We start from the raw sequence: 57,671 nt of genomic DNA, 5'->3' as shown, positions 1-57,671 counted from the left end.
GGCCAGCCACTGGCGCTGCCACTGGCCGTAGTCGGCGTAGCCCAGCGTCAGTTCGGGCAGTTGCACAGCCTGGCCCTGGGCCGCGTACAGACGGGCGAACTCATCCAGCAGGATGTTCAGCGACCAGCCGTCGGCGACGATGTGGTGCAGGGTCACCCACAGCTGGTGCTCTTCGTCGTCCAGGCGGGCCAGGGTCACCCGCAGGAGCGGACCCTGGCGCAGATCGAACGGCTGCTGCGCCTCATCCTCGCGGCGCGCGGCCACCTCGGCGGGAGACTGCCCTTCGAGCTCCAGATGACGCAGGGTGAACGCCTGGCTCGGCAGGATGCGTTGCACGGCCTGGCCGTCGACTTCGTCGAACAGCGTGCGCAAGGATTCATGGCGTGCCACCAGAGCCTGGAAGCTGGCCTGCAGCGCCGCGACATCCAGCTCGCCGCGCAGGTGCAGGCCAGCGGGGATGTTGTAGGCGGCGGACTGCGGCTCCAGTTGCCACAACAGCCACAGGCGGTTCTGTGCCAGCGACTGCGGCAGGGCCTGGTCGCGAGCCTGGGTTTCGATGGTGCCGGCGGCGCTGCCACCTTCGGCGAGCACGGCCGCCACGGCGGCGCTGTACTCGGCCAGGGTCGGTGCCTCGAACAGGGTACGCAGGCTGAGCTGGATGCCCAGTTCGTCACCCAGGCGCGCGGTTACCTGGGTGGCCGCGATGGAGTTGCCACCCAGCAGCAGGAAGTGGTCGTCCGCCGCCACCGCCTCGACCTTGAGCAGTTCACGCCAGATACCCGCGATCCGTGCCTGCAGGTCGTCACCGGCCACGCCATTGCCCTGCTCCGTTTGCGCCGTCGGGAACCGCGCATAGATATCCAGGCTGCTGTCGTTCATGCGCAGGCGGCAGGCCGAGCGCTGCAGCTTGCCGCTGGAGGTCTTGGGCAAGGCACCCGGGTTGAGCAGCAACACCACGGCCGGCGCCTGGCGGCAGGCATCGGCAATGACCCGGCGCAGGGTATTGATCAGCGCCTCGGGCGTGTGCGCCTTCTGCACATTGCGGCTGATCTCCACCGCCACGCCGATGCCCTCCTCGCCCTGGTCGTCGACGGCGAACACCGCCACCCGGCCCTTGCGCAGCACCTCGACCTCACGCTCCAGGGTCTTTTCCAAGTCTTGTGGGTAGAGGTTCTGGCCACGGACGATGAGCATGTCCTTCAGGCGCCCGGTGACAAACACCTCGCCGTCGCGCATGAAGCCCAGGTCGCCGGTGCGCAGCCAGGTCTGGCCGTCCATCTCGACGAAGGTGCGGGCGCTGGCCTCGGGGTTGCGCCAGTACCCCAGGGCGATGCTCGGGCCGCCGGCCCAGATCTCGCCCACCTGATTGTCAGCCAGCACCTGCAGTTGCTGCGGCTCGACGATACGCACCGCATGGCCCGGCTGCGGATAGCCGCAGCTCATCAGCACGCTGCCCCGGCCCGGTTCGGCACGGTTGGCGGCGAAGGCCCTGGCATCCAGTTCCAGGGCGCCGATGCCTTGGCCACGGCGGCTGCCGCTGACGAACAGAGTGGCCTCGGCCAGGCCGTAGCTGGCGAAGAAGCTGCTGGCGTCGAAGCCACAGGCGGCAAATTTTTCGGCGAAGGTGTCGAGGCTGTCCTGGCGGATCGGCTCGGAACCGGAATAGGCCACGCGCCAGCGGCTCAGGTCCAGGCCGGCGAGTGCCGCCTCGCTGACGCGCTCGCTGCACAGTCGGTAGGCGAAGTCCGGGCCACCGCTGATGGTGCCGCCGTAGTCGCTGATTGCCTGCAGCCAGCGCAGCGGTCGGGCGAGGAAGTAACCCGGCGACATCAATACGCAAGGCACGCCGCTGAAGATCGGCTGCAGCAGGCCACCGATCAGGCCCATGTCGTGGTACAGCGGCAGCCAGCTGACGATCACGTCGTCCGGGTTCAGGTCGATGCCGAATCCCTGGCGGATCAGCTGTTCGTTGGCCACCAGGTTGCCGTGGCTGACCTGCACACCCTTGGGCAACGCGGTGGAGCCGGAGGTGTATTGCAGGAAGGCGATGTCTCTGCCTTCCAGCCTCGGTTCGCGCCACTGCGCGGCCAGTTGCGAATCCAGGCGGTCCACGGCCAGCAGGCTCGGAGCGTTGGCCCCGGCCAGGGCCTCGAGGCCCTGCAAACTGTCACACAGCGCCTCTACCGTCAGCAGCAGGCGCGGCTCGGCGTCGTCGATGATCGACAGCAAGCGTTCCTGATGGTGCTGGCGCGAAGACTCCGGCGGGTAGGCCGGCACGGCGATCACCCCGGCGTACAAGCAGCCGAAGAACGCCGCGACATAGTCCGGCCCACTAGGGAACAGCAGTACCGCACGCTCGCCGAACCCGGCTCGCGCCTGCAACGCCGCGGCGATGGTCCGCGCACGCTGGTCGAGGTCCCGATAACTGAGCACCGCCTGCTCGCCGGGCGCGTCAGCGAGGAAGCGCAAGGCGATGCGCTCCGGGGTCTGGGCGGCGCGTTGCGCCAGGGCCTGGACCAGCGAGTGCGGGAGTTCGAAGGCGTCCGTCATGGAATGTTCCTGCCAGTGTCTGGGTGAGTCGCGCCTGACTGGCCCGCGCACGACAGGCGGGCAGTGTTCGGCAGCCGAGATGTACACAGGGGAACGGATGGGCGGGGGAAGAAATTAGGACCGTCGGGAAGGCTGGAAAGGCCGGACGTAGAGGCAAATGTTGAAGCGTTTCACAGGTTGAAGCTTAGAACCAAAATGGATAGAAACTCATTAACTTTCGTATTTGACAATCATTATCATTACGAATAGTTTGTCGCACGTCGTAGGAAGCCTCCTCCAGAGGTGCGCTCCCTCTCCTCTCTGAGACAAGGTGATTTCCATGGCGGAACAACTATCCACAAGTAAGTGCGATTCACCATTACTCCAGGCATTCGTCGACAACCGCAGCATCCTGGTCAAGATCGCAGCCCGCATCACCGGCTGCCGCTCCCGCGCCGAGGATGTGGTGCAGGATGCCTTCTTCAGGCTCAGCGCCGCCCCGCAGATCACCTCATCGTTCAAGGCCCAGCTCAGCTACCTGTTCCAGATCGTGCGCAACCTGGCCATCGATCACTACCGCAAGCAGGCCATGGAACTCAGGTACTCCGGCAGCGAGGAGGAAGGGATGAACGTGGTCATCCAGAACGCCTCGCCCGAGGCCACCCATATCAACCTCGCTACCTTGGAACACATTGCCGACGCCCTCGACGAACTGCCCAAACGCACCCGCTACGCCTTCGAGATGTACCGCCTGCATGGCGTACCGCAGAAGGATATCGCCAAGGAGCTGGGGGTCTCGCCGACGCTGGTCAACTTCATGATCCGCGATGCGCTGATCCATTGCCGCAAGAGCAGCCGCCTGGGCTGAGGCCGTCATCGCGGGGCAAGCCCGCTCCAACAGGGGCGTGTTTGCCGTGGGCACTGCAACAGCCTGCCCGCTCCCTACTGAATACGCGACAGCCTTGCCGAAATTTAGGCTCCTAGTCGTGCGGCGCTTCGACGGTGATCTGGTAAGGCTGGAAGATCCGCAGCAGCTCGCCGTTTTCCCGCAGCTGGCGCAACAGGCTGGCGAACGCCTCGGGGCTGATGGACGCCCCTGGGCGCAGCAGCGCGTAGTGATGGTAGACCTGGTCGACCCGTTGCGAGGCCAGCAACTGGCCGGCACTGTCCGGGTTGCGCCTGAGAAAATCGCTGAGGTACGAACGGGTGACCAGGGCGATGTCCGCACGCCCACGCTCGACCATGTTCAGGTTGCTGTCGTGGGAATAGGTCAGGGTCGCCCTGTAGCGTTTCTTCAACCAGGCCGGGTCCGGGTTGAAATCGGCGAAAGCGTAGTGGTAGCCATTGAACAGCGCCAGGCGCTTGCCTTCGAGATCGTCGAAGTAGTGCTGGTCACGCCCGGCCTGCTGACGGCTGACGAACACCTCGGCATCTTCCAGCCCCATGTCCACGGTCTTGTGGGCAATCTCCTGCCAGCCCCACTGCGGGTTCTCGAAGATCGCCATGTCGGTGCGGCCTTGCTGGAAGTCGCCAAAGCGCCGGGGAATCGAGGTGGGCACCAGGACGAAACGGTGCCGGGACTGCAAACGGTTCAACGCCTCGACCAATTGCGGCAGCAAACCGGTATCGGCACCCTGTTCGGGGCGCACGGTATACGGGGGAAAGTGCGCCGCCCCGATCTTCACTTCCAGCACCTCGTCTGCCCGCGCCGCACCACCCAGCGCTACCGCAACGAACAACAGCAGGGAAGAGGAAATCTTGACGCTGGGCAGTGGGATCAAGTCGAGACACTCATCACGGGTAGGGGCCTGAATGCGCCTAAACTAGGCGTTTTCCCACATGGGCACAACCGCCGAATATGCCAAAGTGCCAGGGGATGCCGTGGCTCTCGACTTTGGCTACGCTCTACCGGCCGGCCCGCTCAGATCAGCGCGCCGGCCTTTGTGCATTGAAGGGGAGCCTGGCATGGGCCACTGGTTGGTGATCGACCTGGAAGCCACCACCGACGACGGCGGCTGGCCGGTCACGGAGATGGAAATCATTGAAATCGGCGCAAGCCTGGTTACCCGCGAAGGGCGCGAGGTCGATCACTTCCAGCGTTTCGTGCGCCCCAGGCGGCGGCCGCAGTTGACGCCATTCTGCTGCGAACTGACCCACATCACCCAGGCCGACGTCGATGGCGCGGAGAAATTCGACCGGGTCTGGCGCCAGTTCGAACAGTGGCTGCAGCCGCACCAGGCACAGTTGCAGGCGTGGGTCAGCTGGGGCGACTACGACCGCAAGCAGCTGCTGCAGGAATGGCAACTGCACCATGTGCGCAGCCTGCTGGAACAACTGCCGCACATCAACCTCAAGCAACGCTTCGCCAAGGCCCGCCACCTGCAGCGCCCGGCGGGCCTGAACAGCGCCTTGCAACTGGCCGGCCTGCAGTTTTCCGGGCAGCAGCACCGAGCCCTGGAAGACGCCCGCAACACCGCCCGCCTGCTGCCCTTGAGCCTGCCGCCGGACACGGCCTGAAACAGATGACGCTGGGGCGGGCCTTGGGCATACTGGCCAGCCTTTTTTCATTGCTTTTTCAGGAGTCGCCCGATGTTCAAGGTCAATGAGTACTTCGATGGCACCGTCAAGTCGATCGCCTTCGAAGGCAAGGAAGGTCCAGCCACCGTGGGCGTGATGGCCCCGGGCGAGTACGAGTTCGGCACCGCCAAGCGCGAAATCATGCACGTGGTCTCCGGCGCCCTGAGCGTGAAGCTGCCAGGTAGCGACAACTGGGAAACCTTCAATGCTGGCGACAAGTTCAACGTGGCCGCCGACAGCAAGTTTCAGCTGAAGGTGGCCGTGGACACTGCCTACCTGTGCGAGTACCGCGACTAAGCACCAACCTGTAACGGCCTCATCGCCGGCAAGCCGGCTCCCACAGGGACGGCGCTTGGCTTGAGGGCAGCGTGGTCGGAGTGGGAGCCGGCTTGTCGTGGCGACGAACCGCGGCGATGGGCTGCAAAGCAGCCCCAAGCGGCCTAGACCTTGAGAAACGCCGCCACCCGCTCCGCCGCCGCCTGCATATGCTGCTCATGGCTGAACCCCGACGCCTTCAGCGGCTTCAGATCATGGTCCGCCGCCGCCAGCCAGCTCACCTCGATCGCCGGCGATAGCGCATACCCCTCGACCGCCTCGCGATTGCCCAGGGCATCCCGCTCGCCCTGCACGATCAGCGTGCGTGTGCGCAGGCCTGCAAGATGCTCCACGCGAGGTTTCTCCGGCTTGCCAACGGCATAGAACGGATACCCCAGGCACACCAGCGCATCGGCGCCCAGTTCATCAGCCAACAGGCTGGCCATGCGCCCTCCCATGGACTTTCCACCTATGGCCAACGGGCCTGCGGCTAAACGCCGCACCTGTTCGTATACAGTCCGCCAGGACTCCAGCAACACCTTCTGCGGATTGGGCGGCCGCTTGCCGCCGTTCAACCGTCGTTCGGCCATGTAGGGAAACTCGAAGCGCACCACCCCTACCCCTTGCCCCGCCAGCCTTTGCGCCATGTCCTCCATGAACCCGCTGTCCATCGGCGCACCGGCGCCGTGGGCCAGGATCAGGCAGCCGCAAACGCCGCGATCCGCCGGAATTTGCGGAGGATCGCAGCGCAAGCCTGGGACATTTCCGATCTTCGCCCATTGATCCCCGTCAATACCGGCACTTTGCCCATTAATCATGCTTGCCTCGCTGTCTAGCCTGCCTATAACCGTGGATGGGAACCCATACATGAACACAACCAGCAGTACCGCCTACAACTATCAGGTGGTCCGCCAATTCGCCATCATGACGGTGGTGTGGGGCATCGTCGGGATGGGGCTCGGCGTCTTCATTGCCGCCCAGCTCGCCTGGCCCGCCTTCAACCTTGACCTGCCGTGGACCAGCTTCGGCCGCCTGCGACCCTTGCATACCAACGCGGTGATCTTCGCCTTCGGTGGCTGTGCCCTGTTCGCCACCTCGTATTATTCGGTGCAACGCACCTGCCAGACCACCCTGTTCGCACCGCGCTTGGCCGCGTTCACCTTCTGGGGCTGGCAACTGGTGATCCTGCTGGCGGCCATCAGCCTGCCGCTGGGCTACACCAGCACCAAGGAGTACGCCGAACTGGAGTGGCCGATCGACATCCTGATCACCATCGTCTGGGTCGCCTATGCCGTGGTGTTCTTCGGTACGCTGATGAAGCGCAACACCAAGCATATCTATGTCGGCAACTGGTTCTTCGGCGCCTTCATCCTGACCGTGGCGATCCTGCATATCGTCAACAACCTGGAAGTACCGGTCAGCCTGACCAAGTCCTACTCGCTGTACGCCGGCGCCACCGATGCCATGGTGCAGTGGTGGTACGGCCATAACGCCGTGGGCTTCTTCCTCACCGCCGGCTTCCTGGGGATGATGTACTACTACGTGCCCAAGCAGGCCGAACGTCCGGTGTATTCGTATCGCCTGTCGATCGTGCACTTCTGGGCGCTGATCACCCTGTACATCTGGGCAGGCCCGCACCACCTGCACTACACCGCGCTGCCGGACTGGGCGCAGTCGCTGGGCATGATCATGTCGCTGATCCTCCTGGCACCGAGCTGGGGCGGCATGATCAACGGCATGATGACCCTCTCGGGCGCCTGGCATAAGCTGCGCAGCGACCCGATCCTGCGCTTCCTGGTCGTCTCGCTGGCGTTCTACGGCATGTCCACCTTCGAAGGCCCGATGATGGCCATCAAGACGGTCAACGCCCTGTCCCACTACACCGACTGGACCATCGGCCACGTCCACGCCGGCGCGCTCGGCTGGGTGGCGATGATCTCCATCGGCGCGCTGTACCACACCATCCCGAAAGTGTTCGGCAAGGAGCGCATGTACAGCCTCGGGCTGATCAACGCGCACTTCTGGCTGGCCACTATTGGCACCGTGCTCTACATCGCCTCGATGTGGGTCAACGGCATCGCCCAGGGCCTGATGTGGCGCGCGGTCAACAGCGACGGCACGCTGACCTACTCGTTCGTCGAAACCCTGGTGGCCAGCCACCCAGGCTTCGTCGTGCGCTTCGTCGGCGGCGTGATCTTCCTCAGCGGCATGTTCCTGATGGCCTGGAACACCTGGCGCACCGTGCGTGCCCCGGCTGCCGAGCAAGCCACCGCCAACGCCCAGCTGGCTTGAGGAGTAGAGCCTGATGAAACACGAAGTCGTTGAGAAAAACATAGGCCTGATGGCCCTGCTGATGGTGTTCGCCGTCAGCATCGGCGGCCTGACCCAGATCGTCCCGCTGTTCTTTCAGGACGTGACCAACAAGCCGGTCGAAGGCATGAAGCCCTACACCGCCCTGCAGCTCGAAGGCCGCGACATCTACATCCGCGAAGGCTGCGTCGGCTGCCACTCGCAGATGGTCCGGCCGTTCCGCGCCGAAACCGAGCGCTACGGCCACTACTCGGTGGCCGGCGAAAGCGTCTGGGACCACCCGTTCCTGTGGGGCTCCAAGCGCACCGGCCCGGACCTGGCTCGAGTCGGCGGGCGCTACTCGGACGACTGGCACCGTGCGCACCTGTACAACCCACGCAACGTGGTGCCTGAGTCGAAGATGCCGTCCTACCCGTGGCTGGTGTCCTCGCAGGTCGACAACAGCCACACCGACGTCAAGATGCGCGTCCTGCGCAACCTGGGCGTGCCGTACACCGACGACGACATCGCCGGTGCCAAGGACGCGGTCAAGGGCAAGACCGAGATGGACGCGCTGGTCGCCTACCTGCAGGTGCTCGGCACCGCGATCAAGAACAAGAGGTGAGTGCGATGGAAATGGACATCGGCATGATCCGCGGCCTGGGCACTTTGGTGGTGATGATCGCCTTCATCGGCTTGTCGCTCTGGGTGTTCAACCGCCGCCGCGACCGTGATTTCGCCGAAGCGCGCCTGCTGCCCTTCGTCGACGACCGCCTGCCCCCCGCCGGGCAGGAACCTGCTGCAATGAGGAGTACCCGGCAATGACCACCTTCTGGAGTACGTACATCAGCGTACTGACCATCGGCAGCCTGATCGGCCTGACTTGGCTGCTGCTCGGCACCCGCAAGGGCCAGAGCAGCGACACCACCGACCAGACCATGGGCCACAGCTTCGATGGCATCGAGGAGTACGACAACCCGCTGCCGAAATGGTGGTTCTGGCTGTTCGTCGGCACCCTGGTATTCTCGGTCGGTTACCTGATCCTCTACCCGGGCCTGGGCAACTGGAAAGGCATCCTGCCCGGCTACGAGAACGGCTGGACCCAGGTGGACGAGTGGCAGAAAGAGATGGACAAGGCTGACGCCAAGTTCGGCCCGATCTTCGCCAAGTATGCCGCCATGCCGGTGGAGGAAGTGGCCAAGGACCCGCAGGCGCTGAAGATGGGCAGCCGGCTGTTCGCCTCCAACTGCTCGGTGTGCCACGGCTCCGACGCCAAGGGCTCGTACGGTTTCCCCAACCTGACCGACAAGGACTGGCGCTGGGGCGGCGAGCCGGAGACCATCAAGGCCTCGATCATGAACGGCCGCCACGGCGTGATGCCGGGCTGGGCCACGGTGATCGGCGAGCAGGGCGTGGCGGATGTCGCCGCGTTCGTGCTGACCAACCTCGATGGCCGCAGCCTGCCGGAAGGCGTCAAGGCCGACCCGGCCAAGGGCCAGGAGATCTTCGCCAGCAATTGCGTGGCCTGCCACGGCCCCGCAGGCAAGGGCACCCCAGCCATGGGCGCACCCGACCTGACCCACCCGCAGGCGTTCATCTACGGCTCGAGCTTCGCCCAGCTGCAGCAGACCATCCGCTACGGCCGCCAGGGCCAGATGCCGGCGCAGCAGGATATCCAGGGCAATGACAAGGTCCACCTGCTGGCGGCCTATGTCTACAGCCTGTCGCAGGATGAAGTGCCGGAAACCGTAACCGCCAAGTAAGCAAGCGCAACCCCCCTGTGGGAGCAAGACCGCTCCCACAGGCCCGCTCTACCCTCCCCGCCTTGCACCCCCTCCGAACACAACTAAGCTTGTTGCCACAGTGGCTCCGCTCGCAGCGACCGGAACAGACGTGGTGCACAGCCTGACATCACGCATCCAACCTGGACGCTCGAGCCTGCGGCTTTGGGATGTGCCTTGCGTGCCCGCCCCAAGAACAAAAGCTTGACCGAACGATCAGAAAAACATGGAAAACGGTACACATTACAAATATTTATTTGTGTACAATCGTTCAGCCCCCAACGCCACGGGACGGTGGCGAAAAGGGCCTGGACACGGGTCGGCGTACACAACTTGCGTTGCCATAACCCTGGTGGTTATCAATACTGGCGCCGATTTACCAACCAACAAGAACACCCAAACCGTGGAACCTTAGAATGAGCACTGCAATCAGTCCGACTGCTTATAACTATAAGGTCGTCCGCCAGTTCGCCATCATGACGGTGGTCTGGGGGATCCTTGGCATGGGGCTCGGCGTCTTCATCGCCTCGCAACTGGTATGGCCCCAGCTCAACCTGGACCTGCCATGGACGAGCTTCGGCCGCCTGCGCCCGCTGCACACCAACCTGGTGATTTTCGCCTTCGGTGGCTGTGCCCTGTTCGGCACCAGCTACTACGTGGTGCAGCGCACCTGCCAGACCCGCCTGATCTCCGACAGCATGGCCGCCTTCACCTTCTGGGGTTGGCAGGCGGTGATCGTCGGCGCGCTGATCACCCTGCCGATGGGCTTCACCACCACCAAGGAATACGCCGAGCTCGAGTGGCCGCTGGCGATCCTGCTGGCCATCGTCTGGGTCACCTACGCCCTGGTGTTCTTCGGCACCATCGTCAAGCGCAAGACCAAGCACATCTATGTCGGCAACTGGTTCTACGGCGCCTTCATCGTGGTCACCGCGATGCTGCACATCGTCAACCACATCTCGCTGCCGGTGAGCCTGTTCAAGTCCTACTCGGCCTACGCCGGGGCCACCGACGCGATGATCCAGTGGTGGTACGGCCACAACGCCGTGGGCTTCTTCCTCACCACCGGTTTCCTGGGGATGATGTACTACTTCGTGCCCAAGCAGGCCGAACGGCCGATTTACTCCTATCGCCTGTCGATCGTGCACTTCTGGGCGCTGATCACCCTGTACATCTGGGCCGGCCCCCACCACCTGCACTACACCGCGCTGCCGGACTGGGCGCAGTCGCTGGGCATGGTGATGTCGATCATCCTCCTGGCGCCGAGCTGGGGCGGCATGATCAACGGCATGATGACCCTGTCGGGCGCCTGGCATAAGCTGCGCACCGACCCGATCCTGCGCTTCCTCGTGGTGTCGCTGGCGTTCTACGGCATGTCCACCTTCGAAGGCCCGATGATGGCCATCAAGACGGTCAACTCGCTGTCGCACTACACCGACTGGACCATCGGCCACGTCCACGCCGGCGCCCTCGGCTGGGTGGCGATGATCTCGATCGGCGCGGTCTACCACATGATCCCGAAACTCTACGGCCGCCAGCAGATGCACAGTGTCGGGCTGATCAACGCGCACTTCTGGCTGGCGACCATCGGCACCGTGCTGTACATCGCCTCGATGTGGGTCAACGGCATCACCCAGGGCCTGATGTGGCGCGCCATCAACGACGACGGCACCCTCACCTACTCCTTCGTTGAAGCCCTGCAGGCCAGCCACCCGGGCTTCATCGTTCGCGCCCTGGGCGGTGCGTTCTTCGCCTCCGGCATGCTGCTGATGGCCTACAACGTGTACCGCACCGTGCGCGCCGCCAACCCGGTGGAGGCTGAGGAAGCCACCAAGATCGTCGTCGTGGGAGCCCACTGATGAAGCATGAAGCAGTCGAGAAGAACATTGGCCTGATGGCCTTCTTCATGGTCATCGCCGTCAGCGTCGGCGGCCTGACCCAGATCGTCCCGCTGTTCTTCCAGGACGTCACCAACAAGCCGGTCGAGGGCATGAAGCCACGCACCGCGCTGGAGCTCGAAGGCCGCGACATCTACATCCGCGAAGGCTGCGTCGGCTGCCACTCGCAGATGATCCGCCCGTTCCGCGCCGAAACCGAGCGCTACGGCCACTACTCGGTAGCCGGTGAAAGCGTGTGGGACCACCCGTTCCTGTGGGGCTCCAAGCGCACCGGCCCGGACCTGGCCCGGGTCGGCGGGCGCTACTCGGACGACTGGCACCGTGCGCACCTGTACAACCCGCGCAACGTGGTGCCGGAGTCGAAGATGCCGTCGTACCCGTGGCTGGTCGAGCACAAGCTCGACGGCAAGGACACCGCCAAGAAGATGGAAGTGCTGCGCACCCTGGGCACCCCCTACACCGATGAAGACATCGCCGGCGCCGCCGACGCGGTCAAGGGCAAGACCGAGATGGACGCCCTGGTCGCGTACCTGCAAGGCCTTGGCACCCTCATCAAGAGCAAACGGTGACCGTGATGGATATCGGGATGATTCGCGGCCTGGGCACCGTCGTGGTGCTGGTGGCCTTCGTGGGCCTGGCGCTGTGGGTGTTCAGCCCGCGGCGCAAGAAGGAGTTCGACGAGGCAACGCAATTGCCGTTCGCGGACGATCCCGAAGCCACCCGTCACGTCGAGCAAGCACAAGCTTCTAGGAGCAAACAACAATGACAACCTTCTGGAGTCTGTACGTCACCGTCCTGACCCTGGGCACCATCTTCGCCTTGACCTGGCTGCTGCTGTCGACCCGCCGGGGCCAGCGCGAGGAAATCACCGACGAAGTCGTCGGGCACGCCTTCGACGGCATCGAGGAGTACGACAACCCCCTGCCGAAATGGTGGTTCTGGCTGTTCGTCGGCACCGTCGTCTTCGCCCTCGGCTACCTGGTGCTCTACCCAGGCCTGGGCAACTGGAAAGGCATCCTGCCGGGATACGCCTACGTCGACAACGAAAAGAAGACCGAGTTTTCCAACGGCCAGGCCGGCTGGACCGGCGTGCACGAGTGGGAAAAGGAAATGGCCAAGGCCGACGCCCGCTTCGGGCCGATCTTCGCCAGGTTCGCCGCCATGCCGGTGGAGGAAGTGGCCAAGGATCCGCAGGCACTGAAGATGGGCGCGCGCCTGTTCGCCTCCAACTGCTCGGTATGCCACGGTTCCGATGCCCGCGGCGCCTACGGCTTCCCCAACCTGACCGACAACGACTGGCGCTGGGGGGGTGAGCCGGAGACCATCAAGACCACCATCATGAACGGTCGTCATGGCGTGATGCCGGGCTGGGCCACGGTCATCGGCGAACAGGGCGTGGCGGATGTGGCGGCCTTCGTGCTGACCAACCTCGACGGTCGCAAGCTGCCCGAGGACGCCAAGGCCGACCCGGCCAAGGGCAAGGAAATCTTCGCCACCAACTGCGTGGCCTGCCACGGCCCCGAAGGCAAGGGCACCCCGGCGATGGGCGCGCCCAACCTGACCCACCCGCAAGCGTTCATCTACGGTTCGAGCTTCGCCCAGTTGCAACAGACCATCCGCTATGGTCGCCAGGGCCAGATGCCGGCCCAGGCGCAGATGCAGGGCAACGACAAGGTGCATCTGCTGGCGGCGTACGTGTATAGCCTGTCGCATCAGGCGGAACCGGCCGCAACCGAGTAAGACAGGCCCGGCCCCTCGCGGATGAATCCGCTCCTACGCGCCCCTGTAGGAGCGGATTCATCCGCGATGAGGCCCGCAAACTCAGCACAAGCTGACCTGAATCAATTGACACCCGCCATAACACGATTCACACCACGAACCCAACGCGACTAAGTGTCGCAGTGCGCCCCGCATGCGCTATCACAGGCGTATCATGGGCCGCAGAGCGCTAGCAGAACGCGCGAGACTGCGGCCGGCACGCACTGGCCGCGGCATTTCTCCACTGCCGTGGGACTTGATGATGAGCAAGCAAATTCCGGTACATGACGTCACCCCGCCTGCCAGCAAAGGGAAGGATTCCGTCGATCTCTACGCCTCGCGCGAAAAAATCTATACCCGCGCCTTCACCGGCATTTTCCGCAGGTTGCGGATGGTCGGTGGCGCGGTATTGTTCCTGCTGTATTTCGGCACCGTCTGGCTGAACTGGGGCGGCCACCAGGCCGTGTGGTGGAACCTGCCCGAGCGCAAGTTCTACATCTTCGGCGCCACCATCTGGCCCCAGGACTTCATCCTGCTTTCGGGCATCCTCATCGTCGCCGCCTTCGGCCTGTTCTTCATCACCGTGTACGCCGGCCGGGTCTGGTGCGGCTACACCTGCCCGCAGAGCGTGTGGACATGGGTGTTCATGTGGTGCGAGAAAGTCACCGAAGGCGACCGCAACCAGCGCATGAAGCTGGACAAGGCGCCCATGAGCGCCAACAAGTTCCTGCGCAAGCTGGCCAAGCACAGCCTGTGGCTGTTGATCGGCTTCGTCACCGGCATGACCTTCGTCGGCTACTTCTCGCCGATCCGCGAACTGGCGATCGAGTTCTTCACCGGCCAAGCCGATGGCTGGGCCTACTTCTGGGTCGGCTTCTTCACCCTGGCCACCTACGGCAACGCCGGCTGGCTGCGCGAGCAGGTGTGCATCTACATGTGCCCGTACGCGCGCTTCCAGAGCGTGATGTTCGACAAGGACACCCTGATCGTTTCCTACGACCCGCGCCGCGGCGAAACCCGCGGCCCGCGCAAGAAGGACATCGACTACAAGGCCAAGGGTTTGGGCGACTGCATCGACTGCACCATGTGCGTGCAAGTCTGCCCCACCGGCATCGACATCCGCGACGGCCTTCAGATCGAGTGCATCGGCTGCGCCGCCTGCATCGACGCCTGCGACAGCATCATGGACAAGATGAACTACCCCAAGGGCCTGATCAGCTACACCACCGAGCACAACCTGTCCGGGCAGAAGACCCACATGCTGCGCCCGCGCCTGATCGGCTATGCCCTGGTGCTGCTGGTGATGATCGGCGCTCTGGTCACCGCCTTCGCCACCCGTTCGCTGGTGGGCTTCGACGTGGCCAAGGACCGCGTGCTGTACCGCGAGAACGCACAAGGCCGGATCGAGAACGTCTACAGCCTCAAGGTGATGAACAAGGACCAGCGCGACCACGTCTACGTGCTCGACGCCGCCGGCCTGCCCGACCTCAAGCTCGAAGGCCAACGCGAGATCCGCGTGGCCGCCGGCGATATCGTCAACCTGCCGGTGCAGTTGTCGGTCGCACCGGAGCAGCTGCCCTCGACCACCAACGAAATCACCTTCATCCTCAAGGACGCTGACGACAGCGCCAGCCAGGTTGAAGCCAAGAGCCGCTTCATCGGCCCACAGATCCGCTGAAAGAGAACCTAGACAATGCCTGCCGCCACCGCCGCCAGCCCCTGGTACAAGCACCTCTGGCCCTGGATCATCATCGGCATCCTGGCCACCTCGGTGTGCCTGAGCCTGACCATGGTCAGCATCGCCGTGCGCAACCCGGACAACCTGGTCAACGACAACTACTACGAGGCCGGCAAGGGTATCAACCGTTCGCTGGACCGCGAGCTGCTGGCCCAGACCCTCAACCTCAAGGCCAGCGTGCACCTGGACGAGCTGACCGGCGAGGTCGAAGTGCGCCTGACCGGCAACAGCGACCCGCAGGCGCTGGAGCTGAACCTGATCTCGCCGACCCAGCCGGCCAAGGACCGCAAGGTGCAGCTGGCACGCACCGAGCCAGGCCGCTATGTCGGCCAGCTGGACGACAAGGTCGACGGCCGGCGCTTCGTCGAGCTGCTCGGCAGCCAGGACGACCATGTGTGGCGGTTGTTCGAGGAGGAGAAGGTCGAGCATGGGGTGACCTTGCAGCTGGGCGATGAAGCCATTCAAGGGGCCGAGCACCAGTAACAGCGACACACCACACCTCGTGGGGGGCGGGCCTGAAAACCAGCATTCCAGGCCCATCGCGGGGCAAGCCCGCTGCCACGAACCCGCTGCAGCAAGAAGAGATGTCGATGAGCCAACCCACCCCCTGCTACCACTGCGCCCTGCCCGTCCCCGCCGGCAGCCGCTTCACCGCCGTGGTGCTTGGCGAGCCCCGGGCATTCTGCTGCCCCGGCTGCCAGGCAGTGGCAGAGTCCATCGTCGCCGGGGGCCTGGAGCACTACTACCAGCACCGCAGCGACACCAGCGCCAACCCCGAGGCCCTGCCCCGCCAACTCCAGGACGAGCTGGCCCTATACGACCGCAGCGACGTGCAGCAGACCTTCGTGCGCCACACAGGCGAACTGGCCGAGGCCACCTTGCTGGTCGAGGGCATCAGCTGCGCCGCCTGTGGTTGGCTGATCGAGAAGCACCTGCGCACCCTGCCCGGCGTCGTCGACGCCCGGCTGAACCTGTCCAACCATCGCCTGCTGGTCAACTGGGACGACCAGCAACTGCCACTGTCGCAGCTGCTGGCCGGGCTACGCCACATCGGCTACGCCGCCCATCCCTACCAGCCCGACCAGGCCGCCGAACAGCTGGCCCGGGAGAACCGCAGCGCCCTGCGCCGCCTGGGCGTGGCCGGGCTGCTGTGGTTCCAGGCGATGATGGCGACCATGGCCACCTGGCCGGAATTCAACATCGACCTGTCGCCCGAGCTGCACACCATCCTGCGCTGGGTCGCGCTGTTCCTCACCACGCCCATCGTGTTCTACAGCTGCGCACCGTTCTTCAAGGGCGCGGCCCGCGACCTGCGTACCCGCCACCTGACCATGGACCTGTCGGTGTCGCTGGCCATCGCCCTGGCCTACTGCGCCGGGATCTGGACCGCGATTACCGGCCACGGCGAACTGTATTTCGACACCGTGGGCATGTTCGCCCTGTTCCTGCTCACCGGCCGCTACCTGGAGCGCCGCGCCCGCGAACGTACCGCGGCGGCCACCGCGCAGCTGGTCAACCTGCTGCCGGCCTCGTGCCTGCGACTGGACGCCAACGGCCAGGGCGAGCGCATCCTGCTCGGCGAACTGCAGTGCGGCGACCACGTGCAGGTATTGCCCGGCGCGGTGATCCCGGCCGACGGGCTGATCGTCGACGGCCGCTCCAGCGTCGACGAATCGCTGCTGACCGGCGAATACCTGCCTCTGGCACGCCACGTCGGCGACCGGGTGACCGGCGGCACCCTCAACGTCGAAAGCACACTCACGGTCGAGGTCCAGGCCCTGGGCCAGGACTCGCGCCTGTCGGCCATCGTCCGCCTGCTGGAGCGCGCCCAGTCGGAAAAACCGCGCCTGGCGGAAATCGCCGACCGCGCCTCACAATGGTTCCTGCTGTTCACGCTGGTTGCCGCCGCCGTGATCGGTGTCCTCTGGTGGCAGCTCGATGCGCCCCGGGCGTTCTGGATCGTCCTGGCCATGCTGGTCGCCACCTGCCCTTGCGCCCTGTCGCTGGCCACCCCCACCGCCCTTACCGCCGCCACCGGCAGCCTGCACAAGCTCGGCCTGCTGGTGACCCGCGGGCATGTGCTCGAGGGCCTCAACCAGATCGACACGGTGATCTTCGACAAGACCGGCACCCTCACCGAAGGCCGCCTGGCCCTGCGCAGCATCCGCCCGCTGGGCCGACTGGACACAGACCAGTGCCTGGCGCTGGCGGCGGCGCTGGAAAATCGCTCCGAACACCCCATCGCCCGCGCCTTCGGCCGCGCCGCGCAGGCGGCCGAAACCGTCACCGCCGTGCCGGGGCTAGGCCTGGAGGGCATACTGGCAAGCCAGCGCCTGCGCATCGGCCAGGCCACCTTCGTCTGCGCCCTCAGTGGCGCCGAGGTACCCAACGTGCCGGAACCACAGGGGCAATGGCTGCTGCTCGGGGACCGGCAGGGCCCACTGGCCTGGTTCGGCCTGGATGACCGCCTGCGCGACGACGCTCACGACCTGGTGACCGCCTGCAAGGCACGCGGCTGGAACACGCTGCTGCTGTCCGGCGACAGTTCGCCGATGGTTGCGCAGGTCGCCGCGCAACTGGGCATCGACCAGGCCGTCGGCGGCCTGCGTCCGGACGACAAGCTCGCCCGCCTGAAAACGCTGCAGGGTGAAGGCCGCAAGGTGCTGATGCTTGGCGACGGCGTCAACGATGTACCGGTGCTGGCCGCCGCCGACATCAGCATCGCCATGGGCAGCGCCACGGACCTGGCCAAGACCTGCGCCGACGCGGTGCTGCTGTCCAACCGCCTGCAGGCGCTGGTGCAGGCCTTCGACCTGGCCCGCCGGACCCGCCGCAACATTATCGAGAACCTGCTTTGGGCGACGCTGTACAATGGCCTCATGCTGCCGTTCGCCGCGCTCGGCTGGATCACCCCGGTGTGGGCGGCGATCGGCATGTCGGTCAGCTCGCTGATCGTGGTGCTCAACGCCCTGCGCCTGACCCGGCTGCCCAGCGGCGTGACGCCGCCCGGGCGCGAGCCCGCGTCGCTCGAAAGGAAACCGCTATGCCCGCCCTCTACGTGATGATTCCCGCCGCCCTGCTGCTGGTCGGTGTCGCCGTGTACATCTTCTTCTGGGCGGTGGACAGCGGCCAGTACGACGATCTGGAAGGCCCGGCCCACAGCATCCTGTTCGATGACCAGGACCCCTGCCACCAGGCCGCCGTGAAGCCCAAGGGCGAGAAACCCGAAGACCAGGACCCTGCCCCGCGTGCCTGAACTGATCCCCCTGCTGGGCTCGGCGCTGGTCCTGGGCCTGCTCGGGGGCGGCCATTGCCTTGGCATGTGCGGCGGCCTGATGGGCGCCCTGACCCTGGCCATCCCCCCCGAGCAGCGCAGCCGGCGCCTGCGCCTGCTGCTGGCCTACAACCTCGGGCGCATCCTCAGCTATGCCGCCGCCGGCTTGCTGCTCGGCCTGGCTGGCGTGGCCCTGGCCAGCAGCCCGCTGGCGACCGGTTTGCGGGTCGCGGCCGCGTTGCTGCTGATCGCCATGGGCCTGTACCTGGCCGGCTGGTGGAGCGGCCTGACCCGTATCGAGGCACTGGGGCGCGGGCTTTGGCGCCATGTGCAGCCGCTGGCCACGCGCTTGCTGCCGGTGTCCAGCCTGCCCCGGGCCTTGCTGCTGGGCGCCCTGTGGGGCTGGCTGCCATGCGGCCTGGTGTACAGCACACTGTTGTGGGCGGCGAGCCAGGGCGATGCACTGTACAGCGCGGCGCTGATGCTGGCGTTCGGCCTGGGCACCTGGCCGGTGCTGCTGGCCACGGGGCTCGCCGCGGAGCGCGTCGGTGCCCTGTTGCGCAATCGCGGGGTACGCATGGCCGGTGGCGTGCTGGTGATCCTCTTTGGCCTGTGGACCCTGCCCGGGCCTCACCAGCACTGGCTCATGGGGCATTGAGAGGCTACTGCGACCACCAGATCTCCTGATACAAATCAACACGATTTCTTACATCCGCCCCTAGACTCCGGACACTGCAGCTTTATCCGGGGACTACCCACATGCTCGACGACCTACGCTGGGACGCCGACCTGATTCGTCGCTACGATCTGGCCGGACCACGCTACACCTCCTATCCGACCGCTGTGCAACTGCATGGCGAAGTGGGCTCGTTCGACCTGCTCCACGCCCTGCGCGAGAGCCGCCGCGCCGCCCGCCCACTGTCGCTGTACGTGCACGTGCCGTTTTGCGCCAACATCTGCTACTACTGCGCCTGCAACAAGGTCATCACCAAGGACCGCGGCCGCGCCGCGCCCTACCTGCAACGCCTGGAGCAGGAAATCCAGCTGATCGCCTGCCACCTCGACCCCAAGCAAGTCGTCGAGCAGCTGCATTTCGGCGGCGGCACGCCGACCTTTCTCAGCCATGTGGAACTGCGCCAGCTGATGGCCACCCTGCGCCAGCACTTCCACCTGCTGGACGACGACTCCGGCGACTACGGCATCGAGATCGACCCGCGCGAGGCCGACTGGTCGACCATGGGCCTGTTGCGCGAGCTGGGCTTCAACCGTGTCAGCCTCGGCGTGCAGGATCTGGACCCCGCCGTGCAGCGCGCGGTCAACCGCCTGCAGAGCCTGGAGCAGACCCGCACCCTGATCGAAGCGGCGCGCACCCTGCAGTTCCGCTCGATCAACCTGGACTTGATCTACGGCCTGCCCAAGCAGACCCCGGAAGGCTTCGCCCGCACCGTAGAAGAAGTGATCCGCCTACAGCCCGACCGTCTGTCGGTATTCAACTACGCGCATCTACCCGAACGCTTCATGCCCCAGCGGCGCATCGACAGTAGTGACCTGCCGGCCCCGGCGGCCAAGCTGGAGATGCTGCACGCCACCATCGACCAACTGACCGCCGCCGGCTACCGCTACATCGGCATGGACCACTTCGCCCTGCCCGACGACGAGCTGGCCATCGCCCAGGAAGAAGGCACCCTGCAACGCAACTTCCAGGGCTACACCACCCACGGCCACTGCGACCTGATCGGCCTGGGCGTGTCGGCGATCAGCCAGATCGGCGACCTCTACTGCCAGAACAGCAGCGACCTCAACACCTACCAGGACTCCCTCTCCACCGCCCAGCTGGCGACCCAGCGCGGCCTGATGTGCAACCAGGACGATCGCTTGCGCCGCGCAGTGATCCAGCAACTGATCTGCCACTTCGAACTGGATTTCGAAGCGATCGAACACGCCTTCACCATCGATTTTCGCGGCTACTTCAAGGAGCAGTGGCCACAACTGCAAGCCATGCAACGCGACGGCCTGATCAGCCTGGACGCCAAGGGCATCCGCATCCTGCCGGCCGGCCGCCTGCTGGCGCGCTCGGTGTGCATGGTGTTCGACGCCTACCTCGCGCAGCAGAACCGCCAGCGTTTCTCGCGGGTGATCTGAGGCGCTTGAGGCGTTTCACCGCATGGACAGCCCGCCTTTCGAGGCACACTATGGACAGTTGAACGGTGACGGGACACACCTTCCGCACCGCTGCTAGCGTGCACCAAAAATGCGCACACTGGCCTACAGCCCATGCCGCAGGTTATCCTTACGGCTTATGTGTGCTTTCCCACAAGGATCGAAAGAAATGTCCGAGCCAGTAAAACTGCGCCCACACAACCAGGCCCACTGCAAGGATTGCAGCCTGGCCCCCCTGTGCCTGCCCCTGTCCCTGAACCTGGAAGACATGGACGCACTGGATGAAATCGTCAAACGCGGCCGCCCGCTGAAGAAAGGCGAGTTCCTGTTCCGCCAGGGTGACAATTTCGGCTCGGTCTACGCAGTACGTTCCGGCGCCCTCAAGACCTTCAGCCTCAGCGACAGCGGTGAAGAGCAGATCACCGGTTTCCACCTGCCCAGCGAGTTGGTCGGCCTGTCCGGCATGGACACCGAGGCCTACCCGGTGTCGGCCCAGGCCCAGGAAACCACCTCGGTGTGCGAGATCCCCTTCGAGCGCCTCGACGAACTCTCGGTACAGCTGCCACAGCTGCGCCGTCAGCTGATGCGGGTGATGAGCCGCGAGATCCGTGACGACCAGCAGATGATGCTGCTGCTGTCGAAAAAGACCGCCGACGAGCGCATCGCCACCTTCCTCGTCAACCTGTCGGCGCGCTTCCGCGCCCGTGGTTACTCGGCCAACCAGTTCCGCCTGAGCATGTCGCGCAACGAGATCGGCAACTACCTGGGCCTGGCGGTGGAAACCGTGTCGCGCGTGTTCACCCGCTTCCAGCAGAACGGCCTGCTCAAGGCCGAGGGCAAGGAAGTGCACATTCTCGACCCGATCCAGTTGTGCGCGCTAGCCGGTGGTGCACTCGAGGTCTGATCGCCGCGCTAAAAGGGTATACTGACGCCGAGTTTTTCCAGGATACCCGCCCCATGCACAGCGACACCTTCGACCTCAAAGCCTTGATCCGCCCGGTATTGGACTTCCCCAAGCCGGGCGTGATCTTCCGCGACATCACCCCGCTGTTCCAGTCGCCGCGCGGGCTGCGCTATGTCGCCGACCAGTTCATCGAGCGCTATGTCGAGGCCGAGTTCAGCCATATCGGCGCCATGGACGCGCGAGGCTTCCTGATTGGCTCGATCATTGCTCACCAGCTGAACAAGCCGCTGATCCTGTTCCGCAAGCAGGGCAAGCTGCCGGCTGACGTGCTGTCCGAGGGCTATCAGACCGAATACGGCGAGGCCTTCCTGGAAGTGCATGCCGACAGTCTCTGCGATGGGGATTCGGTCTTGATCTTCGATGACCTGATTGCCACCGGCGGCACCCTGCTGGCGGCCGCCAACCTGGTGCGCCGCACCGGTGCGCAAGTGTTCGAGGCGGCGGCGATCATCGACCTGCCGGAACTGGAAGGCTCGCGTCGCCTGCAGGCGGCCGGGGTGCCGACCTTCTGCCTGACCGAGTTTTCCCTGAGCGAATACTGAGTTCGCCTTCAAAACGATCGCGGGGCCAGTCGCATCGGCGCACCGCCGCTTCCACGCATGTTGATCTGCGCGGGAGCGGCGGTGCGCCGATGCGACTGGCCCCGCGATACTTTGCAACGACTTACAGCGAAATCGGCCGGCGCCCGGCAAAGGCGTGAGCCAGCGTCCCGCCATCCACCAATTCCAGCTCGCCACCCAACGGCACGCCATGGGCGATGCGCGTGGCAGTCAGGCCCTTCTCGGCCAGCAGCTGGGCGATGTAGTGCGCCGTCGCCTCCCCTTCCACCGTGGGGTTGGTGGCCAGGATCACCTCACTGAAGGTGCCCTGCTCCTCGATCCGCGCCATCAGCTGTGGAATGCCGATGGCATCCGGCCCCAGCCCGTCCAGCGGCGAGAGATGCCCCTTGAGCACGAAGTAGCGACCTCGATAGCCGGTCTGCTCCACTGCGTACACATCCACCGGCCCCTCGACCACGCACAGTTGCGTGTCGTCACGGCGCGGGTCGGCGCACTGCGGGCAGAGTTCCTGCTCGGTCAGCGTGCGGCATTGGCGGCAGTGACCGACACCCTCCATAGCCTGGCTCAGGGCCTGGGCCAGGCGCGTGCCGCCACTGCGGTCACGCTCCAGCAGCTGCAGGGCCATGCGCTGGGCGGTTTTCTGGCCGACGCCGGGCAAGATGCGCAAGGCGTCGATCAGTTGGCGGATCAGGGGGCTGAAGCTCATGGGAATGGCCTGACAGATCAATAAGACGCGGTTTATACCGAGCAAGGTGGGCAGCGTCAAATCAAAGGCGAACGATGACCAACCGTTGCGGTTGACCCGTGAACAGGCCCTGCGTTCACAAGGCGCATGATGATGAGCTGAGGGGATGCATCAAGACGTCCCGACCGCTTCCACACCTTGGGGGTGTACAAGCGGTCGGCCTGCACAGGTACGTGCCCTTCAGGCCACGTACCTGTCTGCCCTTACTGCCAGTTGCTGGCAATGACGGAGTCGAGTGCCTCCTTGTAGTTCTGCGGCAATGTCATCTGCCCTGCCGCGGGCGGCGCGAACGCTGCCATCGCCGAAACCAGCTGGTCGACCTGGCCATCGAGCAAGACCTTGCCATCACTGGTGCGGAACTGTTCGACATGCTGCGCCTTCTCCCAGTTGCCCGCGCCCCAGAACGACCATTTGGAGACCGTCACCTGGTCGTCTGTGCCAATCACACTGACCTCGAGATCCCAGCCATTCTTGCGGAACCACAGCTGTTCGGCCGAAATTCCCGGGCCAAACTGCAGCACATCTATGTTGGTGTCGCTGTCGAAGTCGTTGATGACGTCCCGGCCTCCTCCACGTTCGAACTTGTAGAGGTCGTCACCGGTTCCCCCTTCGAGGCGATCGTTGCCGGCCCCACCATCAAGTGTGTCGGCGCCACTGTCACCATACAGCTCGTCGGCGCCCTTGCCGCCCAGCAACGTGTCGTTGCCGGCGAACCCGTAGAGCTTGTCGTCACCGTCAAGCCCACTGAGCACATCAGCCTGGGTCTCGTCACCGAACAGCTGGTCGTTACCCTGGGTTGCGGAGCCCCTGGCCATTGTCTTGATCGTGTCGACGTCCCAGCGTGTGCCATCGGCGAAGCGGATCTGCTCGACCTGGTTCGAGGCGCTGGAGAACCAGCTGTTCACCTTCAGCGTGTCGGTGCTGCCCTTGATACCGATGTACAGGTTGGACAGATCCCGGCTCAGGCTGAGGTCGGACGGCGCGATACCCGCTGCGACTTCGATCACATCGAGGTTACCGGCCTGATAGTCGTAGTCGCTGATCTCGTCCTGCCCGGCACCCCGGTAGAACAGGTACGTGTCATTGCCAGCATCCCCCTGAAGCTTGTCATTGCCAGCACCGCCGTCGAGGATGTCCGCCCCAGGCCCACCATAGAGCATGTCGTTGCCGGCACCACCGTTGAGGGTGTCGTTGCCCGAGAGCCCGTAGAGCTTGTCGTTCCCCCCCAGGCCGTTGAGGGTGTCGTCGACCGCCTCCGCGCCTTGCAGCACATCATCGCCCTGGGTGGCCATGCCCTTGACCAGGGCCTGCACGGTAGCCACATCCCATGACGTGCCATCGGCGAACTGAACCTGTTCGACCTGGTTATCCTTGGCGAAGAACCAGTTGCTGACGGTCACCTTGTCGGTCGAGCCGCTGATTGCCAGTTCCAGATTGTCGCCTTGGCGCGATGCCTTGACGTCGGCCGCGACAATGCCTGGGCCGAACTTGATCACATCGACATTGCCTGTGGTCCAGTCGCGGTCGGAGATCGTGTCCTGCCCACCACCGCGCTGGAACAGATAGGTATCGTTACCTGCCCCACCCGACAGCGTGTCATTGCCGATGCCTCCGTCGAGAGTATCGTTGCCGTTGCCACCATCGAGCTGGTCGTTGCCAGCCCCACCGATGAGCACGTCGTCACCGGACAAGCCATAGAGCTTGTCGTCGCCCGCCAGGCCATCGATCCGCTCGTTGCTGTCGTCGCCATAGACGGTGTCGGCGGCTTCGCTCGGCGCCACCCGCGACAGACGCCGCAGGTCGTCGACTGTCCAGACGCTACCGTCGGCGAAGGCCACACGCTCCACCTGGTAATTGGCGTCGGTGTAGCTGCGGATGGTCATCCGGTCCGTGGTGCCTTTGATGCCCAGCTGCAAGTCCCAGAGATCGCGGGTCAGGGTGATATCCGCCGCGCTGATCCCCGCGGCAACCCTGATCGTGTCGTTGTTGCCGACGCTCATGTCGAACTCGCTGATGCTGTCCTGCCCCATCCCTCGGTAGAACAGGTAGACATCATCGCCCTGACCACCACTGAGGCTGTCATCACCGGCCCCGCCATCCAGGATGTCATTGCCAGCATCTCCGTTGAGCGAGTCGTTGCCGTCGCCACCCTCGAGGGTGTCATTGCCCGCCTCACCGTACAGGTTGTCGTTACCGGCCCCACCGATGAGCCGGTCATCGCCGGCACCGCCATAGATCCGATCGTTACCCGCCAGCCCGTCGAGCACATCGGCGCCGCTATCCCCGTACAGCATATCGGCCCCTTGGCTGGGCGTGCCGCGCGTCATGTTCTTCAGCGCCTCCAGGTCCCAGGTCGTGCCGTCGGCGAACAGCACACGCTCGAAGCTGTAGTTGACATCGTTGAAGAAGGTGATCGTCACTTTGTCGGACGTGCCCTTGATCGCCAGGGTGAGATAACCGCCATCTCGGCTCACCAGTACATCGGCCGGCGTGATGTCGGCGGCAACCTGAAGGGTGTCGACATTGCCCACGGTCGGATCGAAGTCGACGATCGTGTCCTGCCCCATGCCACGGTAGAAGCGGTAGGTGTCGTTGCCCGTGTCCCCCGACAGCCGATCATTGCCTGCCCCGCCATCGAGGATGTCGTTGCCGATTTCCCCGTAAAGCGAGTCATTGCCATCACCGCCGTTGAGCACATCGTCCCCGGCGCGACCGTAGAGGTAATCGTCGCCGGCCAACCCATTGAGCGTGCTGGCCTGGGCATCCCCACGCAGGTTGTCGGCACCCGCCGTGCCATTGATCACGGTCGTGGCAGGGCTCACGACGATGTCGAATACATCACTGGCCTCGGCCGCCGACTGGTCCACCGCCGTGACCTTGATCGATAGCGTGCCGCCCTCGACCGGCGTGCCACTGAAGGTACGGCTGGCTGCATCGAACACCAGCCAGCCCGGCAGGGCCGCCCCGCTGGCGAGAGTTGCCCGATAGCTCAGCCGGTCACCTGCGTCGACGTCGCTGAAGGTGTTGGCCGGCAGCGCGTATTGCAGTGCCTGGCCACTCTTGAGGTTCAGGTCGACGATGGCATTGGCCAACTGCGGCGCGTCATTGACGTTGGCGATGTTCAGGCTGAAAGCATCGGACACCGCGGCACCCGCCTTGTCGGTCGCCGTGACCAGGATGTCCAGGCGGCCGACCTGGGCATTGCCCGGCGTCCCGCTGAAGGTACGGGTTGGCGCATCGAAGCTGAGCCAGCCCGGCAACGGCTTGCCATCGGTCAAGGTAGCGCGCAGCGTCAGGGTATCTCCGGCATCGGCGTCGTTGAACGTGTTCATGCCCAGGGTCAGGACAAATCGACTGTCCTCGGCCACGTTCTGGTCGGTGATCGCGGAAGCTACCGTGGGCACGCGGTTGGCCAGCGTGGCCAGGGTCGCGGTGTTCCAGACCTTGCCGTTGGCGAATTCGATGCGCTCGATAGCATGACCGCCAGCGGCGGTCCAACCCGAGACGATCTGCTGACCGTCGTTCAGGCGCAGGACCATGCCCTGGGCCGAGTGTTCGACCGCCACGTCGCGCTCCTCGATACCCGCCTCGAAGACGATGCTGTCGGTACCGCCTGCGACACCAAGCGCCTCGCTGATGACGTCCTGGCCGTGCCCCGCACCAAATACATAGCGGTCGTTGCCGCTGCCACCTTGCAGGAAGTCGTTGCCCGCGCCACCGTACAAGCGGTTGTCCAGCGTATTGCCGATCAGTTCGTTGTCCGCGCTGTTGCCCGTTGCATTCAAGGCCGGCCCGACCAGTTCCAGGCGCTCGACGTTTGCCCCGAGAGAGAAGTCCACACTGGCGAAGACTCGGTCGAAGCCACTGTCGGGCGCCTCGATCGCCTGGTCACCCAGATGATCGACGAAGTAACTGTCGTTGCCCCCGCCGCCATGCATCTGGTCAGCGCCCTGGGCGCCATCCAGCCGGTTGTCCCCACGGTTGCCACGCAGGATGTTGTCGACCGCGTTGCCGGTACCGTTGATGTCAGCATCGCCGGTCAGCTCGAGGTTCTCGAGATGAGTGGCCAGGGTGAAGGAGACCGAGCTGCGGACGGTGTCCGTGCCCTCGTCGGCCGACTCGACGATGCGGTCGGCGCCGTCATCGACCACATAGATGTCGTCGCCCAGGCCGCCCACCATCACATCCGCGCCCCCGGCGCCATCGAGCATATTGTTGCCCGCGTTGCCAACCAGCCGGTTGGCCAAGCCGTTGCCCGTTCCGTTGATGGCCGCCGAACCTTGCAACTGCAGGACTTCCACTTCATCGGCGAGGACATGGCTAACGCTGGACTTGACCACATCGTAGCCACCACCGACCACTTCCTTAACGACATCGCCAGGGTGGTCGACGATATAGGTGTCATCACCCAGCCGCCCCTCCATCACATCGGCACCGACGCCACCGTCCAGGGTATTGCCCCCGGCATCCCCCACCAGCAGGTCGTTACCCGCCGTTCCAGTCAACAGCACCTTGGGTTGCGCGCCGCCCTGACCAAAGGTGAAGTGGCTGGCGGACAGTTGGCCCGCAGTCACACCCTTGAGCGTCAGGTATTGGGTACCACTGGCCATGGTCCCGAGCCAAACCCGCAGGTACTGCTGGCCATCGACGGTGACGGTGCTGAAATTGAGGTCGGCAAAGCCGCGTACCGCATGAATCTGCGACAGGTCGATCGTTTCCTTGGGGTTGCCCACCTCGAAGTCGTCGATCAGGTTGGCCATGACACCTTGCGAGGCGCTGGCGCGCAGGTCTTCGACCAGCACGAAGCGATCGTTGCCGGCACCGCCGGCCACCGAGGCGCCGGTGTGGGTCGCCGCACCACTGAGGTTGATGTTCGCAGACAGCAACGTGGTGGTGGCATGGTCGCTGATCGCCTGGTCACCCTCCAGGTACAAGGTATCGTCGCCGGCATCGCCCCCCAGGTAATCCAGCCCCGCGCCACCGTACAGCACATCGTCGCCTGCCCCCCCACGCACGACATCGTTGCCTTCGCCGCCGTTGATCAGGTCATTGCCACCGACGGCTGAGTCGGTGGAGGTCTCACCGACCAGCACATCGTTCCCCAGGCCACCCTGGATCGTATCGCTCCCCGTGCCACCAAACACCCGCTCGCCCGCATCGTTGGTCCAGTACCGGAAACCACCACTGGTGTTCGGCAGGTTGCGCTCGGTGGCCGTGCCATCCAGGCCGAAACCGTAGCCCGACGCTTGCGTTAGCTGATTCACACGCAGGGCCTGCGGCGTGTGAATGAAACTGCTCAATGTCAGGTCTGCGGCCTGTACATTCCGGAGCACCAGCACCTGCCCATCGCCGAGGTCCAGACGCGCATCGGCACCTTGCTGGGAAATGGCCATCGTCGCATAGGTGTCGGCGGTAAAGCCGGAGAGCACGATCCGGTCGGTACCGATCACGAAATCGGTCAGGGTGTCGGTGTCCCCGGCAGCCTTGTCGATGATGAAGTAATCGGTATCGGCACCACCGCTCAGGGTATCGTTGCCCTGCCCACCGATCAGCGTGTCGATGCCGGCCCCGCCGGCCAGCACATCATTGCCGCGTCCACCCACGAGGGTGTTGTTGGCCGCGTTGCCGGTCAGCGTATCAGCGAACTCCCCACCGATCAGGTGCTCGATCTGGCCTGGGTTGGCAATGGTCAGGCGCGCACCGGCCAAAGTAGCTTCGCCCTTGGCCAGGTCGATGCTGCTGGCACTGGTAATGGCCGCCACATTGATCGTGTCCTGGCCGCCATCGGTGTCGTTGAGCACATTGCGTGCGCCCGTCCCGGCGAGTTGCGCGAACTCGTTGGTGTACACGTACTGGTCGTCGGCACTGGCGCCCCTGCCAAAGACATTCAGGCTCCAGTTGTTCAGCGTGCCGATATCGCCCGTCACGCTGTCGATCACGTGCAGCGTCCAGTTGCCCTGCACCGCTTCGCCCCGCAGCAACGCGGTGCTAAAGACATAGTCCAGGCTCTGCGCGCCGTCGAAGCTGGCATTGCCACGATCACTGGCATCACTGCCAGGCGCCTTGCCAGGGCGATTCATCAGGATCGACTCAGTGCCCGAGGGCGAGATCAGCTTGAGGATCAAGTCACCGGGCCGGGCATGGGTCAGGCTCACCTTGACCTCGACATGCTCGGCCAGCAAGTCGACATTGCCCATGCTGAGCGAATGGCTGATCCCAGCACCTTGCCCGTCGCTGATTGGCCGATTGAGCACGCCCGAATCCAACGGTGTGGCCAGGCTGAGTTCGTTGGTCAGGATTTGCTGGCTGTTCCAGGTTTCTGCCAGGCGCACCGCCGCGCGGGCGTCGACTTCACCGTAGCCGTAGTCATGGCTAACGTGCATACCGCCGCCGTTCCAGTTCTGGCCACCATTGGTCTGCCAGGTGGTGGCGCTGTCATTCACCTTGCGGGCGGAGATCGCAAGGATCTGCTGAACGTCGCGATAGCCCAGCGTGGGGTTGGCTTCCAACATCAACGCGACGATGCCCGAGACGATCGGTGCCGCGAAGCTGGTGCCCTGGGAGACGCTGGTGTCACTACCAAAAGTCGAGCCGTTGTCGTTCTGAACCAGGCGCGAGGTCGACGTCACATTTGAACCCGGTGCACTGACCAGGATACTGGCCCCTGGGCTGGAGAACGGCTTACCGCCCAGCTGCAAGGCCCCCAGGTCGGTGGTCGCGTTGATCGCGCCCACGATGACGCTGCTGCGGCTGTTGGTGAGGTTCGAGTAGTTGGTGTTGCCGCCTTTCTCACGATCGTTGCCGCCGGCCGTGACGATCACCGTGCCCAGGCCATCACGCCCTTGGCCAATAGCCTGCTTGAACGGCGTGGGCATCAATCCCAGTTCGGTCGGCGTGAACTTCAGGTCGAAGTGGTTGCTGCTGCCCCAGCTGTGGTTCACCACATCGTACTCGCGCATATGCGACAGGTTGGTGAAGTCATGCTTGTCGACCCAGTAGCCGGCGATGCTGGCGTCGTAGGCCACGCCGACACTGCCTTCACCGTTGCGCGAGGCGACCATGACACCGGCGACGAGCGTCGCATGGTCGCTGAACTTGCCACCACTGCCCTCACCGGCCATCTGCCCCGGGGTCGCGTTGGCCAGCCACTGCGGGTCGAGGTTATCCTTGAGGTCGGCATGGCGGTAATCGAGGATTTCCCGCGTGGTGCCGAACGGGCTCTGGATTTCGACCTGGGCGATCCGTACACCTTTGCCGGTGTAATCCTTCCAGACTGGCAGGATATTGGCCTGGGACAGGTACCACTGGTCGGTCACCAGCGGATCGGCCGGCAGGTCAGCGGTGCGCAGGTAGACGGCAGCGCGCATCGTTGCGCTCTCACCTGTCCCCATGTTGACGACCGTGGTCGCCGCATGGCCCTTGGCGTCGGCCACGGTGTACTTGAAACCCATCACGCCCGTGAAGGTCGCATCCGGGGTGAACAGCACGTCCCCCGCCTGGGTCAGGCTGGCGCTACCCCCCACTACCTCGAACAGGCCGGTGATGTGCAGGGCGTCGTGCTGCCAATCGATATCGTTCTGCAGCAACTGCTCCTTGCCGATCAGGTGCGCGCTGGTGCGCTCGAAGGCGACACCCGCCCGATCCTTGCCCAGGACATCCTTGACCAGCAGAGGGTTCTCGCTGCCAGCGCTGGTGGCGCTCGGAATCTCCACCTGCTTGAGGTTGCGGAAGTTGGCGCTCTCGACGTTCTTCAAGAAGTCTGTGCCATCGCGGCCCGCCACCGTGTCGCTGATCCAGACACCTTCGGCGGTACGAGTCAGACGGTAGTCGGCAAAATCACCCGACAGTTCCACGACGTCCAGGCCATCGCCACCGTCGATCACATCGTCGCCAGCACCACCGATCAGTACGTCGTCCCCGGCGCCGCCGTTGAGGCTGTCGTCATCGAGGCCACCTTCGATCAAATCGTTGCCTTCGCCACCGAACAACTGATCACGCCCACGGTGGCCACGCAGCACGTCATTGCCAGCATTGCCGTTGATGAAGTCATCGCCATCCTCGCCAGAGAGGGCATCGTTGGCCGAACCGCCGACCAGCACGTCGTCGCCATCGCCACCACGCAGGTAGACCGTGCTGCTACCCCCACCGATGAACACGTCATCACCGCGTCCGCCCTGGGCGATCTCCACGCCGGCCTCGGCCAGGTTCAGGCGCACGCCCTTGTCACCGAGCACCTGCACGATGTCGGTGCCGTCACCACCGTGAATGTCGTTGCCGTCACCACCGTGATGCCGGGCAGGTCGTCACCGTCGATCAGCAGGACATCGTCACCGGCCCCACCATTGAAGCTGTCACTGCCTTGGCCACCGGCCAGCCAGTTGCTCTGGGCATCACCCAACAGCACATCGTTGCCTGAACCACCGGTGGCATTATTGACCCCTTTGAGCGCCACATCGATGCGCTCTCCCGTGGTCGAAGCGGAAACGTAGCCCTTGACCGGCGCCACCTGCCCGGCCCCCTGGGTGGAAACGATCGTGCCGTTGCCACTGGCGCTGAACACGTGTCCGTTCGGGTTGGCCACGAAGTTTGCAGCGATGGCTTCCTTGGTCGCGCCGTTCTGCACAAAGGTGCCGCGCGCCAGGACTTCGTTGCCGTCACGCACTTCGCCGCTCTGTGCCTGGTTACCCAGGTTGATCCGGGTGATGCCCAGTTCGGTCAGCGACTTGAGCTCGCTGGTTTCACCCGTCTCGATGCTGCCATTGCCGTTGAGGTCCAGCCAGCTCTTGCCATCGTGATTGCCATCGACCCAGACCTTGACGCTCGACCAGGCCGCATCCTGGCTGTCGAACACCCCATCGGCATTGCTGTCGAGACTGGCCAACGCGGCGAAACCGTTGGCGAAACGCTTCTGGCCGGCATCGCCATTGCTGCCGGCCGCCCCGCCAAAGTATTCGGAAAGGGTCTCGCTGATGTTGTCGATTTTGCCATTGGCATTGGTGTCGACCACGACAATGCCATCCTCGGCACTGACCCAGCCGGTTTCCTCGAGACTGCCGCCATCGTTGTCAGCGTCGAAGAACACCGGGGCCGTCAGGTAATCGGTCAAGCGCACGCCATCGCCATTCAGGTCCAGGACCAACGGGTCGGTAGGCAGGGTCAGACGTGCGCGGGCATCGCCTGAGTTCAGCAATGCACCCAAGGTACTGCCATAGGACAGCCCCTGGCTGGAGCCACGCAGACTGAAGTCGAATACATCACTGGCGGTGTTGATGTTGCCTGGGCGATAACCGTCGGCAAGGATCTGAGTCGCGGCGGCGGTAAAGGTGTTGTTGACCCAGTTTCCTTGCATCTGGTTGATATTGAGCTTGTTGGGGTCGTAGGTAATCGTCCAGCCACCACCGCTGCGCACCAGACCATCGGCCACCTGGGCGGCATTGCGCTCGTGATCGGTGGCGCCCTTCTCGGTCACGCTGCCCGCATTGTTGATATCGAGCTTGAAGTAATTGTCACTGACCGACGCAATGGGGATAGAAGGAACGCCCACGTATTTCTTGATCTGCGCGGCATTCTCAAGGTAGACCTCGCCGCCGCTTACACCGCCACCAGGCTTGGGCGCGTACTGGCCACCGGGGTTGTCGGAGGCAAACTTGTCCGCCCTGGCAGTAGCCCACTCCCTGCCATTGTTGTAGTACGTGATCAGTACCGCATCCTGGGTGTCCTGATCATAAGAGGCCCAGGCGGCACCCGCTCGCTCCGCATAGAAGGCGCGACCTTCCTGCAACATCAATGCGGCGAACTTCAGGCTGGCACTGTTTTTTTCATCAGAGAGGTCACTGACCAGCGACTTGTAGTCCCCGTTGTAACCTTTCAGGCCCAACGGATCCTGCTCGGGGTTGGCGGTATTGTACTTTGCCAGCAGGTCGATCGCGGTCAGGATCTTGATATTGCCTGGCCCGACATCATTGAGTACCGGGTTGTCCCATTTGATCAGTCCTTTCTTGATCGATCCGGCCGAGACCACATCACTCAGGATCTGCTTATCCTTCACCACGCTGTCGTAGTTGCTTTTGATCTCTTCATGACTGAAGGCGGACACCCGCGCCGTCTGGATCTTGTCGACGGTACCTAGCGACTCATACTCTTCACCAATCGCCCCGAGTATGCCCTGAGCGGTGACATCCGCCGCGCCAAGCTCGTTGGCAATCGCCTTGGCCCGTTCAGCCTGGCTCTTTATGTACTCGAATGTGGATTCTTTAAACGCCATCGCTCAATTCCTTCTGACTAGATAACTTGACCAACCTTTGCGAAGGACCGGGTCATGAAGAGCCATACCCAAACATCAAGATCCCCCCCAGAAAAACGCCATGTCCCACAACGGAGACCATGGAAACGACCAGGCCAGCCCTGTTCAAGGCGCGCCAGCGGCCCATGCGCCCCAACAAGGCACACACGCCGCCCAACCAACCCAATTGCGCCAGCGCCAGAAGCTGGATGACCAGCATCGGCAGCGTCCAGTGATCGCCGCCACTGCCCTGTATCCAGACCAGATAGGAGAAAACGCTCAGCGGCAGACTACAGCCCCAGATGAACCAGGACGCCGCGTGCGCGGGCCTGAACGTCAACAGCCCCAGGCTCGCCAGCAACACACAGAGATAAGCAGGGCCGATCACGGCCCCCAGCAACGCCTTCAGTTCCAACATCCAAGACTCCCCAAAACGACCATTACACCAATCAGCAGGTCGTGGCCTCAGCGCTCGCGCAGGCTTTCATTCGCATACTGCTGCAAGGGGCTGAGGAAGTAATCGATGACCTTGCGTCGGTCGGTCTTGATCTCGACCGTGACCGACATGCCTGGCGAAAGCGCCACCTTCTGGTCGCGCACCCAGATGAAATCCTGCAACAAGCGCACGCGGCTGCTGTAGATCAGCCCGCGCTTTTCATCCTCGATGGCGTCGTTGGAGACACTGACGACTTCGCCCGCCACTGTGCCGTATTTGGTGAACGTGAAGGTTTCCACTTTCACGCTGGCCTGCTGCCCCTCTCGGACAAACCCCACGTCCTTGTTCTCCAGCATTGCCTCGACCTCCACTGGCTGGTCGCTGGGCACGATGACCAGCAACGGTTGCGCGGCCGTCACCACGCCACCGACGGTGTGGATCGCCAGTTGCTGCACGGTGCCGTCCACAGGCGCGGTGAGACTCATCAGATGGTCACGCTGCTCGGCTTTTTTCAGCTCCTGGGTCAACGAGGCAACTTGCTGTTCTGCTTGCTGCTGCAGGTCAAGCATGCTGCGACGGGTCTGCGCCAGGGTGCCCTCGCGGCGGCGCTCGGCCTCCTTGCGGCTGGCCGTGAATTCGATCACCCGCGCTTGCTGCACGGCCAGGTCGCGCTCCTGGTCGAACAACGCCTGCTGTTTTTCCAGGTAGGCGTGACGCGGCACATACTGCTGCTCAAGCAAGGCGCGATAGTCCTCGGCCAGGCGGCGAGTAATCGGCAGCGTCTGCTGCAAGGAGGCGACAATGGCCTTGGCTGACTGGATTTCCGCCGAACGCTGCTCGATCTCCGCGCTCACCTGGTCCAACGCATTGCGCATTTCCAGGTACTGCCCCTGCAACCAGCGTTGTGCCGCTTGCACCTGCTCGGCCCCGGCCTCCGGCAGGTAACGCGCCAGAGAGCCTGGCGCCTGGTTGCCCTGGATCGACTCGAGCAAGGCGCTGGCTCGCGCACGATCGACCTGCGCAGCCAGCAACTCGCTTTGCAAGCGCTTGACGTCGGCGCCGGAAGCGCTCGTGTCGAGCTCCACCAGCACGTCACCCGCCCTCACCACCTGGCCATCGAAGACCCGAATCGCCTTGACCACCGCCACTTCGCTCGGTTGGATGATCTTGCTCTTGCCACTGGCCACCACCTTGCCACGGGCCGTCGCCACGACTTCGATCTCGCCCAAGCATGCCCAAGCCAGCGCCAGTGCGGCAAACAGCATGATGACCCACTGGATGTAGCGTGGAGCCGGGTGCGCGGGCTGCTCCTGCAAGGCCAGCGCGGCCGGCAGGAACTGCACCTCGTGCGCCAGGCGCGGCGGTGCGTCCAACTGTTTGCGTCGGCGCCAGGCCTGGCTCCAGGCACGCCGGTAGCGCTGCCAAAGTTCACGTTTGGCGGAAGGTTCACGCATGGCCACTATCCTTGTTGCAAACGGTGCAGGCGCGAGTAGTACCCCGCCTGGTGTTCCAGCAGTTGCGCATGAGTGCCCTGCTCGACGATCTGCCCACGATCCATCACCACGATCCGGTGGGCATCGCGCACCGCCGACAACCGGTGCGCAATGATGATGACCGTGCGGCCCTTGCAGATGGTCTGCATGTTCTGCTGGACGATGCGCTCGGACTCATAGTCCAGCGCACTGGTCGCCTCGTCGAAGATCAGGATCCGCGGGTTGCCGATGAGCGCCCGGGCAATCGCCACGCGCTGGCGTTGACCACCGGACAACGAGGCACCATGTTCACCGACGATGGTGTCGTAACCTTCCGCCAGCTCCAGGATGAAGTCATGCGCACCGGCCATCCTGGCGGCATGCATCACCGCCTCCAGCGGCGCGCCGGGATCGCTGAGGGCAATGTTCTCGCGGATGCTGCGGTTGAACAGCATGTTGTCCTGCAGCACCACGCCGATCTGTCGGCGCAACGACGAGACATCGGCCAGTGCCAAGTCCATGCCGTCGACCAGCACTCGACCTCGCTCAGGTACATAGAGGCGCTGCAACAACCGGGTCAGTGTGCTTTTGCCCGACCCTGAGCGCCCAACTACACCAATCACCTCACCGGCCTTGATGTCCAGGCTGACGCCACGCAATACCTCGGAGCCGTCGGGCCGGTAGCGGAAATGCACCTGGTCGAACTCGATGTGCCCCTTGAGTGTGGGCAACGCGCTGCGGGTCGCCTGCGACAGCTCGGTCTGGGTGTTGAGAATATCGCCCAGGCGCTCGACCGAAACGCCCGTCTGCTGGAAATTGGTCCACAACTGAGCCAGGCGCATGATCGGCTGGCTCACCCGCCCCGCGAGCATGTTGAACGCAATCAGCTGGCCGACGGAAAGCTGCCCATCGATCACCAGGCGCGCACCGAGCCAGAGTGTTGCCACGGTCACCAGCTTGCCAATCAGGGAAACACTTTCATTGGCGATGGTGGACAGGGTCTGGGTCTTGAACCCGGCACTGACATACGCTGCCAGCTGGTTGTCCCACTTGCGCGTCACCTGTGGCTCGACCGCCATCGACTTGAGCGTGTCGATGCCATTGACCGTCTCCACCAGAAACGCCTGGTTCTCCGCACCGCGGGCAAAGCTCTCGTTCAGCCGCGCGCGCAGCATCGGGGTGATCACCAGCGAGACAACGAAGTAAAGCGGCAGCGACAACAGCACCACCAGTGTCAACCAGCCGCTGTAGAAGAACATCACGGCGATGAACACCACCGAGAACAGCACATCCAGCAACAGCGTGATGGCATTGCCGGTCAGGAAACTCCGGATATTCTCCAGCTCACGTACCCTGGCGACCGAGTCACCAACGCGCCGGGCCTGGAAGTACGACAGCGGCAGCGTCACCAGGTGCCGAAACAACCTGGAACCCAACTCGACGTCGATACGGCTGGCCGTGTGGGCAAAGACATAGCTGCGCAAACCACTCAGGATGGTTTCGAAGAGCATGATGCCCAGCAGGCCGGTGGCGATCACATCCAGCGTGGTCAAACCGTGGTGCACCAGCACCTTGTCCATGACCACCTGGAAGAACAACGGCGTCAGCAACGCGAAGATCTGCAGCACGAACGATACCAGCAAGACTTCGCCAAGCAGCTTGCGGTACTTCACGATGGCAGGAATGAACCAGGTGAAATCAAATCGGGACAACTCGGTCGCCAACGATGCCTGGGAGCGCAGCAGAATCATTTCGCCACCCCAGCGTGCATGCAGTTGCTCGGCATCGAGCAGTTCCGGGCGCTGGGACAGGGGATCGTGGATCAGCACCTTGCCCTGATCGATACGAGCAATGATGAAAAAGCCCCCGTCGCTGTCGCAGGCAATGGCGGGCAATGGCGTTCGCGCCAGCCGCTCGAAGGTGGTGCGGATCGCCTTGGCTTTCAGGTCGAGCTGACGGGCCGCCAGCAGGATCTCGGCCCTGCCGAAGGCCTGACCCTGAGCGAGATACTCATGGGCCAGTTGTTCGGGTGAAACCGCGAGATTGTGAAAGCGCGCCAACATGGCAAGGCAGGCCAAACCTGTGTCGAGTGCGCCTTTGGGTTGGGCCGCGTCGGCCCTGGGTCCTTGCATAAGTGCTTCCATGCTGGTGAATCGTCGAATACACAGGAGGATATTGCCGACGGCGTGCCCCCGAACACGGGTGGGCACACGCCCTCTCATACCTGAACAAGGTCAGGCATGGCGGCGAGGTTCTGGCTAATGTCGGGATAATCCCGCAACGGAGGCAGACATCAGCTCCGGCGGTAGAAAGTCGCGTTGTGGCTCGTAGTCAGCTTTCAGATAGTCGGCGAGCGACTGCAGATCATGGGCGGCCAGCATGCCGGCCGCCTGTTTCAATCTCAGGTTATTGAGGATGAAATCGTACCGGGCGTTGTTGTAGTCGCGCACGGCCTTGAACAACTGGCGTTGGGCATTGAGCACATCGACGGTGTTACGCGTACCGATATCGGCCCCGACTTTCGAGGCCTTCAACGATTCCTGGCTCGACTGTATCGTCTGCCTGCGCGCGTGGATCTGCTCGATGTCCGAATTGACTGCACGAAAGAAGTTGCGCGCATCGAGGACCACTTCCCGGCGTTGACCCTCTCGCTGCTCTTCACTCTGCATCAGGCGTTGATAAGCCTCGCGCGACTGTGAGCTGGTGCGCCCACCGTTGAATAGCGGAAGGTTCATTTCCAGGGCGATGCTGCTCTGGGCGACATTGCCGCGATAGCCGTCGAGCCCGAAATCGCTTGGGTTGTTATAGCCAAAACTGTCATTGTCGCCACGTCGATAGGACACCACCGCATCGACGGTCGGGGCGTGGCCGGCGCGCCGCTGGCTAAGATTTTCCTCTGCGGCCCGCACGGCATAGTTGTTGGCCAGCAGCGTCAGATTCTGCTCCAACGCCGCATCGACCCAGGCTTGGGTGTCATCGGGAACCGGGGCATGGATGGGCATCTGGTGGCGCATGCCTTCAATGCTCGCGTAAGATTTGTTCGTCAGACGAATCAACTGCTCAAAGGCATCGTCCACCTGTCGTTGCGCCAGTTTGCGATTGGCCATCGCATTGTCGTAGGCCGATTGTGCGTCCAACACATCGGTAATGCTCGACAAACCGCCCTTGAGCCGAGCCTGCGCCTGGTCGCGCTGCTGCTTGAGCGCGCACTCTTCGGCACGCGAGGTGGCGTGCTCATCGGTGGCGCGCAGCGTCTCGAAATAGACCTCGGCGGTCTTCAAGATCAGTTCCTACTCCTTCGCCGACAACTCCAATGCCGCTTGCGCAATGCTAGTCTTGGCCGCTTTGAGCTCAAACCAGAAAGCGGCGTTAAAAAGCGGTTGCTTGAGGTTGGCCTGAACCGTCGTGCCGCTACGCGCCCGGGTCAGCTCGGGTTCGTCGCGAGTCAGGCGGGTTGATTCGACAGTCGAGCCGACACTGATGGCGGGCAGCAGATTGGCCCGAGCCTGGGGCAAGGCCTCCTGGCGGGCGGCAAAATCGGCACGGGCAGCGGCGATTTCAGTGTTGTGCTCGACAGCTTGCCGATAGACAGCCATCAATTCGGCGCGGTCCGAGCCAGACGCGGCCAGGGTACACGAGGAGAACAGCCAGGCTAGAACGACGACCTGTTGAGCGCGAAACATGAACACATCCTTTTGAGCACACCCAGCATCCTGCTTACCCGCAAACCTGCGTCTTTGGATAGTTGGCACCGAACGACTCGGCATACAACTGGACAGTTTCGAGAAATGGCACATTGCCATTTGAGGGGTGCGGCATACTATGCGATCACCGCGGGCAAAATCAATTACGAACCATTGCTGTTTTTCGCGCTTCGATGTCTTTTTCGAGAGGCAACAAAAACCCGATGCGAGCATCGGGTCTTCGAGGGCCCAACGCCTATCAGACGGGGCACATGGCGTTGCCTGAACAACGACTCAGAACGGCATCTTGAAACCAGGCGGCAGCTGCATGCCAGCGGTCATGCCACCCATCTTTTCCTGGCTGCTCTGCTCGATCTTGCGCACGGCGTCGTTCAGCGCGGCGGCGATCAGGTCCTCGAGCACTTCCTTGTCGTCAGCGTCGGTCGACATCAGGCTCTGGTCGATGCTGACGCGCTTGACGTCGTGGCGACCGGTCATCACCACACTGACCAGGCCGCCACCGGACTGGCCGGTGACTTCCGCATTGGCCAGCTCTTCCTGCATCTTCTGCATCTTTTCCTGCATCTGCTGGGCCTGCTTCATCAGGCCGGCCATGCCACCTTTCATCATGGGGGTATACCTCGATTGGGTCATGTGATGCGGCCCGGCACAGGGCCGGCCGCATGGTTATCCGTTCATTGGCCCTGGCTGGCCAGGGCGTCTACAGGCTCAATAGTATCCTGCCTGACCGTCGCGCCGAACTGCCGGATCATCTGCTGGATGAGCGGGTCCTGTTCGATCGACACCACGGCGTCATGCTGGCGCTCGGCGCGCTTGCGCGAGGCGGCCTGGGCCGGGGTTTCCTGCTCGGGGCGGATCAGCTCGATCTTCAGGCGGATCTCGCGGCCCAGTTGCTGGTTCAGTGCGTCGTTCAGCCTGCGCTGCTGCGTCGAGTTGAACAGCGCGCCCTGCCCCGGGTCCAGGTGCAACAGCCAGTCATCACCCTCGGCGGCGATCAGCGTACAGTTTGCGGCGATGTTGCCTGTCATACCGGAGACAGGCAACTGTGGGAATAATTCCAGCCATTGCAGGGCCAGGCCGGTCGCGGGCATGGCCGCCGGCAGTGGCTCCGGCGCCTGGGCAGGCGCCTCTTCCTGCACGTGCTCGGCCAGCTCGTCCAGGTAGCTGAAGCCAACCGGGTCGCTGTCGGGCGCGTAGTAGTCCTCGTCCGCCGGCGGCTCGTCGTCGCGCTCCATGCCCGCCGGGCTGTAGGCCGACGGATCGAACGGCGGCTCGTCATCGTCCGGCTGCTGGCTGGCGGCCTCGACCGCGGGTGCCGGCTCGGGCAACTGCTCGGGCGCAACCGGCGCCGGAGTGGCGATTGGCTCCTCCCACGGCAGGTCGACGACCTCCTCGACGGGCTGCGGCTCTGGCTCCGATGGCGCTTGCGGCGCCTCGACAACCTCGGCAACGGCCGGCACGTCCACAACTGGGGGCTCGGCCTGTATGGATGCCTCAGCCACAGGCAGCGGCGCGACCACTTCAGCCACAGGGCTGGCGACAACGGGCGGCGCCACGGCCATAGCCGCTGCCGCCACCGGTTGGGTCGGATCAGCTGTGGCCTGGCTGATCCCCGTCGGCTTTAGTACCGGCCTCGGTGCGTCGTCGGTATCGGCCGGGCGGAATGCCAGCATGCGCAGCAGGACCATCTCGAAACCGCCGCGCGGGTCCGGCGCCAATGGCAGGTCACGGCGGCCGATCAACCCCATCTGGTAGTAGAACTGCACGTCTTCGGCCGGCAGGGCCTGGGCCAACGCCAGCACGCGGTCACGGTCGCCCTGGCCGTTGTCCACCGCCTCCGGCAGGGCCTGGGCGATGGCCACGCGGTGCAGCACATTGAGCATTTCCGACAGCACGCCGTTCCAGTCCGGGCCTTGTTCGGCCAGGTCACGCACCGCGGCCAGCAGCGCCCGGGCATCGCCTTCGAGCAGGGCCTGGAGCACGCCATACACCTGGCCGTGGTCGAGGGTACCGAGCATCGCCCGCACGTCGGCGGCCAACACCCGCCCCTCGCCAAAGGCGATGGCCTGGTCGGTCAGGCTCATGGCGTCGCGCATGGAGCCGTCGGCGGCGCGGCCGAGCAACCACAGGGCATCCTCCTCGAACGGCACGTTCTCGGCGCCCAGCACGTGGGTCAGGTGCTCGACCACGCGCTCCGGGCTCATGTTCTTCAACGAGAACTGCAGGCAGCGCGACAGGATGGTCGCTGGCAGTTTCTGCGGGTCGGTGGTGGCGAGGATGAACTTGACGTAGGGCGGCGGCTCTTCCAGCGTCTTCAGCAGGGCGTTGAACGAGTGGGTGGAGAGCATGTGCACTTCGTCGATCAGGTAGACCTTGAAGCGCCCGCGGCTCGGCGCGTACTGCACGTTGTCGAGCAGCTCGCGGGTGTCCTCGACCTTGGTGCGGCTGGCGGCGTCGATCTCGATCAGGTCGACGAAACGGCCCTCGTCGATCTCCCGGCATACCGAGCAGGTACCGCACGGCGTCGAGGTGATGCCGGTCTCGCAGTTCAGGCACTTGGCGATGATCCGCGCAATGGTGGTCTTGCCCACGCCCCGGGTCCCGGTGAACAGGTAGGCATGGTGCAGGCGCTGGTTGTCCAGGGCGTTGATCAAAGCCTTGAGCACATGGGTCTGGCCGACCATTTCGCGGAACGAGCGCGGACGCCATTTACGTGCAAGAACCTGATAACTCATCAAAAAACCATCGTGACCGGAGCGGGCGGAAAGAGCGCTAATGCTAGCGGAGCGGGGCCGAAATTGCACCCTGCCGATCTCGTCTAAGCTCAGTGACGGGCACACGGACGACGGATCAGGGAGGATGAGGCGTGCGGCGAGTCCTGGCCATCCTGTTGTTGTGGGTATTGTTGTGGGCCACCCACGGCCTGGCGCAACCGCCGGTGTTGCGCTTCTCCATCGCCGAAAGCTGGAGCATGCCGCTGATGCGCATCGAGGACCAGCAGCCAGCGGAAGGCATCCTGCTGGAGCTGATGCAGGCCATCGCCAGAGAGGTCGATGCCCGCCCCCAGTACCATGTGCTGGCGCGCCTGCGCCTGCAGGAGGCGATGCAGGCCGGCGAAATCGACGTACGCTGCTACGTTTCCACGCAATGGCTGACCGATCGACCCGGTGACTATCTCTGGAGCATCCCGCTCATCGAGCAGCGCGACCTGCTGGTCGGCCGCCCCGGCGACAGCGGCCCCGTCAGCCCGGACGCACTGCCACCCCAGGCCATCGGCACCGTACTCGGCTACACCTACCCCACGCTCGAGCCGCTGTTCAGCCAGGCCCGCCTGCAGCGCGAAGATAGCCGCAATCAGTTGCTGGTCCTGCAGAAACTCCAGGTCGGGCGCTTGCGCCATGCCGTGAGCAACCAGCTGTCGCTGCAGTGGTACAACCGCTCCCTGCCCCCGGCTCAACACCTGCAGCCCCTCGCCGTGCTTGAAGAACAGGCGCTGGGCTGCATGGTGCGCAACGACCCCGCACTACCGACCCAGGCGGTGCTCAGGGCGCTGGTGCGGATCAAGCAGTCCGGGGAAATGCAGCGGATCGTCGAGCGTTATAGCGAGCCCCATCCGTTCGCAGGTGACGACAGCCCTCAAGTACCCGCAGCCGCGACACCCAGTGCCGCCAGGTAGAGGCCCAAACCGAACACGCAGTGCGTCGCCAGGCTGCGCAGGCAGCTCTTCAAGGGCGCGGGTGTGTTCGTCGCGAAATACCCTGCCCCCAATGCAGGCTGCACCACGCACAACGGCACGAGCACCGAGACCACCCCGAACAGCAAGGCTGGCCACAGTGTCGGCCCCCGCAACCAGCCCTCCCCTGCAATAGCCGCCAGCAGCGTCGCGAATACCAACCCTGTGGCGTAGTGGAGCAGCCAGCCCCACGCCAGCTCCCCCCTGACCGGCGCAGCCTTGCCGATCGCCGCATGCCGCCAGCGCCCTTCGAGCAGGTGCCCCGCCCAGCGCCCGACCATCGCGTAGTTCAGGGTGGTGACACCCAGGCGCCTGAGCAGCAAGGTCCACAGGTCCATGACCAGGGTGGCGCCGATGCCGATGAACAGGATGGAAAGCACAAGCGAGGAGATGGTCATGACGAGAGCCCTTGGCAGATTGACGGAAAGGTCGATGCCAAGCAGCATGCAAGTTGAAGCCAACTTCAAGTCAAGAGGGGTTGCAATGGACATTGCCGATGTCGCCAGGCGCACCGGAGTGCCGGCGTCGACATTGCGTTACTACGCGAACAAGGGGTTGCTCAGATCACTGGCCAGCCATGGGCAGCGCCGCCAGTTCCCGCCAGACACCCCCGAGCGCCTGGCACTGATCGCGCTGGGACAGGCGGCTGGCTTTTCGCTGGACGAAGTAGCCACCATGCTTGACGAGCAACGGGTCGATCGCGAGTTGCTGCTGGCCAAGGCCGACGAGATCGACCGCCGGATCAAACGGCTGCAGGCGATGAGCAAGGGGTTGCGCCATGCGGCGCAGTGCCCCGAAGAGAGCCATCTGCAATGCCCGACCTTTCAGCGGCTGATGCAGGTGTCGGCTAATCAGGGCAGGCGTGGAGGCCTCAGTAGCCGTGCAACTCGCGGAACGGCTGGCCCTTGTGGTAGTTGATCCACTCCTCCACGTCATACGGCAGGTACAGCTGCCGACGCGCCCGCGACAGGGCGATGTACACGGCGCAGATCCGCGCATCGAAGGCGTAGGCGTCCTTGAAGCGGTCGGTGGTCATCAGTTCCGGTGTCAGCAGCACCTGATCGAACTCCAGGCCGCCGGCCTCCTCGGCCATCAGCAGCGTCAGGCTGTCGGGCCGCGCAGCGATGCGCGCGTCCAGCAGCGTCAGGTCCGCAAGCTTGAAACCCGCCTCAAGGCGCGCCTCGACCCAGAGGAACGCGGCATCGAAACGCTCGGACTCACGCACCTGCTGCCAGTCGAGCAGGTGCGCGAAGTACGGATGCGGCCCTTCGGCATCCTGCCCCGGCGCATAGAACGCGGCCCTGAACAGGCCGATCGCCGTGGCCATGAAGCGGCGCATCTGCGGCCAATCGGGGAAATTCAACAAGCAGTTGGACTCGGCCAACTCCATGGCCCAGCGCATCGTGTCCCAGCGCGAGGCGGTCAGCACCACGCAGCCCTCGGGCGGGACGAACCCTTCGGGGAAGTGCTCGATGCCGACATCGACATGGCGCGCAGCCTCGAAGGCAACCTTGGACTTCTTCGAATGCACGCCGATCAACGGGTTGATCAGGCGCTCCACCTTGGGCCCGCTACGCACGGCAAAGGCCATGTCCTTCTGGCGCACCTGACGCTCGCGCCTGACCACCTCGCCGGAGGCCTTCTGATATTCATCGCCCAGGGTGATCAGCACCTGGCGGCCTCGCTCGATAACCTGCAGCAGCGAGGCCGGCACGTCCTGGCTCTCGTCGATGATCACGTGGCTGAAGCGCCCTGGCACGCTGCAACCAGCCAGGCTCGCTCGCTTGAGCAGCAGCAATGCCTCGAACCCGGTCTGCGCGCCCCAGGCCGGTTGCGCCTCCAGGTAGCGCCATAGCCGGCTGGCGTACTCCAGCAGGACCTGGGCATCGACGCCGGAGAGTGCTTGGCGAAAATACGGCAGATGACGATTCGACAGGCTGTAATCCCGAGAATCGCAGTAGTTGCGCAGCACTTCCAGGCAGATGTCCAGGGCATGCTCGGCGTCGTACTGGCGCAAGCCGACGATCCCCAGTTCCTCGGCCAGCCTGCGCTTGCCGGGACCGCGCTGCGCCGTCCGGGCGGAAACTGACCGGGTATCCTTGAGCAGGGCCCGGGCGAACTGACCGAAGGTCATGCCGACCTTGGCCTGCTCATCCAGCCCCATGCGCCGACGCAAGGCGCCGAGCTTGGCCGGCGTGCGCGCCAGGGCCAGCACCCGACCACGGGGCAGGCAGTCCATGAGCGCGCCGAGCAGGTAGCTCTTGCCGATCCCGGCATAGCCCTGCACGTGGATGTCTTCGTCGAGGTTGGCCTGGATAACCTTGAGCAGCTTGTCCTGCTCGACGGTCAGCCAGCGTTCGGTATCGAAGCCGGTGGTCACCCGCTGGCTGAACGGGTTGTCGCTGTGATGCAGCCGAACGCGGTAGTCGAAATCCCACTTGCCATCGGCCAGCAGGTATTCCCGCGCCTGGACCTGCTCCGCGTCGAGCAGACGCAGCTTCGAACCCTTGATCACCTCAAGGCCGAAATAGAGCTTGCGCGCATCGAACAGCCTACGGGCCTCAGACAACAACCCCACGCCAGGCGAGTGCGCGCCATCTACCGCCCACGCCAACAGCTTGCCCAGCACCTTTTCCGCCGCCCGCGCATCGACCTGCCCCTGTGCCTGGGCCAGGTTCTGGATCACCAGCACTGCCGCCAACTCCGGCTCGCCCAGGGTATCGAGCGCCAGCGTGCCGTCGGCCAGCAAGGCCTGGCACACCTCTGCGGTGACCGGCAGGTATACCGGATGGGAAAAGTCCAAGTGCTCGGGCTGCATGTCGATACGGGTCCGGGGATCACTCAAGGTTTGTCGGATTCAGCGGCCTGCCCCACCACCAGTTCGAAGCGGTAGGCCCCCAACGACCCGGCCATGTCGCCGGGATAGCTGACACCCGCCTGCGGTGCGTCGAGCACGCCATCGAGCTCATGCAGGGCCAGCTCCAGCAGCTTGCGCAAGTCACGCACCGAGCGCGCCGACACCTGCAGCTCCAAGGCCGCCGTGCCAGCCTTCCCCGCCACTGGCGCAGCCGCTTCCTCGAGGATGCGCTCGTGCTCTTCTTCCATCTGGTCGAGCACCTGGGACAACTCCAGCACACGCTCGGGACTGGCGGCCATCTGGTCCTTTATTTCCAGGCGGCGCAGCTGCCACTCGCGAATCTTCTGGCGGGTGAGGTCGTCGACATGTTCCACGGTCGCTATCTCCTGGCCGAATGGGCCAACACGATGGGATGCATGATAAGGCGCTGCGCGGGATCGTGCAGGCGGAAAACAGTGCGAGGGTGTAAAGAAACGCGTCTGATGTGCGACGCCTGACAGGTACGCCGGAAAAACCCTGCGCCCAAAATGGAGGCGGCCCCACCAGCCACACCCCGGCACTCGATGTTCCCGCTATGGCTGCTCCCTTCCGGGCCTGACCAGGTTAACGGGTAATCAATGCGGGGGGACCGATGGGGCCACCACGACGGCTCGCCAGCTGACGAGCCGCGCCATTGTACAACGCCAGCGAGAAGTTACAACCTTTGATCGAGAAAAAACCATCATTTCTCAAGGACTTGTGGCAAATCTATCGCGAGGCGAACCCGCCCCCCACGTGCGATCACCCGTGGGAGCGGGCTTGCCCCGCGACAAGGCCACCGGCCTCAGACGTCGATTCCGCGCTCCGCAAGGAAGCCCACGAACGCCTCCTCGTCCATCACCGACACGCCCAGCTCACCGGCCTTGGCCAGCTTGGAGCCGGCGCCGGGCCCGGCCACCACGCAATGGGTCTTGCCGGACACGGAGCCCGCCACCTTGGCCCCCAGGCTTTCCAGCTTTTCCTTGGCAATATCGCGGCTCATGCGCTCCAGAGTACCGGTCAGCACCCAGGTCTGGCCGGCCAGCGGCAAACCCTCGGCGGACTTCTTCTCGCACGACCAGTGCATGCCGAAGTCCAGCAACTGGGCTTCGATGGCGCGGGCCAACTGCTGGTTGGCCTCGACCTTGAAGAACTCGCGCACCCCGTCGGCGGCCTTGGTATTCAGGGCCTGGCGCAAGTCGATGCCATCGGCGGCGATGATCTTGTCCAGGGTGCCCAGCTTGTCTACCAGCTTCTCGGCGCCGGTCGGGCCGACCGACGGGATATCGAGCTTGGCGAGCATCCCGGCGAGGGTGGTGCTGGCGGCGAACTCGGCGCCCAGCTCCCCTTCATCCTGCAGTTGCATACCGCTGTCCAGCAGCTGCTTGATCACCGCACGGTTGTGCTCGTCCTCGAAGAAGTTATGGATCTCGTAGGCAACTTCCAGGCCAATGTCCGGCAGGTAGGTCAACACCTGCGGCAGCGCCACCTGCACCCGCGCCAGGCTGCCCAGGGAGCGGGCCAGGACCTTGGCGGTCTCCTCGCCGACATCGGGGATGCCCAGGGCGTAGATGAAACGCGCCAGGCTCGGGCGCTTGCTGGCCTCGATGGCTTCGAGCAGCTTGCGGCTGGAGACCTCGGCAAAGCCTTCAAGGGCGACCACTTGCTCGAATTCCAGCTTGTAGAGGTCGGCCGGCGAGCGGATCAGGTTTTCATCGACCAGTTGCTCGACGCTCTTTTCGCCCAACCCATCAATGTCCATGGCGCGACGCGACACATAATGGATGATCGCCTGCTTGAGCTGAGCGGCGCAGCTCAGGCGCCCCACACAGCGGTACACCGCGCCTTCGCTGGTGGTTTCCTTGCCCTTGCTGCGCTTGACCAGCTGAGTGCGCTCGACCTGCGAGCCGCACACCGGGCATTGGCTCGGCACCTGCACCGCACGCGCGCCTTCGGGGCGGCGCTCGAGCACCACCTGCATGACCTGCGGGATCACGTCACCGGCACGGCGGATGATCACCGTGTCGCCGATACGCAGGCCCAACCGGGCGATCTCGTCCATGTTGTGCAGGGTGGCGTTGGACACCGTCACGCCGGCCACCTTCACCGGCTTGAGGCGGGCGACCGGAGTCACCGCGCCGGTACGCCCGACCTGGAACTCGACATCGAGCACCTCGGTGAGCTCTTCCATGGCCGGGAACTTGTGGGCGATCGCCCAGCGCGGCTCACGGGCACGGAAACCCAGCTCACGCTGGGAGGCCAGGGCATTGACCTTGAATACCACCCCATCGATTTCGTAGGGCAGGCTGTTGCGGCGCGCGCCGATGTCCCGGTAATAGGCCAGGCACTCGTCGATACCAGCGGCGTGCCTGAGCTCGCGACTGATCGGCAGCCCCCAGGTCTTGAGTTTCTCCAGGATACCGATATGGCTGTCGCCAAACGGCTCGGACACCTGGCCGACGCCATAGCAGCAGAACTCCAGCGGGCGGCTGGCGGTGATCTTCGAGTCCAGCTGGCGCAGGCTGCCGGCGGCGGCGTTGCGCGGGTTGGCGAAGGTCTTGCCGCCGGCCTCGGCCTGGGCCGCATTGAGCCGGTCGAAACCGGCCTTGCTCATGTACACCTCGCCGCGCACTTCCAGCACCGCCGGCCAGCCCTCGCCCTGCAGCTTGAGCGGGATGTTGCGCACGGTACGCACGTTGGCGCTGATGTCCTCACCGGTAGTGCCGTCGCCGCGGGTGGCGCCCTGCACCAGCTGGCCGTCGCGGTACAGCAGGCTCACCGCCAGGCCGTCGAGCTTGGGCTCGCAGCTGTAGTCCACGGCCGCCTGATCGCCGCCCGGCAGGTCCAGGCCTTCGACCACGCGGCGGCCGAAGTCGCGCAGGTCGTCTTCCTCGAAGGCGTTGCCCAGGCTGAGCATCGGTATCTCGTGACGTACCTGGCTGAAGGCCGCCAGTGCCGCACCACCGACGCGCTGGGTCGGCGAATCCGGAGTCACCAGGTGCGGATGTTCGGCTTCCAGCGCCTTGAGTTCATTGAACAGGCGGTCGTACTCGGCATCAGGCACGCTGGGTTCGTCGAGCACGTAGTAGCGGTAGTTGTGCTGGTCGAGTTCGGCGCGCAGTTCATGGATTCGGGATTCGGCGTTCATTCCTGGTCTTCTCTTGCAAAGCAAAAGAGCAGCCCCTGGCTGCTCTTTCGTTTCAATCATCGCGGCGCGGACCGAGGCAGGGTCCGCCCGCTCGGGTCGGTCAGCGTTTCTGCGTCAGGGCGCGGCGCTCGAACTCGACGATACGCTGGCGGTAGTGCTCGATGGTCTGGGCGGTCAACACGCTGCGCTGGTCGTCCTTGAGTTCGCCATTGAGCTCGTGGGCCAGCTTGCGGGCGGCGGCGACCATTACGTCGAAGGCCTGCTTGGGGTGGCGCGGGCCTGGCAGGCCAAGGAAGAAGCTCACCGCACGGGTGCTAAAATGGTCGATGTCGTCCAGGTCGAACACGCCGGGCTTGACCGCATTGGCCATGGAGAACAGCACTTCGCCGTGGCCGGCCATGCTCTCGTGGCGATGGAAGATGTCCATCTCGCCGAAGCGCAGGCCGCTTTCCAGGATGTTCTGCAACAGCGCCGGCCCCTTGAAGCCGCCTTCGTCGCGGGAGATGACGCTGATCACCAGCACTTCTTCGGCCGGCGGCAGCTCCTTGGCCGGCGTGGACGCGGCAGTGAAACCGCTATTGCGGGCGTTGTCGGCGGCGAAGTCATCGTCGCCAGCGTCGAACAGGTCCGGTTCACGCGGCTCGGCGGCCAGCTTCAGGTCGCCCTGTTGCGGCTCGCTGTTGTTGCGCTTGCCGCGCTTGGCCTTGGCCGGTTTGGCTTCACGCTCGCGTTCGCGCTCACGCACTGGAGCGCTGACCGATGGCAGGTCGCTCTCATCCAGCTCGGGCTCTTTATGGGTTTCCAGCACACGCGAAGGGCCGAGCACCTCGGCGCCGCCGCTGTCGTCGTCCGGGGCGTTGGCGTAGCTACGGTCCAGACGGAACTTCAACTTGCCCTTGCCGCCGCGCATGCGGCGCCAGCCGTCGAAAAGAATACCGGCGATGACAATGATGCCGATGACGATCAGCCACTCGCGCAGACCGATTTCCATGTAATCCCGTGCCTCTATAAAAAATATGCTTGAAAACAAAGGCTTCAAAGGCCTTTAACACGTGGCGCCAACTCTATGTTCTGACAGGCGTTTTACCCACGCAAAAAACAAGTGACATTAAGCTAGCACGACCAAAGGCAACTTTACACCGTCTGTCGCGTCTGCTGAGGCTTTTGCCTACACGTTCACACCCTTTCTTTACCCCTTAGGGTCTGTCCGAAATGTATCTGCACTCGCCCATACTGCGTTGAAACGGGGCTCGGAATGCTCATGTACTCCAGTACAGTCGGGCGCGACCCCGGCCGTTCCTCCCCCCGTTTCGCCTTGTCTGGCCTTCGCGCAGACACATTTCGAACAGACCCTAGGCGTCGACCATGGCCATAGCCTCTTCCACATCAACTGCTACAAGACGTGAACAACCCGGTTCGTGCATGGTCACCCCCATCAGCTGGTCGGCCATTTCCATGGCGATCTTGTTGTGGGTGATGTAGATGAACTGCACGGTTTCGCTCATTTCCTTGACCAGGCGCGCATAGCGCCCGACGTTGGCATCGTCCAAAGGTGCGTCGACTTCGTCGAGCATGCAGAACGGCGCCGGGTTCAGCTTGAAGATGGCGAACACCAGGGCCAGGGCCGTCAATGCCTTCTCGCCGCCGGACAGCAGATGGATGGTGCTGTTCTTCTTGCCCGGCGGGCGCGCCATGATCGTCACCCCTGTATCGAGTAGATCTTCGCCCGTCAGTTCCAGATAAGCGCTGCCGCCACCGAAAACTTTTGGGAAAAGTGCCTGTAATCCGGCATTTATCTGATCAAAGGTATCCTTGAAGCGGTTGCGGGTTTCCTTGTCGATCTTGCGGATGACGTTTTCCAGGGTCTCCAGTGCCTCGACCAGATCGGCGTCCTGGGCATCCAGGTAGCGCTTACGCTCGGATTGCTGCTCGTACTCTTCGATGGCCGCCAGGTTGATCGCGCCCAGGCGCTGGATACGCGCCTCGACCTGCTCCAGCGCCTGCTCGGTGCCCTGCTCGCTGGCCTCGGCCTCGAGCGTGGCGAGCACGCCCTGAAGATCGTAGCCGTCGGCGAGCAGTTGTTCCTGCAAGGTCTTGCGCCGCACATCCAGCCCCTGGGACTCCAGGCGCTGCTGCTCCAGCTGGCCGCGCAACAGTTGCGACTGCTGCTCGGCCTGGGTGCGGCGGCGCTCGGCATCACGCAACTCACGGTCCGCCTCGTCCATGTGCAGCCGCGCCTGGCGCATTTCTTCGTCGACACTCATGCGGCGCTCGAGCAGTTCCTCAAGCTTCAGGCGCAACTCTTCCAGCGGCGCCTCGCCTTCCTCGAGATTCAGGTTCAGTTGCTCCTGACGCTCGTTCAGGCGCGCGGCCTGCTGTTCCAGGCGCTCGAGCGCCTGGCGGGTGGAATCGTGCTGGGCGCGCAACGAGCCCAGGCGCACGGCCAGTTGATGGGCATGATCCTTGTGCTGGCGGGCCTCCTGGCGGACCCGGTCGAGACCTTCGCGCAGGGTGTCGCGGCGCGCCATCAGTTGCTCGCGCTGTTCGGTGTCCGCGGCCATCAGGTCGAGGGACTCCTGCAACAGCAGGCGCGCCTCGCCCAACTGCTCATGCTCCAGGGCACGCTGCTCCTGGAGCTCGGCCAACTCTTCGTGCAAGCGTCGGCGGCGCAGTTCAAGCTGTTCGGCCCGGGCCCGGCCAGCAGACAGGCGCGCCTTGAGCTCACCGTGCTGGCGGCTCTCGTCCTGGCTGCGACGGCGCAATTGCTCGCGCTGCTCCTCCAGGTCGAGCTGTTGTTCACGCAGACGCTGCAGTTGCTCGTCGAGCTGCTCGAGCGACGCTTCCTGCTCCAGTTGTTCCTGGGCCAGGCGTTCGATTTCCTGGCCCCTGGCCAGCACGCCGCCCTGGGCTTCACCACCGCGGCTGACCCGCAGGAAATGCCGCCCCACCCAGTATCCGTCGCGGCTGACCAGGCTTTGGCCAGCAACCAGTGACGCCCGCTGCGCCAACGCCTGCTCCAGCGTTTCAACCGGCCTGACCTGCCCCAGCCAGGCCGACAGGTCGGCCCGCCCCTCGACCTTGTCGAGCAGGCTGCCGGGAACACGCGGGCCCTCGCCCCCGGCCAACAGCAGGCGCAGATCGCCCTGCTCCAGCGCGGCGAAGTCCAGGCCGGCGAAGTCATCCAGCAACACTGCCTGCAGGTCGGCGCCAAGCACCGTTTCCACCGCCAGCTCCCAGCCGGGCTCGACCCGCAGCCCCTCGGCCAGGCGCGGGCGCTGCTCCAGGCCCTGGGCGCGCAGCCAGTCGGCGGCCCCCACACCGGGCTCCAGTGCCGCCTGCTGCAAAGCCTCCAGCGAGGCCAGACGCCCGCCCAGGCGCTGCAGATCACCCTGCTGTTGCTGTTGTGCCTGGCTGGTCTGCTGCAGGTGTTCGCGCAACCCTTCCAGGCGCTCGACCACCTGCTGCTCTTGCAGGTGCAGCTCTTCGAGCAGCAACTCGCTGCTGGCCACTTGCTCGCCCAGATCAAACGTCTCGGTGTCCTGGGTATCACCACCGAGCTGCTCACCCTCCTCGCCCAGCTTGCGCTGGCGCTCGGCCAGGCGCTCCAGGCTCGATTCGAGCTGCGCCAGGCGCGCCTGCTGCACCTCGGCCTGACGGCGCGGCTCGGCGGAGCGGGTGTTGAAGCCGTCCCACTGCTCCTGCCAGCCGTGCATGCCGAGCTCAGCTTCCTCCAGGGTCGCGGCGGCTTCCTCGGCCGCGGCCAGGGTCAGCTCCTGCTCCGGTTCGAGCATCGCCAATTCTTCGCCGAGGGTCGCCAGCAAGGTGCGGTCATGCCCCAGGTGCGATTCGGTTTCCAGGCGGCTGCGCTCGGCCTCCTTCAGGTCGTCCTGCAACTGGCGCAGACGCTGCTGGCCGTGCTGGATGCTCTGCTCGACGCGGGCGATATCGCCAGCCACCGAATAGAAGCGGCCCTGCACCTGGTTGAAGCGTTCGGACAACTCATGGTGACCGTCGCGCAGTCGCTCGATGCTGGCGTCGGCGTTGCGCTGTTCGGCCACCAGCGCCTCGAAGGCGACCTCCTGGCCGCCGATCACCGTCTCGCGCTGGCGCACCCGCTCATCCAGGTCGCGCCAGCGCAGAGCCGACAGGCGTGCCTTGAGCTGACGTTCCTCGGCCTTGTACTCACGGTATTTCTCGGCAGCCTGGGCCTGGCGGTGCAGGCGCTCGATCTGGCGTTCCAGCTCTTCGCGCAGGTCGGTCAGGCGCGCGAGGTTTTCCTGGGTACGGCGGATGCGGCTCTCGGTCTCGCGGCGACGCTCCTTGTACTTGGAGATGCCCGCCGCTTCCTCGATGAAGTTGCGCAACTCCTCGGGCTTGGCCTCGATCAGCTTGCTGATCATGCCCTGCTCGATGATCGAATAGCTGCGCGGCCCCAGACCGGTGCCGAGGAAGATATCGGTGATGTCACGACGCCGGCACTTGGTGCCGTTCAGGTAATAGGTGTTCTGCCCGTCGCGGGTGACCTTGCGGCGGATCGAGATCTCGGCGTAGGCGGCGTACTCGCCCACCAGGCTGTTGTCGCTGTTGTCGAACACCAGCTCGATGCTGGCCTGGCTGACCGGCTTGCGGCTGGTGGAGCCGTTGAAGATGACATCGGTCATCGACTCGCCACGCAGGTTCTTCGCCGAACTCTCGCCCATCACCCAGCGCACCGCGTCGATGATGTTGGATTTACCGCAGCCGTTGGGGCCGACCACGGCGGCCATGTTGCTGGGGAAGTTGACCGTGGTCGGGTCGACGAACGACTTGAACCCGGCCAGGCGGATGCACTTCAGGCGCACCGGTCAGACCCGCGCCAGCGCCGCCAGCACCAGTTCGCAACTGCGCTGGCAATAGGCGGTGAGCACCTCGCGGATGCGCGGCAGGTCGCGGGCGACCACAGCTTCGAGCAGGTGGGCGAACAGCTCCAGGTAATCGACCATGTTGGCCTGGCGCTGGTCCAGGGCCAGGTAGTAGGCGCGGCTCATGGCCGGCTGCAGGTTCTCGACGGTTTCCTGCAGGTACGGGTTGTTGGCGAACGGATACGCGGCGCGCATCACCGCGAAGCTGTCGCCGACGAAAGCCTTGATGTCCTTGCCGGCATGGGCCTGCTTGAGGCGCTGCTGGATGTCCAGGAACGGGCGCAGGTCGCGCTCGGTGCGCCAATGCTGGGCAACGGCATTGCCCAGCAGGATGTAGAACTCGCCCATCAGGGCGCACAGGCTGCGCACGCTGTTCTCGTCGAGTTCGGTCACATGGGCGCCACGGCGCGGCAGGATGGCCACCAGGTGCCGGCGCTCGAGGATGAGCAGCGCCTCGCGTACCGAACCGCGGCTGACGTTGAGGGCCTGGGTGACCTTCTGCTCCTGGATGCGCTCGCCGGGTGCGAGTTCGCCGCGGATGATCCGCTCGGCCAGGTAGTGGGCAATTTGCTCGGAGAGGCTGTCCGGCGCCTTGAACGTCATGGTTTTCCTTCGCAATCTGGGTAGCTGTGCACAAGGGCGCGATTGTAGCGCACTTGCCAGGCGCTCGCGCAGCAGGACTGCGTGCTTTGTGCGACTGGCGGGTCAACTTTCCTGCACGGCGCGAACTATGCTTTGGAAAAGGCTCGATGAGGCGGCTCGGCAGGCCCTCGTGCAAATTCTTGACCTTTGAGTCAGAAAATTATTGACCCGAAGGTCAGCCGTTGCTTAGAGTCCGCCGGAACAACAATAAAACCATTGCGAGGCCCTCCCCCGTGATCCAGTTTCTCGTCAACCAGGAGCTGCGCAGCGAGCATGCCCTGGACCCGAACATGACGGTGCTGCAGTACCTGCGCGAGCACCTGGGCAAACCCGGCACCAAGGAAGGCTGCGCCAGCGGCGACTGTGGCGCCTGCACCGTGGTCGTCGGCGAACTTGTCGAAAACGCCCAGGGTGGCGACGACATCCGCTACCGCAGCCTCAACTCATGCCTGACGTTCGTCTCCGCCCTGCACGGCAAGCAACTGATCAGCGTCGAGGGTCTCAAGCACCAGGGCGAACTGCACAGCGTGCAAAAGGCCATGGCCGACTGCCATGGCTCGCAGTGCGGCTTCTGCACCCCTGGTTTCGTCATGTCGCTGTTCGCCCTGCAGAAGAACAGCCAAGGCCACGACCTGCACCAGGCCCAGGAGGCCCTGGCCGGCAACCTGTGCCGCTGCACCGGCTACCGGCCGATCCTCGAGGCTGCCGAGCAGAGCTGCGCACGCCCCTGCCGCGACCAGTTCGACGCTCAGCAGGCGCAGACCATCGCTCGCCTCAAGGCCATCGCCCCGCAACAGACCGGCGAGCTTAATAGCGGCGACAAGCGCTGCCTGGTGCCGCTGACCGTGGCCGATCTGGCCGACCTGTACAGCTCGCACCCCGAGGCGCGCCTGCTGGCCGGGGGTACCGACCTGGCGCTGGAAGTCACCCAGTTCCACCGCACCCTGCCGGTGATGATCTATGTCGGCCACGTCGCCGAACTCAAGCGCATCGACAAGACCGCCAGCCATCTGGAGATCGGCGCCGCCACGCCGCTGACTGACTGCTACACCGCGCTCAACGAGGAATACCCCGACTTCGGCGACCTGCTGCACCGCTTCGCCTCGCTGCAGATCCGCAACCAGGGCACTCTCGGCGGCAATATCGGCAACGCCTCGCCAATCGGTGACTCGCCACCTCTGTTGATCGCCCTCGACGCGCAGATCGTCCTGCGCCAAGGCGAGCGCCAGCGCACCCTGGCCCTGGAGGACTACTTCATCGACTACCGCATCACTGCACGCCAGGACAGCGAGTTCATCGAGAAGATCATCGTGCCGCGCGCCAGCAACGACTGGGCCTTCCGTGCCTACAAGGTGTCCAAGCGCCTGGACGACGATATCTCCGCGGTGTGCGCGGCGTTCAACCTGAGCATCGAGAACGGGGTGGTCAGCGGCGTGCGCATCGCCTTCGGCGGCATGGCGGCGACTCCCAAGCGTGCCCGCGCCTGCGAAGCCGCGCTGCGCGGCAAGCCGTGGACCCAGGCCAGCGTCGAACGCGCCTGCCAGGCCCTGGCCGAGGACTTCACCCCGCTCAGCGACTTCCGCGCCAGCCGCGAGTACCGCCTGCTGACCGCGCAGAACCTGCTGCGCAAGTACTTCATCGAACTGCAAACGCCGCACATCGAAACCCGGGTGACCGCCTATGTCTAACCATCACGCCGTCAAGAGCCAGGCCGAGATGGCCGCACTGTTCAGCCAGGACCTGACCACCGGGGTCGGCCGCAGCCTCAAGCACGACAGCGCCGACAAGCATGTGGCCGGCGAGGCGGTGTACATCGACGACCGCCTGGAATTCCCCAACCAGCTGCACGTCTATGCACGCACCGCCGACCGCGCTCATGCGCGCATCCTGCGCATCGACACCACGCCCTGCTACCAGTTCGAAGGGGTGCGCATCGCCATCACCCACGAAGATATCCCGGGCCTCAAGGACATCGGCCCGGTGGTCGCCGGCGACCCGTTGCTGGCCATCGACAAGGTCGAGTTCTTCGGCCAGCCGGTGCTCGCCGTTGCCGCCTGCGACCTCGAGACCGCCAGGCGCGCCGCCATGGCCGCCATCGTCGAGTACGAAGACCTGGAGCCGGTGCTCGACGTGGTCGAAGCCCTGCGCAAGAAGCACTTCGTGCTCGACAGCCACACCCACCAGCGCGGCGACTCTGCCGCCGCACTGGCCAGTGCCCCGCACCGCATCCAGGGCACCCTGCACATCGGCGGCCAGGAGCACTTCTACCTGGAGACCCAGATCAGCTCGGTGATGCCCGGTGAAGACGGCGGCATGATCGTCTACTGCTCGACGCAAAACCCCACCGAGTTACAGAAGCTGGTGGCCGAGGTGCTCGACGTGCCGATGCACAAGATCGTCGTCGACATGCGCCGCATGGGTGGCGGTTTCGGCGGCAAGGAAACCCAGGCCGCCAGCCCCGCGTGCCTGTGCGCGGTGATCGCGCGCCTGACCGGCCAGCCGACCAAGATGCGCCTGCCGCGGGTCGAAGACATGACCATGACCGGCAAGCGTCACCCGTTCTACGTGGAATATGACGTCGGCTTCGACGACAACGGCCGCCTGCACGGGATCAATTTCGACCTGGCGGGCAACTGCGGCTACTCGCCGGACCTGTCCGGTTCGATCGTCGACCGCGCCATGTTCCACTCCGACAACGCCTACTACCTGGGCGATGCCACGGTGCACGGCCACCGCTGCAAGACCAACACGGCCTCCAACACTGCCTACCGCGGCTTCGGCGGCCCGCAGGGGATGGTCGCCATCGAACAGGTGATGGACCATATCGCCCGTCACCTGGCCCTCGACCCGCTGGCGGTGCGCAAGGCCAACTACTACGGCAAGACCGAGCGCAACGTCACCCACTACTACCAGACCGTCGAGCACAACATGCTCGAGGAGATGACCGCCGAGCTCGAAGCCAGCAGCGACTACCATGAGCGCCGCGAATCGATCCGCCGCTTCAACGCCAACAGCCCGGTGCTGAAAAAAGGCCTGGCGCTGACCCCGGTGAAGTTCGGCATCTCGTTCACCGCCACCTTCCTCAACCAGGCAGGTGCCTTGATCCACATCTACACCGACGGCAGCATCCACCTCAACCACGGCGGCACCGAGATGGGCCAGGGCCTGAACACCAAGGTCGCGCAGGTGGTGGCGCAGGTGTTCCAGGTCGACTTCAACCGTATCCAGATCACCGCCACCAATACCGACAAGGTGCCCAACACCTCGCCCACCGCCGCCTCCAGCGGCGCCGACCTGAACGGCAAGGCCGCGCAGAACGCCGCCGAGATCCTCAAGAAGCGCCTGACCGAGTTCGCGGCCCGGCACTACAACGTCACCGAGGAAGACGTCGAGTTCCGTAACGGCCATGTGCGCGTGCGCGAGCAGATCGTCAGCTTCGAGCAGTTGGTGCAGCAGGCTTACTTCGCCCAGGTATCGCTGTCGACCACCGGTTTCTACCGCACGCCGAAGATTTTCTACGACCGCAACCAGGCCCGTGGCCGCCCGTTCTACTACTTCGCGTTCGGCGCCGCCTGCGTGGAGGTGATCGTCGATACCCTGACCGGCGAGTACAAGATGCTGCGCGCCGACATCCTGCACGACGTGGGCGATTCGCTGAACCCTGCCATCGACATCGGCCAGGTGGAGGGTGGTTTTGTCCAGGGCATGGGCTGGCTGACCACCGAGGAACTGGTGTGGAATGCCAAGGGCAAGCTGATGACCAACGGCCCGGCCAGCTACAAGATCCCGGCTGTGGCCGACATGCCGATCGATATGCGCGTCAAGCTGGTGGAGAACCGCAAGAACCCCGAGGACACCGTGTTCCACTCCAAGGCCGTGGGCGAGCCGCC

At 64.4% G+C, this 57,671-nt stretch carries 40 protein-coding genes, 1 other RNA gene and 2 pseudogenes (2 of these 43 running past the window's edge); 23 read left to right on the top strand and 20 right to left on the bottom strand.

Features of this window, described 5'->3' with window-relative positions; all coding sequences use genetic code 11:
* A pseudogene (locus tag ACZ9C1_RS00755) lies at nt 1-2,550 on the bottom strand (non-ribosomal peptide synthetase); it reaches 10,399 nt to the left of the window's first position.
* A gap of 319 nt (nt 2,551-2,869) precedes the next feature.
* On the opposite strand from ACZ9C1_RS00755, the gene ACZ9C1_RS00750 reads away from it, so the two are divergent.
* Nucleotides 2,870-3,397 (top strand): RNA polymerase factor sigma-70, encoded by a 528-nt coding sequence (locus ACZ9C1_RS00750; RefSeq protein ID WP_046856458.1) that lies wholly within the window; start codon nt 2,870-2,872, stop codon nt 3,395-3,397.
* 112 nt (nt 3,398-3,509) lie between these two features.
* On the opposite strand, the gene ACZ9C1_RS00745 is transcribed toward ACZ9C1_RS00750, so the two are convergent.
* A complete protein-coding gene (locus ACZ9C1_RS00745; RefSeq protein WP_102684965.1) occupies nt 3,510-4,310 on the bottom strand; it encodes a substrate-binding periplasmic protein in 801 nt (266 codons plus the stop codon).
* Nucleotides 4,311-4,494: 184 nt separating this feature from the next.
* On the opposite strand from ACZ9C1_RS00745, the gene ACZ9C1_RS00740 reads away from it, so the two are divergent.
* The gene (locus ACZ9C1_RS00740) at nt 4,495-5,046 is read left to right on the top strand and encodes a 3'-5' exonuclease (RefSeq protein ID WP_476253391.1); all 552 of its coding nucleotides are present in this window, start codon (nt 4,495-4,497) and stop codon (nt 5,044-5,046) included.
* Nucleotides 5,047-5,118: 72 nt separating this feature from the next.
* On the top strand, nt 5,119-5,403 hold the full coding sequence (ppnP, locus tag ACZ9C1_RS00735) for a pyrimidine/purine nucleoside phosphorylase (protein ID WP_038705716.1): 285 nt from the start codon (nt 5,119-5,121) through the stop codon (nt 5,401-5,403).
* A 143-nt stretch (nt 5,404-5,546) separates the two neighbouring features.
* Here ppnP and ACZ9C1_RS00730 read toward each other — a convergent pair whose 3' ends face one another.
* Nucleotides 5,547-6,239 (bottom strand): alpha/beta family hydrolase, encoded by a 693-nt coding sequence (locus ACZ9C1_RS00730; RefSeq protein ID WP_102684971.1) that lies wholly within the window; start codon nt 6,237-6,239, stop codon nt 5,547-5,549.
* 49 nt (nt 6,240-6,288) lie between these two features.
* Here ACZ9C1_RS00730 and ccoN (ACZ9C1_RS00725) point away from each other — a divergent pair, with 49 nt between their 5' ends.
* The 16 genes from ccoN (ACZ9C1_RS00725) to ACZ9C1_RS00650 all read left to right on the top strand — a co-directional run bounded on the left by ccoN (ACZ9C1_RS00725) (nt 6,289) and on the right by ACZ9C1_RS00650 (nt 21,825).
* On the top strand, nt 6,289-7,713 hold the full coding sequence (gene ccoN, locus ACZ9C1_RS00725) for a cytochrome-c oxidase, cbb3-type subunit I (RefSeq protein WP_050706570.1): 1,425 nt from the start codon (nt 6,289-6,291) through the stop codon (nt 7,711-7,713).
* Nucleotides 7,714-7,726: 13 nt separating this feature from the next.
* On the top strand, nt 7,727-8,335 hold the full coding sequence (ccoO, locus tag ACZ9C1_RS00720) for a cytochrome-c oxidase, cbb3-type subunit II (protein WP_046856462.1): 609 nt from the start codon (nt 7,727-7,729) through the stop codon (nt 8,333-8,335).
* 5 nt (nt 8,336-8,340) lie between these two features.
* On the top strand, nt 8,341-8,535 hold the full coding sequence (locus ACZ9C1_RS00715; RefSeq protein ID WP_023632287.1) for a cbb3-type cytochrome oxidase subunit 3: 195 nt from the start codon (nt 8,341-8,343) through the stop codon (nt 8,533-8,535).
* Complete coding sequence (gene ccoP / locus ACZ9C1_RS00710) at nt 8,532-9,473, top strand: cytochrome-c oxidase, cbb3-type subunit III (RefSeq protein WP_102684963.1); 942 nt, start codon at nt 8,532-8,534, stop codon at nt 9,471-9,473. Before ACZ9C1_RS00715 ends, ccoP (ACZ9C1_RS00710) begins: the two co-directional genes overlap by 4 nt.
* A 434-nt stretch (nt 9,474-9,907) precedes the next feature.
* Nucleotides 9,908-11,350 carry a cytochrome-c oxidase, cbb3-type subunit I gene (ccoN, locus tag ACZ9C1_RS00705; protein ID WP_046856465.1) on the top strand — a complete coding sequence of 481 codons (1,443 nt, stop codon included), beginning with the start codon at nt 9,908-9,910 and terminating at the stop codon, nt 11,348-11,350.
* Complete coding sequence (ccoO, locus tag ACZ9C1_RS00700) at nt 11,350-11,958, top strand: cytochrome-c oxidase, cbb3-type subunit II (protein WP_023631369.1); 609 nt, start codon at nt 11,350-11,352, stop codon at nt 11,956-11,958. Before ccoN (ACZ9C1_RS00705) ends, ccoO (ACZ9C1_RS00700) begins: the two co-directional genes overlap by 1 nt.
* 5 nt (nt 11,959-11,963) lie before the next feature.
* On the top strand, nt 11,964-12,155 hold the full coding sequence (locus ACZ9C1_RS00695) for a cbb3-type cytochrome oxidase subunit 3 (RefSeq protein ID WP_102684962.1): 192 nt from the start codon (nt 11,964-11,966) through the stop codon (nt 12,153-12,155).
* Entirely contained in the window at nt 12,152-13,129 is a 978-nt protein-coding gene (gene ccoP / locus ACZ9C1_RS00690) for a cytochrome-c oxidase, cbb3-type subunit III (RefSeq protein ID WP_367856636.1), read from the top strand. Before ACZ9C1_RS00695 ends, ccoP (ACZ9C1_RS00690) begins: the two co-directional genes overlap by 4 nt.
* Before the next feature lie 280 nt (nt 13,130-13,409).
* Entirely contained in the window at nt 13,410-14,825 is a 1,416-nt protein-coding gene (gene ccoG, locus ACZ9C1_RS00685; RefSeq protein WP_139672498.1) for a cytochrome c oxidase accessory protein CcoG, read from the top strand.
* Between the two features lie 15 nt (nt 14,826-14,840).
* Nucleotides 14,841-15,368, top strand: a complete 528-nt coding sequence (locus ACZ9C1_RS00680) for a FixH family protein (protein ID WP_102684959.1) — start codon at nt 14,841-14,843, stop codon at nt 15,366-15,368.
* A 107-nt stretch (nt 15,369-15,475) separates the two neighbouring features.
* Complete coding sequence (locus tag ACZ9C1_RS00675) at nt 15,476-17,947, top strand: heavy metal translocating P-type ATPase (RefSeq protein WP_476253390.1); 2,472 nt, start codon at nt 15,476-15,478, stop codon at nt 17,945-17,947.
* Nucleotides 17,929-18,141 carry a cbb3-type cytochrome oxidase assembly protein CcoS gene (ccoS, locus tag ACZ9C1_RS00670; protein WP_102684671.1) on the top strand — a complete coding sequence of 71 codons (213 nt, stop codon included), beginning with the start codon at nt 17,929-17,931 and terminating at the stop codon, nt 18,139-18,141. The genes ACZ9C1_RS00675 and ccoS overlap by 19 nt, the downstream gene beginning before the upstream one ends.
* A complete protein-coding gene (locus ACZ9C1_RS00665; RefSeq protein WP_102684670.1) occupies nt 18,134-18,817 on the top strand; it encodes a sulfite exporter TauE/SafE family protein in 684 nt (227 codons plus the stop codon). The genes ccoS and ACZ9C1_RS00665 overlap by 8 nt, the downstream gene beginning before the upstream one ends.
* Before the next feature lie 101 nt (nt 18,818-18,918).
* Nucleotides 18,919-20,301 carry an oxygen-independent coproporphyrinogen III oxidase gene (hemN, locus tag ACZ9C1_RS00660; RefSeq protein ID WP_476253389.1) on the top strand — a complete coding sequence of 461 codons (1,383 nt, stop codon included), beginning with the start codon at nt 18,919-18,921 and terminating at the stop codon, nt 20,299-20,301.
* Between the two features lie 187 nt (nt 20,302-20,488).
* On the top strand, nt 20,489-21,223 hold the full coding sequence (gene fnrA / locus ACZ9C1_RS00655; protein ID WP_023630845.1) for a Crp/Fnr family transcriptional regulator FnrA: 735 nt from the start codon (nt 20,489-20,491) through the stop codon (nt 21,221-21,223).
* A 53-nt stretch (nt 21,224-21,276) separates the two neighbouring features.
* Nucleotides 21,277-21,825, top strand: a complete 549-nt coding sequence (locus ACZ9C1_RS00650; protein ID WP_139672510.1) for an adenine phosphoribosyltransferase — start codon at nt 21,277-21,279, stop codon at nt 21,823-21,825.
* Nucleotides 21,826-21,946: 121 nt separating this feature from the next.
* On the opposite strand, the gene recR is transcribed toward ACZ9C1_RS00650, so the two are convergent.
* The 9 genes and pseudogenes from recR to dnaX form a co-directional block, all read right to left on the bottom strand.
* A complete protein-coding gene (gene recR, locus ACZ9C1_RS00645; RefSeq protein ID WP_217868997.1) occupies nt 21,947-22,549 on the bottom strand; it encodes a recombination mediator RecR in 603 nt (200 codons plus the stop codon).
* Between the two features lie 242 nt (nt 22,550-22,791).
* Nucleotides 22,792-30,828 (bottom strand): calcium-binding protein, encoded by an 8,037-nt coding sequence (locus tag ACZ9C1_RS00640; RefSeq protein WP_476253388.1) that lies wholly within the window; start codon nt 30,826-30,828, stop codon nt 22,792-22,794.
* Nucleotides 30,795-32,852, bottom strand: a complete 2,058-nt coding sequence (locus ACZ9C1_RS00635; RefSeq protein ID WP_476253387.1) for a hypothetical protein — start codon at nt 32,850-32,852, stop codon at nt 30,795-30,797. The genes ACZ9C1_RS00640 and ACZ9C1_RS00635 overlap by 34 nt, the downstream gene beginning before the upstream one ends.
* Before the next feature lie 52 nt (nt 32,853-32,904).
* A complete protein-coding gene (locus tag ACZ9C1_RS00630; protein WP_277503293.1) occupies nt 32,905-33,288 on the bottom strand; it encodes a hypothetical protein in 384 nt (127 codons plus the stop codon).
* A 47-nt stretch (nt 33,289-33,335) separates the two neighbouring features.
* Nucleotides 33,336-34,760: an HlyD family type I secretion periplasmic adaptor subunit gene (locus ACZ9C1_RS00625; RefSeq protein ID WP_277503292.1), complete on the bottom strand. Its 1,425-nt coding sequence runs from the start codon at nt 34,758-34,760 to the stop codon at nt 33,336-33,338.
* A gap of 5 nt (nt 34,761-34,765) precedes the next feature.
* Nucleotides 34,766-36,910, bottom strand: coding sequence for a type I secretion system permease/ATPase (locus ACZ9C1_RS00620; protein WP_457378277.1), 2,145 nt, complete (start codon nt 36,908-36,910; stop codon nt 34,766-34,768).
* Nucleotides 36,911-37,036: 126 nt separating this feature from the next.
* A pseudogene (locus ACZ9C1_RS00615) lies at nt 37,037-38,461 on the bottom strand (TolC family outer membrane protein).
* A 294-nt stretch (nt 38,462-38,755) separates the two neighbouring features.
* Nucleotides 38,756-39,091: a YbaB/EbfC family nucleoid-associated protein gene (locus tag ACZ9C1_RS00610; protein WP_023632783.1), complete on the bottom strand. Its 336-nt coding sequence runs from the start codon at nt 39,089-39,091 to the stop codon at nt 38,756-38,758.
* A 65-nt stretch (nt 39,092-39,156) separates the two neighbouring features.
* The gene (gene dnaX / locus ACZ9C1_RS00605; protein ID WP_476253386.1) at nt 39,157-41,217 is read right to left on the bottom strand and encodes a DNA polymerase III subunit gamma/tau; all 2,061 of its coding nucleotides are present in this window, start codon (nt 41,215-41,217) and stop codon (nt 39,157-39,159) included.
* Nucleotides 41,218-41,348: 131 nt separating this feature from the next.
* Here dnaX and ACZ9C1_RS00600 point away from each other — a divergent pair, with 131 nt between their 5' ends.
* A complete protein-coding gene (locus ACZ9C1_RS00600) occupies nt 41,349-42,158 on the top strand; it encodes a substrate-binding periplasmic protein (RefSeq protein ID WP_457378279.1) in 810 nt (269 codons plus the stop codon).
* Here ACZ9C1_RS00600 and ACZ9C1_RS00595 read toward each other — a convergent pair.
* On the bottom strand, nt 42,119-42,613 hold the full coding sequence (locus tag ACZ9C1_RS00595) for a DUF2938 domain-containing protein (RefSeq protein WP_457378280.1): 495 nt from the start codon (nt 42,611-42,613) through the stop codon (nt 42,119-42,121). The two genes, ACZ9C1_RS00600 and ACZ9C1_RS00595, sit on opposite strands and share 40 nt — an antisense overlap.
* Nucleotides 42,614-42,698: 85 nt before the next feature.
* Here ACZ9C1_RS00595 and ACZ9C1_RS00590 point away from each other — a divergent pair, with 85 nt between their 5' ends.
* Entirely contained in the window at nt 42,699-43,133 is a 435-nt protein-coding gene (locus ACZ9C1_RS00590) for a helix-turn-helix domain-containing protein (RefSeq protein WP_457378281.1), read from the top strand.
* Here ACZ9C1_RS00590 and ACZ9C1_RS00585 read toward each other — a convergent pair.
* The 7 genes from ACZ9C1_RS00585 to ACZ9C1_RS00555 all read right to left on the bottom strand — a co-directional run bounded on the left by ACZ9C1_RS00585 (nt 43,087) and on the right by ACZ9C1_RS00555 (nt 53,742).
* Nucleotides 43,087-45,033 (bottom strand): hypothetical protein, encoded by a 1,947-nt coding sequence (locus tag ACZ9C1_RS00585; RefSeq protein ID WP_476254549.1) that lies wholly within the window; start codon nt 45,031-45,033, stop codon nt 43,087-43,089. The genes ACZ9C1_RS00590 and ACZ9C1_RS00585 overlap by 47 nt on opposite strands.
* 23 nt (nt 45,034-45,056) lie before the next feature.
* On the bottom strand, nt 45,057-45,446 hold the full coding sequence (locus ACZ9C1_RS00580) for a hypothetical protein (RefSeq protein WP_277503286.1): 390 nt from the start codon (nt 45,444-45,446) through the stop codon (nt 45,057-45,059).
* Nucleotides 45,447-45,609: 163 nt separating this feature from the next.
* Nucleotides 45,610-45,706, bottom strand: an RNA gene (gene ffs / locus ACZ9C1_RS00575) — signal recognition particle sRNA small type.
* Nucleotides 45,707-45,895: 189 nt separating this feature from the next.
* Nucleotides 45,896-48,238, bottom strand: coding sequence for an NAD-dependent DNA ligase LigA (ligA, locus tag ACZ9C1_RS00570; RefSeq protein WP_476253385.1), 2,343 nt, complete (start codon nt 48,236-48,238; stop codon nt 45,896-45,898).
* 100 nt (nt 48,239-48,338) lie between these two features.
* Entirely contained in the window at nt 48,339-49,229 is an 891-nt protein-coding gene (gene zipA / locus ACZ9C1_RS00565; protein ID WP_476253384.1) for a cell division protein ZipA, read from the bottom strand.
* Nucleotides 49,230-49,590: 361 nt separating this feature from the next.
* Nucleotides 49,591-53,079: a chromosome segregation protein SMC gene (gene smc, locus ACZ9C1_RS00560; RefSeq protein ID WP_476253383.1), complete on the bottom strand. Its 3,489-nt coding sequence runs from the start codon at nt 53,077-53,079 to the stop codon at nt 49,591-49,593.
* Between the two features lie 3 nt (nt 53,080-53,082).
* Nucleotides 53,083-53,742, bottom strand: coding sequence for a GntR family transcriptional regulator (locus tag ACZ9C1_RS00555; protein ID WP_476253382.1), 660 nt, complete (start codon nt 53,740-53,742; stop codon nt 53,083-53,085).
* A 272-nt stretch (nt 53,743-54,014) separates the two neighbouring features.
* Here ACZ9C1_RS00555 and xdhA point away from each other — a divergent pair, with 272 nt between their 5' ends.
* Together xdhA and xdhB are read left to right on the top strand one after the other, a co-directional pair.
* Nucleotides 54,015-55,469 (top strand): xanthine dehydrogenase small subunit, encoded by a 1,455-nt coding sequence (gene xdhA, locus ACZ9C1_RS00550; RefSeq protein ID WP_139672540.1) that lies wholly within the window; start codon nt 54,015-54,017, stop codon nt 55,467-55,469.
* Nucleotides 55,462-57,671, top strand: the 5' portion of a protein-coding gene (gene xdhB / locus ACZ9C1_RS00545) for a xanthine dehydrogenase molybdopterin binding subunit (RefSeq protein ID WP_476253381.1). Its footprint extends 190 nt past the window's final position; 2,210 of the gene's 2,400 nt are visible here — the first part of the coding sequence; it begins with the start codon at nt 55,462-55,464; its stop codon lies off the right edge, out of view. The genes xdhA and xdhB overlap by 8 nt, the downstream gene beginning before the upstream one ends.

This window comes from Pseudomonas sp. TE21435 (assembly GCF_056279265.1).
This window is presented reverse-complemented; position numbering and strand designations above follow the sequence as displayed.

Bases quoted from the DNA above. Each gene is read 5' to 3' on its own strand.
- ACZ9C1_RS00750 (WP_046856458.1), top strand. From the start codon at position 2,870: ATGGCGGAACAACTATCCACAAGTAAGTGCGATTCACCATTACTCCAG.
- ACZ9C1_RS00740 (WP_476253391.1), top strand. From the start codon at position 4,495: ATGGGCCACTGGTTGGTGATCGACCTGGAAGCCACCACCGACGACGGC.
- ppnP (WP_038705716.1), top strand. From the start codon at position 5,119: ATGTTCAAGGTCAATGAGTACTTCGATGGCACCGTCAAGTCGATCGCC.
- ACZ9C1_RS00730 (WP_102684971.1), bottom strand. From the start codon at position 6,239: ATGATTAATGGGCAAAGTGCCGGTATTGACGGGGATCAATGGGCGAAG.
- ccoN (WP_050706570.1), top strand. From the start codon at position 6,289: ATGAACACAACCAGCAGTACCGCCTACAACTATCAGGTGGTCCGCCAA.
- ccoO (WP_046856462.1), top strand. From the start codon at position 7,727: ATGAAACACGAAGTCGTTGAGAAAAACATAGGCCTGATGGCCCTGCTG.
- ACZ9C1_RS00715 (WP_023632287.1), top strand. From the start codon at position 8,341: ATGGAAATGGACATCGGCATGATCCGCGGCCTGGGCACTTTGGTGGTG.
- ccoP (WP_102684963.1), top strand. From the start codon at position 8,532: ATGACCACCTTCTGGAGTACGTACATCAGCGTACTGACCATCGGCAGC.
- ccoN (WP_046856465.1), top strand. From the start codon at position 9,908: ATGAGCACTGCAATCAGTCCGACTGCTTATAACTATAAGGTCGTCCGC.
- ccoO (WP_023631369.1), top strand. From the start codon at position 11,350: ATGAAGCATGAAGCAGTCGAGAAGAACATTGGCCTGATGGCCTTCTTC.
- ACZ9C1_RS00695 (WP_102684962.1), top strand. From the start codon at position 11,964: ATGGATATCGGGATGATTCGCGGCCTGGGCACCGTCGTGGTGCTGGTG.
- ccoP (WP_367856636.1), top strand. From the start codon at position 12,152: ATGACAACCTTCTGGAGTCTGTACGTCACCGTCCTGACCCTGGGCACC.
- ccoG (WP_139672498.1), top strand. From the start codon at position 13,410: ATGAGCAAGCAAATTCCGGTACATGACGTCACCCCGCCTGCCAGCAAA.
- ACZ9C1_RS00680 (WP_102684959.1), top strand. From the start codon at position 14,841: ATGCCTGCCGCCACCGCCGCCAGCCCCTGGTACAAGCACCTCTGGCCC.
- ACZ9C1_RS00675 (WP_476253390.1), top strand. From the start codon at position 15,476: ATGAGCCAACCCACCCCCTGCTACCACTGCGCCCTGCCCGTCCCCGCC.
- ccoS (WP_102684671.1), top strand. From the start codon at position 17,929: ATGCCCGCCCTCTACGTGATGATTCCCGCCGCCCTGCTGCTGGTCGGT.
- hemN (WP_476253389.1), top strand. From the start codon at position 18,919: ATGCTCGACGACCTACGCTGGGACGCCGACCTGATTCGTCGCTACGAT.
- fnrA (WP_023630845.1), top strand. From the start codon at position 20,489: ATGTCCGAGCCAGTAAAACTGCGCCCACACAACCAGGCCCACTGCAAG.
- ACZ9C1_RS00650 (WP_139672510.1), top strand. From the start codon at position 21,277: ATGCACAGCGACACCTTCGACCTCAAAGCCTTGATCCGCCCGGTATTG.
- recR (WP_217868997.1), bottom strand. From the start codon at position 22,549: ATGAGCTTCAGCCCCCTGATCCGCCAACTGATCGACGCCTTGCGCATC.
- ACZ9C1_RS00635 (WP_476253387.1), bottom strand. From the start codon at position 32,852: ATGGCGTTTAAAGAATCCACATTCGAGTACATAAAGAGCCAGGCTGAA.
- ACZ9C1_RS00630 (WP_277503293.1), bottom strand. From the start codon at position 33,288: ATGTTGGAACTGAAGGCGTTGCTGGGGGCCGTGATCGGCCCTGCTTAT.
- ACZ9C1_RS00625 (WP_277503292.1), bottom strand. From the start codon at position 34,760: ATGCGTGAACCTTCCGCCAAACGTGAACTTTGGCAGCGCTACCGGCGT.
- ACZ9C1_RS00620 (WP_457378277.1), bottom strand. From the start codon at position 36,910: ATGCAAGGACCCAGGGCCGACGCGGCCCAACCCAAAGGCGCACTCGAC.
- ACZ9C1_RS00610 (WP_023632783.1), bottom strand. From the start codon at position 39,091: ATGATGAAAGGTGGCATGGCCGGCCTGATGAAGCAGGCCCAGCAGATG.
- dnaX (WP_476253386.1), bottom strand. From the start codon at position 41,217: ATGAGTTATCAGGTTCTTGCACGTAAATGGCGTCCGCGCTCGTTCCGC.
- ACZ9C1_RS00595 (WP_457378280.1), bottom strand. From the start codon at position 42,613: ATGACCATCTCCTCGCTTGTGCTTTCCATCCTGTTCATCGGCATCGGC.
- ACZ9C1_RS00590 (WP_457378281.1), top strand. From the start codon at position 42,699: ATGGACATTGCCGATGTCGCCAGGCGCACCGGAGTGCCGGCGTCGACA.
- ACZ9C1_RS00585 (WP_476254549.1), bottom strand. From the start codon at position 45,033: ATGCAGCCCGAGCACTTGGACTTTTCCCATCCGGTATACCTGCCGGTC.
- ligA (WP_476253385.1), bottom strand. From the start codon at position 48,238: ATGAACGCCGAATCCCGAATCCATGAACTGCGCGCCGAACTCGACCAG.
- zipA (WP_476253384.1), bottom strand. From the start codon at position 49,229: ATGGAAATCGGTCTGCGCGAGTGGCTGATCGTCATCGGCATCATTGTC.
- ACZ9C1_RS00555 (WP_476253382.1), bottom strand. From the start codon at position 53,742: ATGACGTTCAAGGCGCCGGACAGCCTCTCCGAGCAAATTGCCCACTAC.